The organism is Rhodococcus sp. BP-332 (genome assembly GCF_019836065.1).
Taxonomy (GTDB): Bacteria; Actinomycetota; Actinomycetes; order Mycobacteriales; family Mycobacteriaceae; genus Rhodococcoides.
This window is the reverse complement of record NZ_JABUEC010000001.1, coordinates 804,938-861,854: the sequence shown is the minus strand read 5'-3', so window position 1 is coordinate 861,854 and position 56,917 is coordinate 804,938. Positions and strand designations below refer to the sequence as shown.

Below are 56,917 nucleotides of genomic sequence, written 5' to 3'. Positions count from 1 at the left end.
TGGCGGCTTCGCCCCGCGTCCGGTTCGACCGGCTCGCGAATGGCGGCCGGGGTTGTCGGTGGCGCTGCGACCCGGATCGACCGTGCGAGTGCACACGCCGTACACCGAAGCGGAGCTCGACGAGTTCGTGGACCAGGTGAAGGGTGTGCCGCCGGCTGAGCGGTGAACGGGGCTGACCGCCGGGCGCAGCGCGCGGCGGACCAAGCAACCCGGCGGAACAAGCAACCGGGTGGCGTCAGAACACCTGTCGGTACAGCTCCTCGATCTGCTGCGCCGTGGGGACCACCGGGTTGTTGTTCGGCGAGCCCGAGGCAAGTGCCTGCTCCGCCATCAACGGGACGAGCTTCTCCCACTTGTCCGCATCGAGACCGTGCGCGCTCGGGGATGGCACTTCGACCGTCGCGCAGAGGTTCTCGATGTAGGTGACCAGTGCTGCCGAGGCCACGTCGTCGCCGTCACCCTCATGTGCGGCGCCGAGTTGCCGCGCGCACTCCGCGTACCGCTCCGGGGCGCCGGGGATGGAGAACGCGGTGACCGCGGGCAGCAGCATCGCGTTCGACAAGCCGTGTGCGACATGGAAGTGGCCACCGATGGGTCGGCTCATGCCGTGCACCAGACACACGCTGGCGTTGGAGAACGCCATCCCGGCCTGGGTGGACGCGGCCATCATCGCGGCGCGCGCCTCGGCGTCGTCCCCGTCGGTGTACGCGCGTACGAGGAACCGTCCGATGGTGCGCATGGCGTTGAGGGCCAACGCATCGGAGATCGGGTTCGCCTTCTTGCTGACGTACGCCTCGATGGCGTGGGTCAACGCGTCGACACCGGTGTCCGCGGTGAGGCGTGGCGGCATGGACATCGTGAGTTCGGGGTCGACGACGGAGGCGATGGGGAGGAAGGACAGGCCGGGGCACAGCATCTTCTCGTCCGACTCGCTGTCGGTGATGACGGTGAACTGCGTTGCTTCCGAACCGCTTCCGGCCGTGGTCGGGATGGCGATGATGGGCAGCGCCGGTCCGGTGTACGGGCCGGGTGCCTTGTAGTCGCGCATGACGCCGCCGCCCTTGCTCAGCACCGACAGTGCCTTCGCGGTGTCCATGGGGCTCCCGCCGCCGAAGCCGATGACGGCGTCCGCGTCGTGCGCTGCGACGGCGGCGACCCCGGCGGTGAGGGAGTCGGTGGTGGGGTCGGGAACCGTCTCGGCGAACAGCGCGCCGGTCTTGCCGGCGGCCGCGATGATGCCCATGACGCGGTCCGCTGCACCCGTGCTGACCATGAACTTGTCGGTCACGAGGAGGGGGCGCTCGACTCCGAGGTCGTCGAGTACCTGGCCGAGGTCCTCGACGGCGCCGGGTCCCATACGCAGGAAGCGGGGAAAGGAAATGGATGTCGACATCGTCGTCGTGCTCCTTCTCGTGGTCGGGCGGTGCGTGATGCGGAAATGCCGATGCCGCACCGCCTCCCGAACTGCGGAGAGACGATGCGGCGCGGCGTGGACCTGACTAGTCGTTCTCGGGGAATCCCAGGTTGATGCCGCCGTGGCTGGGGTCGAGCCAGCGGGAGGTGACGGCCTTGGCGCGGGTGAAGAAGTGCACGCCCTCGGTGCCGTGGGCGTGGGTGTCGCCGAAGAGGCTGTTCTTCCAGCCACCGAAGCTGTAGTAGGCCATGGGAACCGGGATCGGCACGTTGATGCCGATCATGCCGACCTCGACCTCGTTCTGGAAGCGTCGAGCGGCGCCACCGTCGTTGGTGAAGATGGCGGTGCCGTTGCCGTAGGGGTTGTCGTTGATCAGCTGCAGCGCCTCGTCGTACGTGTCGACGCGGACGACGGAGAGCACCGGTCCGAAGATCTCGTCGGTGTAGATGCTCATCTCGGGGGTGACGTGGTCGATGAGGGTGGGTCCGAGCCAGAAGCCCTCGTCTCCGCCGTCGGCCTTCACGGTGCGGCCGTCGACGACGATGGTGGCGCCGGACTCCTCGCCCGCGTCGACGTAGGACGCGACCTTGTCGCGGTGCGCCTTGGTCACCAGCGGGCCCATGTCTGCGCCGCGGGTGCCGTCGCCGGTCTTGAGCGGGGTGGTGCGCTCGGCGATCTTGGCGACCAGCTCGTCAGCGATGTCGCCGACCGCGACGAGGGCGGAGATGGCCATGCAGCGCTCACCGGCGGAGCCGAAGCCGGCGTTGACCATGGCGTCGGCAGCGAGGTCGAGGTCGGCATCGGGGAGCACGATGGCGTGGTTCTTGGCGCCGCCGAGGGCCTGGACGCGCTTGCCGTGCGAGGTGCCCGTGGCGTAGACGTACTGCGCGATGGGGGTGGAGCCGACGAAGCTGATGGACTTGATGTTGCGGTTCTCGAGCAGCTCGTCGACGGCCGTCTTGTCACCCTGGAGAACGTTGAAGACGCCGTCGGGCAGGCCCGCTTCCTTCCACAGCTCGGCGATCCAGATGCTCGCCGTCGGGTCCTTCTCGGACGGCTTGAGCACGACGGTGTTGCCGGCGGCGATGGCGATGGGGAAGAACCACATCGGCACCATGGCCGGGAAGTTGAACGGGCTGATGATGCCGACGGGTCCGAGCGGCTGGCGCAGGGAGAAGACGTCGACTCCGGTGGAGGCGTTCTCGGTGAAGCCGCCCTTGAGCAGATGCGGGATACCGCAGGCGAATTCGACGACTTCCTGGCCGCGGCTGATCTCGCCGAGCGCGTCGGAGAGGACCTTGCCGTGCTCGGCGGTGATGATCTCGGCGAGTTCGCCCTTCTTCGCGTTGAGCAGCTCGCGGAAGTTGAAGAGGATCGCGGTGCGCTTGGACAGCGAGGTGTCGCGCCAGGCGGGGAAGGCGGCGGTGGCCGAGTCGATGACGACGCGGGCATCCTCGACGGTGGCGAGAGCGAGCTCGCCGGTGACCTGACCGGTGGCCGGGTTGGTGACGGGGGAGGTCTTGTCGGAGGTGCCGGCGAACGGCTTGCCGTCCACCCAGTGCGTGATCGTGTTCACGGAGATTCCTTCGGTCGAGTGCTGGCCTGTGACCTGAGTCTCCCTAGCAGAATTGCGTCTGTCAAAGGCCAAAGGCGCACTCTCGCGTGCAGATCTGCACGTGGTGGGTACGCTCACGGCATGTTCTCCGCCGATCACCTCCGCTTCTTCCTGGAGGTCTCGCGCCACGGGCGCCTCAACGACGCCTCGCGAGTGCTGGGTGTCGACCACACGACGGTGGGCCGCCGCATCACCAGTCTGGAGAAGGCGGCGGGCCATCGACTCTTCGATCGCACGCCGTCGGGCTGGCGGCTGACGGAGGCGGGGCGGCGCCTCGTGGGCTACGCGGAGACGGTGGAGTCGACGCTGATCGCGGCGTTCGAGGACCAGACGACGTCCGTGGGATCGCTGACCGGCTCCGTGCGGATCGCCGCCCCGGACGGTTTCGGTGCCTTCGTGCTCACGCCGCAGCTGACGCGGCTGCGCCGGGACCACCCTCGACTCGACGTCGAGCTGGTCACCGCCACGGAGCACGACGCGCTGAGCACCCGCGGCTTCGACGTCGCCGTGAGCCTGGAGCGGCCGTCACCGCGATTCATGTCATCGCGGAAGCTGGCGTCGTACGAGCTCAGGCTGTACGCGTCACCGTCCTACCTCCGCGCCGCGCCCGCACTGGAGAGCCTCGACGACCTGCGTCGGCACGTCCTCATCTGGTACGTCGACGCGCTGTTGGACGTGGTGCCGCTGCGCATCCTCGACGCCATGCACCTCGACGGTCGACCGCAGTTCCAGACCAACAACATCACCGGGCACTGGCTCGCGGCCCGCCACGGGCTCGGGATCGCACCGTTGCCCAACTACATCGGCGAACCGGACGACCAGCTGGTCTGTGTGTTGCCCGACGAGTTCGCCGTGCGCCGCGACTACTGGACCGCGATGCCTCGCGACCTCACGCGACTGGCGCGGGTGAAGGCCGTCGACGAACTACTGCGATCGATCGTCGCCGACGACGTGCACCTGCTGGCACCGGATGCGGACGATCAGTGAGCCCGTCGCGGTAGTGCGAAGACCAGGACGAACGCGAGCACGGCGAATCCGGCGCTGACTCCCATGGCGTGCGCCGCGCTGTCGGTGAACGCCGTCGCGACGGCGTCCTCACCGGGGCCCATGACGTTCAGCGAGCCGAAGAGGACGCTACCGATGATGGCGATGCCGATCGCGCTGCCGACCCGCTGCATCGTCGAGATGACACCGCTGGCGGCGCCCGCGTCGGGCCGATCGACCGTCGCGACGATGAACTGCGCATTGGGAGCGATGAAGGCGCCGTTGCCCAGGCCTGCGATGAACAGGGGCAGCAGCAGCTTCCAGTTGGTCAGGGCCGACGCATCGGTGAACAGCAGGACCAACCAGGCCCACACGAGTCCCAGGGTGACGAGGGCCGTGCCGAGCACCAGGACGTTGCGGCCGAGACGTTCGGCCAGCCTGTTGGACTGCGACGACGAGATGATGCTGCCGATCGCGAACGGGATCGACACCACGCCCGAGGCGAGCGCCGAGTTGCCGAGACCGGTCTGCCACAGGATCGAGATGGTGAAGAAGATCGACGTGAAGGCAGCGAAGTAGACGAGGGCGAGAATGACCCCGCCGGTGAACGCGGGCCGGGTGAACAGTCGCGGCGGGACAAGAGGGGTGCGGCCGGCACGCGAGTAGCGCACCTCCCACGCGCCGAACAGCCCGATGAGCACGATGCCGGCGCCGAGTGTCACATACGTCCAGGTCGGCCATCCGGTGTCCTGGCCCTCGATGAGGGGGACCAGGATCGCGACGAGACCTGCCGTGACGAGTGCGAGACCCACCCAGTCGATACCGCGCGCGGGGGCGTCGGGGGAGTCGATCTCGGAGCGGGTCGGCAAGATCTTCGCGGCCAGGATCAAGCCGATGAGTCCGAACGGCAGGTTGACCCAGAAGACCAACCGCCACCCGCTCTCGCTGCCGGCGGCCTCGATGATCAGACCGCCGATGATGGGGCCCAGTGCGGACGAGACGCCGATGACGGCGCCCATGATGGCGAAGGCCTTGCCCCGCATCTGCGGCGGGAACAGCAACTGGATGTAGGCGGTGACGGCGGGGACGAAGATGCCGCCCGCGAGTCCCTGCACGATGCGCGCCGCGACGAGCTGCAGATCGTTCTGCGCGAGTCCACACGCGAGGCTGGCCACCGTGAAGAGGGCGAGTCCGGTGAAGAACACCCACTTGTGGCCGATGCGGTCGCCCACCCGACCCGCCGGGATCAGTGCCAGGCCGAACGCGAGCGCGTATCCGGAGATGATCCAGGACAGGGTGGCCTCGGACGCGTCGAGGCTCGTGCGGATGGTGGGGAGCGCGACGTTGACGATGGTCGTGTCGAGCAGGGCGATGAACATGCCCATGAGCAGGACGATCAACGACTGCCAGGCGCGTCGGGAGACCGCGGGGGCCGCGTTGTCGGCCGAGGTGGAAGTGGTAGACACCCGAGAAACCTTTCGCACAGGACAGTAACTGACGACCGTATTCGGTGAAGACGTGAGTCTCGGACCGGTCGTGGCCGCATTCTCTAGAGTTGCGTGCACCACGGAGCGCGGCGCACGGGGTGCAGCGTTCCCCGCGGGACGCGCACGCAATCACCGCTTCGCCGGTGACGGAAGCGAGGGGGATCTTCGATGACACATGCGTTCACGGACGATGCGTTGGGGCGCGACGACGCGGTGGGGCTCGCGCTGCGAGTGCGCAGGCGCGAGGTCTCCGCCGCGGAACTGGCGTCGGCGGCACTGTCGCGCATCGAGAAGATGGCCGAGTTGGACGCGCTGGTGGGGCCACCACTGACGACTCCCGTCGTCGGCGACCAGGCGGGGCCGTTCGCGGGTGTGCCGACGCTGATCAAGGACAACAGCGACGTCCGAGGGCTGCCGACGGGCCAGGGCTCCGAGATCATCCGTGCTCGTCCCGCGGACCGGCACGGTCCCGTGGCCCGCGAGATGCTCTCGATGGGGTTCGGTGTCATGGCCAAGACGACGCTGCCGGAGTTCGGACTCAGCGCGTCGACCGAGTTCCCGACCCGGCCGCCCACCCGGAACCCCTGGAACACCGAGTACTCGACGGGCGCGTCCTCGGGCGGATCCGCGGCGCTGGTGGCGGCGGGGGCGGTTCCCCTCGCACACGGCAACGACGGCGGCGGCTCGATCCGGATCCCAGCGGCCTGCACGGGGCTCGTGGGCCTCAAGCCGTCGCGCGGCAGGTTCGTGCTGCCGGCGCTGGAGAAGCTGCTGCCCGTCGCGATCGTCTCCGAGGGCGTGCTGACGCGCAGTGTCCGTGACACCGCCGCGTTCTGGGCAGCGGCCGATCACGCGAGTGCACGACGCCTGCGACCGATCGGCACCGTGACGGGCCCGTCGGCGCGGCGACTGCGGGTCGGTGTGATCCGGCAGTCGCCCGCGGGCGGCCCCACCGACGTCGAGACGCTCGCCGCGCTGGACGACGCCGCCGCGCTCCTCGAGCGCCTCGGTCACACGGTGGACGAGATGACCACCGTGCCGATCGACCCACGCTTTCCCGAGGACTTCGTCGAGTACTGGTCGTTCCTCGCCTACGTTCTGCAGAAGACGACGCCGCGTCTCGAGGGCCGCACGGAACGCGACTTCGACACGCTCACCGTGGGACTCGCGGACCGCTTCCGTCGTACGCGGTACCGATTGCCGTCGGTGGTGCGTCGACTACGCAGGGCCGGTGCCGACTACGCGTCGATGTTCGCGAGCGTCGACCTGGTGCTGTCCCCGGTGCTCGGGCACACCACGCCGCGGCTGGGGCATCTGTCGCCGCACGTGCCGTTCGACGAGTACCTCGAGAGGCTCACGTCCTACGCCGCGTTCACTCCGCTGCACAACGTGGCGGGCGCGCCGGCGATGTCGCTGCCGCTGGGGCGCTCGAGCGCCGGACTGCCGGTGGGGGTCATGTTCTCCGGTGTGCAGGGCGACGAGCGAACGCTGCTCGAGGTGGCCTTTGAGATCGAAGGCGCGGCACCGTGGCGTTCCCTCGCCGACTGACACGAGAACGTCGCCCGTTCTCCGTGTTGCGACCCCCGACGGGCCGGCGGGTGCCTAGTGTTCTGGGACAGGGGGCGACCCGAGCCCGCTGACAGGCACGAACGTCGGAGGAACACATGTCCGCAGGGCTCGTCGACATCCTGATCCGCATCAGCTACCTGTTCCGCGGCTGGAGCTTCTAGTCAGGCGTTCGGGTTCGCCACGTTCTGCAGTCGCACCTGACCGCGGGCGATCTCCTTACCTGAGTCGGCGCTGGTGATGATCACCTGCCAGAGCTGCTGTACCCGACCCTGTTGCAGCGGGGTGGCGACCACGTCGACCCGCCCCTCGGTCATCGACCGGAGGAAGTCCGTTCCGTTGTGGACGCCGACCGCGAACTGTCCGCGGTCCGAGACCGCCACGCTCGCAACGATACTCGCGGCCGATTCGACGGCCGAGGCGTAGACGCCGCCGTGCACGACGCCCCACGGGGTGTGATGATCGCTCGTCAGATCGATGTGTCCGCGTACCTCGGTGCCGGTGGCCGTGGTGACCTGCAGCCCGGCTGCGGCGGTGAAGACGGTGTCGGCGAAGTTCTGTAGGTCGGTCATGGGGTCTCCTGTGTAGGCGGACCCACAGTCAACCCCAACGAGCTCAGCGTCGGTCGACGTGTCCACCGAACACGATGGAGGCGTCGGCGAGTGCCACGCTCACGGTCGGCGTGCGTCCGTGCAGGTGACCCAGCGGACCGTCCGATGCGAACGTCCACGTCGTCGACAGCGCGCGGGTGGTCGCGTAGATCGTGTTGCGGGACACGACGGTGCGACCGCCGAGGTGCTGTGCGGTGGTGAGCGGAATGCGCGGCGTGCCCGGTGTGAGTCGGCGCCCGACCCGCGCGTCGAGCGCCGCGACGGGGGCACCGTCGAACGTCATCGACGCGGTGACACGCGGCCCGCTCGTCTCGCGGCGGAATTCGCCCAGATGCTTCGGTATGGACCACAGTTCGCGCCCACCGGTGCGGGACTGCGGACTGTCGACCCAGATGTGCGGGATGGTGGCCATGACGGTGATGCCGCGCCGGACGAGTACCGAGCCGATCAACTCGTCGTAGGACAGGACGCCGCCCGAGGTGTAGCGCACGAAGGCCGCGGAGACGACAGCGTGCCCGCCGACCGTCACCAGCCGGGCATCGGCGTCGGACACGGCGGACACCACGTCCTGCGGGAGCTCGTGGACGGGAACGCGGTAGACCGACACCAGCAGGGTGCCGCCGAGGTACCAGGGCTCCGGCGGATACAGCTCGCCGTCCGCGCCGGTGTGCCAGTCCTGCGTCCGCGCCGACTCCGTCATGCGCACAGGGTATCCGAATACGTGGACGTCCGACTATCTGACCGTGACGCGGCGGATAGGATCGCAGACGATGATCACCGCACCCGCCGTCGGAATCGTGTCCGGATACCTCGCCGACCTGATGCTGGGGGATCCACGACGCCGTCATCCCGTGGCCGCCTTCGGATCTCTCGCCGCCGCCCTCGAGACGCGGACGTACCGGGACGACCGACTCGCCGGAACCGTCCACACCGCACTGCTCGTCGGTGGAGCCATCGGCGCGACGGCCGCGGCGGATCGACTCGTGCGCGATCACCCGGTTCCGCGTGTAGCGCTGACGGCCGCCGCGGTCTGGGCGTGTCTCGGCGGAACGACGCTGGCCCGCACGGGTCTCGCGCTGGCCGACGCCCTGGACGCCAACGATCTTCCGGCCGCGCGGGCGATTCTGCCGTCGCTCTGCGGGCGTGATCCCGCTCTGCTGGACGACGCGGGCGCGGCGCGGGCGGCGCTCGAATCGGTGGCCGAGAACACCTCGGACGCGACGACGGGCGTGCTCTTCTGGGCCGCGGTGGCAGGGGCTCCTGGCGCCGTCGGCTACCGCGCCGTCAACACCCTCGACGCGATGATCGGCTACCACTCGCCGCGCTACGAACGGTTCGGATGGTGTGCCGCCCGGCTCGACGACGTGGTCAACCTGATCCCCGCCCGACTCACCGGACTCCTCACGGCAGCATCGGCGCCGACGGTGGGTGGGACGCCGCGGGACGCCCTGGCCGCGTGGCGCGCGAGCGCGTCCGACCATCCGAGCCCGAATGCCGGAGTGACCGAGTCGACCGCCGCGGGCGCCCTCGGAGTACGGCTCGGCGGCGAGACGGCCTACGCGCACGGTGTCGAACAGCGGCCCGTCCTGGGCCGGGGAAGCGTCCCCACGACGAACGATCTGCGGCGTGCGGTGCGCCTGTCGGCCGCGGTGCAGGCGAGCGCCGCGGCGGTGTCAGCGCTTCTTGCCGTAGCGATCGGTCAGCAGCGTCGTCGACTCGGCCGCGGGCGCCGACTTCCTTCGTAGGCCTCGCCGCGGCTTCAGCAGCGCGTCCAGTCCGTCGTCGTACTCGTCGGGAGCGGCGGTGGGCTCGAGATCGTCGCTCGGTTCGAGATCGTCACTCGACTCGGCGTTGCCACGCCGCCGTTCCTTGATCTCGGCGCGCACGAAGTACGCCAGACCCAGCGGAGCCATGATGCCGAACGCCAGCCACTGCAACCCGTAGGACAGGTAAGGCCCGGCGTCGAGCTGCGGCAGCGCGAGAACACCGAGACCGCCGGGCTGCGCGTCGGCGAGCTGCACGTACCCGTCGACCGGATCGGTGCCGGTCAACTCACCGACCTGGGCGGGCGTGATCGTGTAGACCTGCGGGACCCCGGGGCCGGCGACGGCGGGCTTGTCCGGAACCGACGGTTCCGAGACGCGCAGGCGGCCCTCCAGCGTGACGGTGCCGGCCGGCGGGGGATCGAAGGTCGGGACGTCGATACCCGTGGTGGGCAGCACGTAGCCGCGGTTCACCAGGATCGTGGGCCCGGCGTCGGTGACGAACGGGGTGAGGACCTCGAAGGCCGGGGTGTCGTCGACGCTGCGCAGGCGGACCACCACATCGCTGTCGGCGTCATACGTCCCGGTGACCACGACCCGTCGCCAGTCGTCCTCGGGGGCGACGACCTGCTCGGTCAACAGGTCGGCAGCATCGACCGGTTCCGCGTCGAAGGAGCGGCTGATCTGCTCGTTCCGCGCCGACGTGGTGGTGTTCTTGCCCAGTTGCCAGGGCGCGAGAACGGAGAAGCAGAGGTACGCGAAGAGGATGACGACAGCCGCGAGTGCCAACCACCCGGGACGGAGAAGGAACGACAGTCGGCGCACGACTACACAGCGTAGTCGTCGCGTCGCGACGGGGGTGTCAGTGCTGCGTGAGGGCCTCGAGTAGACCGGGGACGGCCGCCTCGATCTGCTCGCGCACCGTCCGGAAGTCGCCGTCGTCGCCGTAGTACGGATCGGCCACCGAGTCGGAATCGGCGTCCGGGTCGAACGAGCGCAGCAGTGCCAGCCGGTCCGCGGGGACGCCGAGGCGACGGAGGTCGCGCTCGTGAGATCGATCCAGCGCGACGACGAGGTCCGCTCCCAGGATCTCGGCATCGACGGTGCGGGCGCGATGGGCCGACGGGTAGCCGTGCGACTCCAGCTCGGCCGCGGCGCGCGGGTCGGCGGCGTCGCCGACGTGCCAGTCGCCCGTGCCGGCGCTGGTGACGCGCACCCGGTCGTCCATCCCGGCATCCGCGAGGGCCTGCGTCACGATCTTCTCGGCCATCGGCGACCGACAGATGTTGCCCGTGCAGACGAAGGTCACGTGCACCGTCATGCCGCGTCCGTCGTGAGCGAGGAGAGCAGTGTGGTGAGTTCCGCCGCCGATCCAACGGACCACGAGGCCGCGTCGTGCTCGGACTCGAATCCGTATCCCCACCGGACCAGGACGACGGGGATGCCCCAGTGCCCCGCGCCGAACACGTCGTGGTCGCGGTCGCCGACCATCACCACCGACGCGGTACCGCCCTCGGCCGTGGACCGAGCCGGGCGCCCCACCTGCTCGAGTGCGCGCGCGACGACGTCCGCCTTGGATCGGCGGCTGCCGTCGTCGCTGGCGCCCGCGATGAAGCGGAAGTAGTCGGCGAGGCCGAAGTGTTCGAGGATGCGCCGTGCGAATCGTTCGTTCTTCGACGTCGCGACCGCCATCGGGACACCGGCGGCCACGAGCGCGTCCAGCACGTCGACGATGCCCTCGTACACCCGGTTCTCGGACCAGCCGCGGCTGTCGTAGTACTCCGTGTAGGCGGCGCGGGCGCGCTCGACCCTGTCCTCGTCGAGACCGAGGGACCGGAACGTGTCGATCATCGGCGGACCGATGACGTGCGCCCGGACGTCGTCGCCGGGCGGCGGGCTCCCCACCGTCGCGAGCGCGTGATCGAAACCGGCGAGGATGCCGGGTGCGGAATCGGTGAGGGTGCCGTCGAGGTCGAAGAGGACGAGGTCGACGGCTGTGGTGGACATGGGGGTCAGTATATGGAGCGCCTACAGTCACCCGAGTGACAGGCGACGCCCGTACCGATCCGCTGCTTCGCCACCACGGCGACGTGGAGGTCGAGGCGGGCATGCTCGACTTCGCGGTGAACGTCCGTGGGTCCCGGCCCCCCGAGTGGTTGCGGCGCAGACTGATCGAGGCCGTCGACCGACTCGCGGCGTATCCGTCCGAGGCCGAGGACCGGCGGGTTCGTGACCGAGTGGCGTTGCGCCACGGTCGATCTCCGGACGAGGTGTTGTTGCTCGCCGGAGCGGCCGAAGGATTCGCGATGCTGCCCCGGCTGCGCCCGCGCCTCGCCGCGGTCGTCCACCCGTCCTTCACCGAGCCGGAGGTCGCCCTGCGCAGTGCCGACGTCCCGGTGCATCGGGTCGTCCTGCCCCCGCCGTACCGGCTCGTCGACGCCGCCGTTCCGCACGACGCCGACCTGGTGGTGCTGGGCAATCCGACCAACCCGACGTCCGTCGCCCATCCCCGCGCGGACGTGCTCGCACTCCGGGCGGAGGGACGCGTGCTCGTCGTGGACGAGGCATTCGCCGACACCGTGCCCGGCGAGCCCGAGTCCCTGGCGTCGCAGTCTCGTCCCGACGTGGTGGTGCTGCGCAGCCTCACCAAGTCGTTCGCTCTCGCGGGGCTGCGGTGCGGGTACGCGCTCGGAGCGCCGGACGTCCTCGCCACACTGAACCGGGGCCGACCCCACTGGCCGCTGGGCACCCTGCAGCTGGCCGCGATCGAGGCGTGCTGCGAACCCGACGCCGTCGCGTCCGTGGACGCCGACGCGCTCGTGCTCGCCCGCGAGCGGCAGTATCTCGTCGAACGGCTCCGCGTACTCGGGGTGGAGGTGACGGCACCGGCGACGGCGTCGTTCGTGCTCGTCCGCGCGGAGAACGGCGCAGCGATCCGGGCCGCGTTGCGGGACCGCGGCGTCGCGGTCCGCCGAGGCGACACCTTTCCCGGCCTCGGCCCGGATCACCTGCGGATCGCGGTGCGGGGCGCGGACTCCGTCGACCGACTCGCCGACGCGTGGGGTGACGTGGTGCGCGAGATGGGCACACCTAGGGTCGAGTGATGGCATCGACGGGAACCGCAGCGCCCACCCTGGCCGAGATCATCGACGTGCTCGACGCGGCGTACCCGCCCCGGCTCGCCGAGAGCTGGGACTCGGTCGGTCTGGTGTGCGGCGATCCCGCGAACTCCGTGACCACCGTGATGTTCGCCGTCGACGCCACGGCCGCCATCGTCGACGAGGCGATCACCGCCGGTGCCGATCTGCTCGTGGTGCACCACCCACTGCTGCTGCGCGGCGTGGACACGGTCGGTGCCCACACGCCCAAGGGCGCGTTGGTGCATCGCCTGATCACGGCGGGGTGCGCTCTGTTCACCGCCCACACCAACGCGGACTCGGCGCAGCCCGGAGTGTCCGACGCGCTGGCGACACTGCTGGGCCTCACCGATCTGCGCCCCCTCGACGAGAAGTCGGACGGGGGCCTCGACAAGTGGGGTGTGTACGTCCCGGTGGCCGACGCCCCCGCTGTGCGGCAGGCCATGTTCGACGCGGGCGGCGGGTCGATCGGCGACTACCGCGAGTGCAGCTGGAGCGTCGTGGGCGACGGCCAGTTCCGTCCCGTCGACGACGCGCGGCCGGCGATCGGCACCGTCGGCACCGTCGAGTCGGTCGAGGAACGGCGCGTCGAGATGGTCGCTCCGCGCTCTGCGCGCGCGGCCGTTCTCACCGCGCTGCGCTCGGCGCACCCCTACGAGGAAGTGGCGTTCGACGTCGTCGAGACGGCCGGGTTGCCGACCGACTGCGGGCTGGGCCGGATCGGGACGCTGGCCGAGCCGATGTCGTTGCGCGCCTTCGCCGAACGCGTCGGCAGCCGGCTCCCGTCCACTGCCTGGGGAGTGCGCGCCGCCGGCGACCCGGACGCGACGATCCGGCGGGTGGCCGTGTGCGGTGGATCCGGGGACTCGATGCTCGGCGCCGTCACCGCAGCGGGTGTCGATGCCTACGTGACCTCCGACCTGCGACACCACGTGGCGGACGAACACCTGCGGGCCGGCGGACCCGCGCTGATCGACGTCGCGCACTGGGCGGGGGAGTTCCCGTGGTGCGCCCAGGCGCGCGACCTGCTGGACAGCGCGTTCGGTGATCGCGACGGCTGGACCACCCGGACACTGACGATCAGAACGGATCCGTGGAGCATCGGCGTCCGTCCCCCGCAGGACTAGTACCGTGACACGCGTGAACGTCGACCCGAAGATCCAGCTCTCCCTCCTCGACCTGGCCGCCATGGACACCGAACTGGCCCAGCTCGCACACCGTCGACGCACTCTTCCCGAGCAGGTCGAGCTCGATGCACTCGAACGCGAGCGGATCGACCGCAAGGACGCAGCCGTGGGCGTGCAGATCTCGCTCGACGATCTGGACCGGGACATTCGCAAGCTCGAGGGCGAGGTCGACGCCGTGCGCCGCCGCGAGGAGAAGGACCGCGCTGCGCTGGCCTCCGGCGCGGCTCCCGCGAAGCAGCTCAGCGAACTCCAGCACGAGCTGGGCAGCCTCGAGCGCCGCCGCGGCATCCTCGAGGACGAGTTGCTCGAGGTCATGGAGCAGCGCGAGGCGTCGCAGAGCGACTACGAGCACGCCGGTGCCAATCTGACACAGGTCGAGGACACGATCGTCGACGCCACCCGTCGACGCGACGACGCGCTCGCCGACGTCGAGAACGCCGAGCGCACTCGGTCGGCGCAGCGCGAGGAGCTCGCCGCGCAGCTGCCCGCCGAGGTGTCCGCGATGTACGAGAAGCAGCGTGAGAGGTCGGGCATCGGTGCCGCCCTGCTGCGTGGTCGGCGCTGCGGTGCGTGCCGGATCGAGCTGGATCGCGGCGAGATCGCGCGCATCGCCGGCACCGCGCCCGACGTGGTCGTGCGGTGCTCGGAGTGCAACGCGATCTTGGTGCGCACCAACGAGTCCGGTCTGTGAGTCCCCATCCCGACTCCGTCCTGGTGGAGGCCGACGGGGGATCGCGAGGCAACCCCGGGCCCGCCGGATACGGCGCCGTCGTGTGGGACGCGGCGCGAGCCACGGTGTTGGCCGAGCGCCGCGAACACCTGGGAGTGGTGACGAACAACGTCGCCGAGTACCGCGGACTGATCGCCGGTCTCGAGGCGGCCCGCGAACTCGGGGCCTCGCGCGTCTCGGTGCGGATGGACTCCAAGCTGGTGGTCGAGCAGATGTCCGGCCGCTGGAAGGTCAAGCACCCGGACATGATTCCGCTGCGCGCGCGAGCAGCCGCTGTCGCGGACACGTTCGACGACGTGCAGTACGCGTGGATTCCGCGTGCCGAGAACTCGCATGCCGACCGGCTGGCCAACCAGGCGATGGACGGTGAGGACGCGCTGCTCACCGGTGCGGCCGAGGTCGCGAGCGCACCGACGCCGGTGTCGGAACGGCCTGCCTGGCAGTCCGTCTCGGGTGCCGCGACCCGCACGATCCTGCTGCGGCACGGCCAGACCGCCCTGTCGGTGGATCGTCGGTACTCCGGCCGAGGCAACCCGGAGCTCACCGAGCTCGGGCGAGCGCAGGCGGCGGCCGCGGCGCAGCGTGTCGCACTGCTGGGCGGCGTCGACGTCGTCCTGAGCTCACCGCTGGGCCGGGCGTTCGACACCGCGTCGGCCGTCTCCCGCGCGATCGACGTCCCCGTCACCGTCGTCGAGGATCTGACGGAGACGGACTTCGGCGAGTGGGAGGGCCTCACCTTCCTCGAGGCCACCGAGCGCGATCCCGAGCTGCATCGGCGGTGGATGGGCGACACGTCCGTCGCGCCGCCCGGCGGCGAGAGCTTCGACGCCGTTCTCGAACGGGTGCGCCGGGTCCGCGAACACATCGCGACCGAGTACGCGGGGAAGACCGTCGTCGTGGTCTCGCACGTGACGCCCATCAAGACGCTCCTGCAGCTCGGCCTGGACGTCGGCCCGTCGATCCTCTACCGGATGCACCTCGACCTGGCGTCCATCAGCATCGTCGACTGGTTCGACGACGACGCGGCCTCCGTACGCCTGGTGAACGACACGTCGTTCCTCTGGGCCTGATGGAGGAACCGACACGTCGTTCCTCTGGACCTGACCACTACACCTGCAGGGCGAGCCACAGGGCGACGGTCGCCGCGACCACGGTGATCGGTGTGGTCACCAGACCCACCACGGTGAACGTGCGCAGGCTCGGCGGCTCGCCCTCCGCGCGAGCCACGCGGCGCCACAACATGATCGCGAGCGACCCGACGTAGGTGAGGTTGGGCCCGAGGTTGACGCCGATCAGCATGGCGAGCAGCGCGCCCACCGGTGCAGCGCCTGTCGTCGACGTCAGTGCGGCGAGCAGCAGCAGCGTCGCGGGCAGGTTGTTGAGCACGTTGGAGGCGACCGCGGCCACCGCGGCGACGGTCAGGAGCGCGAGCAGCGTGGACGACGTCGGCAGGATCTCGGTGACGGCCTCGCCCACCGGACCCCCGGCGAGTCCCGCGACCACCACTCCGAGCGCGAAGACGAACACGCAGAACCAGAGATCGAGTGCACGCACGATCGCGACGGGAGTCGTCTCGGACCGGCGCAGCGCAGGAACGGCGAGCACGATCGCGGCCGCCGCGGCCACCCACACCGGTTCGAGGCCGAGCGACCCACTGATCGCGAAACCCACCAGAGCGCAGCCGATCACGACGAGGGCGAGCGTCGGCGCCGCCACGGACGGACCGTCGTCGTCCGGCGGGTTCTCCACCTCGCGCAGGTCGCCGCGGAACAACCAACGGAACGCCGCGTACTCGAGCGCGATCGCGACGACCCACGGCGCTGCCATCAGCGCGGTGAAGTGCAGGAACGACAGACCGGTGGCCGAGAACACCAGCAGGTTGGTCAGATTCGAGACCGGCAGCAGCGTGGAGGCCGAGTTCGACAGGTGTGCCACGGCATACGACGCCGGCCGTGGCGACATCCCGGCGCGGCGGGCGGCGGCGATGACGACCGGGGTGAGCAGGACGACCGTCGCGTCGAGACTGAGCACTGCCGTGGTGAGGGACGCGGTGACGAACACGAGCATCAGGAGCCGAGTGGGGGAGGATCGCGACCGGGCGTGCAGGACGGACGCGATCCACGTGAACACACCGTGCGCGTCGGCGAGGTGAGCGAGAGCCAGGATCGCCGCGAGGAACGCCACCGTGGGGGCGAGCTCCGCCGTCTCCTCGAGTGCGTCGCTCGTCGACACGACTCCGAGCAGGATCGCCAGTGCCGCGGCCGGAACGGCGATGGTGGCCTCGGGGAGTCCGCGAGGGCGAGCGATGGCGAAGACCAGGACGGCAGCCACCAGCAGCGCGGCCACGACGGTCCGCGCGGTGGAATCGGTGATCACGCGAGGATCTTGCGCAGCGTGCGGAGGTTTCGCGTGGTCGTCGTCGACTTGTAGGACGCGCGCGCACTGGCCTTGCCGACGACACTGGACAGGGTGTCACCGCGCACGACCTCCCAGAACAGGACGTGATGCGGCCCGAGTGTCGACCTCTCGACGACGGGGTCGGCCGTCTCGCCGATCGCCGCGAGATCGGTGGTGGACACACCGTCCGTCGAGAAGATCACGTACGGGTGGCGTACCGCCTCGTCGGTCTCCCACGGGAATGCGGCGACGATCTCGGCAAGTTGCTCCACGGTCACGACCACCACCCACGCCTCGTAGCCGAAGGCCTGCCGCAGGACGCCCTCCACGTCGGAGCGCACCACGGCCGGGTCCTGCGTCGTCGCGGTGAGCACCACGTTGCCCGACGCGAGAACGGTGCGCACCCCGGTGTATCCGGCGTCCTCCAGCGACGACCGCAGGGCTGCCATGGAGATGCGGATGCCGCCGACGTTGATGCCGCGCAGGAGGACGACGAAGGTCATGCGCGTGACTCTAGATCCCCGGTCCGACCATCCGTCCGCTCGGCACACCCACCCCCCGCGAGTACGTCCGAACTGTCGTGATCGGTGCTCGCCCAGCGACGGTTCGGACGTACTCGCGAGGGTCGGAGCGGGGGTGGGACGGGGGTGGCGGAGCGGCTACCATGACGGGGCGGACGAGTTGGCCGGGCGGCCGCGGCACGGAGAACTGACGACCGGCGTCGTCAAGCTTCGAGCCGAGGAAAGTCCGGACTCCACAGAGCAGGGCGGTTGCCAACAGCAACCCGAGGCGACTCGCGGGACAGTGCCACAGAGAAGAGACCGCCGACCGGTCCTCGGATCGGTCGGTCAGGGTGAAACGGTGCGGTAAGAGCGCACCAGCACCCCGGGTGACCGGGGTGGCTCGGTAAACCCCGCCCGGAGCAAGATCGAAGGTCGCACCGCCGTTCGCGGTGGTGCGTCTGCGCAGGTGTTCGAGGGCTGCTCGCCCGAGCCTGCGGGTTGATCGCTCGAGGTACCCGGCGACGGTGTGCCCAGATGGATGGTCGCCACCCGGGATTCGTCCCGGGGACAGGATCCGGCTTACACGCCGACTCGTCCGCGCACACGACCAGCACGGACCGCTGCGATGGAGGGCGGACTAGAACATACGTTCGATGTCCTCTACAGTGAGTATCGGCGGGCCGGCGGTAGGAAACTACGGGAAGCGTCGGCCCGCCGCCACGTATCGAGTCCTCCTGAACGACGAAAGGCCCCGTCCTCGATGAGGGCGGAGCCGTTCGTGAGCAGAGTGGATCAGATGGGGTCGACCACCAGCAGGGTGGCCCAGTACGTCGCGGCGTCATGGCCCATCAGCGGCAACAGTTGATCGAAGAGAAGGGTCGACATGTCGTACTCCTATCGGGTGCGTGGTCCGGCTCCGGTCCGGCGTGTGTACCCGGACATGCGAGAAGTGTAACGCGGCCGCTGGTCCCGCGGTGTGTGCGGTCGGCGCGTCGCCGACCGTGAATCGCGGGGCCGCAGAACGCGAAGTCTGTTCCGTCGGGGCAGATCTGGGGCACACTGTCGATCATGAGTGACGACGACGATCAGTGGTACTTCCGTATCAGCGACAAGGCTGTCGTGCAGGGCAAGGAGGCCGGTGCGATGGACCGCATGGGCCCCTACCCCGACAGGGCCACCGCCGAGCGCGCCCTCGAGATCGCCGCGGAGCGTAACAAGGCCGCGGACGACGCCGACGACACCTGGTCTTCGTGACCGCATCAGCGCGCTCGTGACCGCGTCGGTATCGAGGCGGGCCGTTGCGCCTCGGGTCGACGGTGTCGACTTCTCGGCTGTGCGCGCCGAGTTCGACCTGCCGACCGGGTACCCGCCCGACGCGGTCCCGGTGGCGGACTCTCGTCCGACGCGGCGCGACGCGACCGACCTGGAGTTCGTGACCATCGACCCGCCCGGGTCGATGGATCTGGACCAGGCTCTCGTCGTCCACCGCACCGACGCGGGTTTCCGCCTGTACTACGCCATCGCCGACGTCGGTGCGGTCGTCGCGCCGGGAAGCGTGCTGGACGAGGAGGTGCGCCGCCGTGGACAGACGCTCTACCTCCCGGACGACAGCGTGCCGCTGCACCCTCGGCAGATGTCCGAGGACGCGTCGTCCCTCCTGCCGGACCGGGTACGGCCGGCCGCGCTGTGGACCATCGACACCGACCCCGCGGGGACGGCGACGTCCTGGCACGTCGAGCCGGCGACGGTGCGCTCACGGCAACGGTTCACCTACGCCGAGGTGCAGTCGGCTGTCGACTCCGGCACCGTGCATCCGTCGCTGACGGCGCTGCAGGATCTCGGTCGGGCGCGGCGGGCCCTCGCGGTCGAGCGCGGAGCCATCGAACTCGCGTTGCCCGAGCAGGAGGTCGTCGCCAACGGTTCCGACCGCGGCGGGTGGCGCCTCGAGATCGCGCCGCGCACCGAGGCCGACGCGTGGAACGCCGAGATGTCCCTGCTCACCGGGATGTGCGCCGCCGCGATCATGCTCGAGGCGAGGGTCGGCATCCTGCGCACTCTCCCGCCGCCGGGCGCGTCGGACGTCGAGGCACTGCGGGCGGTGGTGCGGGCACTGGGCCTGCAGTGGCCGACCGGTGCCTCGCCCGGCCAGGTTCTCGCCGGCCTGGATCCGGCGGCTCCCACGACTCTCGCCGTGATGACCGAGGCGACCACGCTGTTGCGCGGCGCCGCGTACGTCGCCTTCGACGGTGAGACACCCGCGGAGCCGGACCATTCCGGGATCGGTGGCCCGTACGCCCACGTCACCGCGCCGCTACGTCGGCGCGTCGACAGGTACGCCACCGAGGTGTGTCTCGCTCACTGTGCCGGAACCGCTGTCCCCGACTGGGTGCTCGCCGAGTTCGCAGAGCTCCCCGACGCGATGCGGCGCAGCGATTCGCTGGCGTCGAAGGTGGATCGCGCGTGTATCGACCTCGTCGAGGCCAGGGTGCTGGCGGACCGCGTCGGCGACACCGTCTCGGCCGTCGTGCTTCGCGGACGAACCGACAAGCGGCCCGCCGAGGTCTTCGTTCCCGAGTACACCGTCGTCGGCCCGTGTTCGGGAGACCCGGCCGAGGGCACGACCGTCACCGTGCGGGTGGGGCCCGTGGACGTCGCGACCCGGCGAGTGGAGTTCTCGGTCGGGTAGGCCGGAGGCCGGTCGTCGGTCGTCGGGTAGGCCGGAGGCCGGTCGTCGGTGGTCGGGTAGGCCGCTCAGGTTGTCAGTCGAGGGAGGCTGCGCGGCGCCGCAGCTTCGTCCACGCGCGGGGGAGCGGCTCCAGCGCGTCCGCGCTGTCGTGTCCCTCGTTCGCGTACAGGACACCGAACGTGAAGGTGTCCTCGCCTCGCTCGGCCGCGGAGGCGGCCTCGGTCAGGATCGTGGCGCGCGACACCGCACTGTCCTGGACGTCGCCGAGGACGGACTGCACCTTCTTCGCGGCCTTCGCGACGTCGGCGGCCGTCGTGCGTACTGCTCCGTCCGAGAGTGCGCCCGCCGCTGCCTCGGCCGCGTAGCGCAGCTTCTTGGCGTTCTTGCGCACGTCGTGCAGAGCCTCGGCACGCTCGTCGCCGGTGAGCGCGGCCGCGTGAGCCTCGGCTCGGGCGATCGTGCGGTACTGGCCGCGGAGCACCTTCCGGAAGACCTTGTCCGCGCGGCTGTCCGACGGACCGACGGTGGGTGCTGCCAGGAGAGCGTCGAGTGCGTCGAGCAGGGCGAAGTAGCGTTCACCGCTCAACTCCCGCACGATCTCGTCGTGCGCGAGCGTGTACAGCCGTCGCTGGGTGCCGACGAGGGTCTCGACCACGGGACCGCGCACAGCGTCTGACGGCAGCGCCGCGAGCGCCGCGTCGTAACGGGCCGCCAGCACCTCGGCGTCACGAGCGGTGCCGAGAATGTCGGCGAGCCAGGACAGTTCGCCACGGACCGCGTCGACGGACGGTCGGTCGAGCAGGTCGCGGTAGGACCGCAGCACGCTGCGCAGCCGCCGCGTGGCGACGCGCATGGCGTGCACCGCGTCGTCGGCGTTCTCCCGCACGCGCGGATCCGCCGCGAGGAGAGCGGACACGTCGGTGGCCAGGGCGGCGAGCAGCGCGGACCCGGCGGTGCCGTCGGGGGTGGCATCACCGGTGCGCAGATCCGCCAGGCGGGATCCGAGCGCCCGTGCGAGCTTCGAGGGTGAGGAACCGGGGTCGGCGCCGTGGGAGAGCAGGTAGGTGCTCACCTTCTCCAGGGTTCGGCGGTCACCGTCGAGCAGCTCCACCTCCCATTCACGCCAGCGAACAGTGGTGTCGTCCAACAGGTTCCGGGCGGTGACGGTGTCGTCGCACAGCTCCGCGGCGGTCTGGTGCCGCTTCGTGGCCACGACGGTGACGATGCGGCGGGTCTCGATGCTCGCGACGGGCACGAGCGGTTTGCCTCGCACGTGCGCCGTCACACGATCGGCGACCTCGGCCGGCACGCGAGCGGTGTTGCCGCCCGCGGACAGCGGGCTCCGCAGCTCGAGACGCTCGTCGGACGAGACGGGCATCTTGATGTGCCAGCCCGCGTCGGAGCTTCCGGTCCGTCGACGCACCGTGATGCGTCGACGCGCCAGATCGAGATCCGGGGTGTCGAAGTACGTGGAGACCGGGTGTGTCAGCTCCGGCGCGGACGCGGACACGATCGACTTCGCCCCCGTGAGCTCGGGAACCGGCGTGTCCATGCCGACGTCGAACTTGGCCTCGATCTCCGTGTGCGCATCCGCACCACCTGAACTCATGGTGACATCTTTACCACCTGCAGGTGAACGGCCGGTTCGTCAGCGGCGGAAGGAGTCCGTCGCCTCGACGAGGTGATGGATGATTCCCGGTTCCGCGGCGGAGTGCCCGGCGTCGTCGACGATGTGGAGTGTCGACGACGGCCAGGATCGATGCAGATCCCAGGCGCTCGTGGCCGGGCACACCACGTCGTAACGGCCCTGCACGATGACGCCGGGGATGTGGGCGATGGAGTCCATGTTCGCCAGCAACTGATTCTGTTCCAGGAACCCCTGGTGCACGAAGTAGTGATTCTCGATGCGCGAGAACGCGAGTGCGAACCGTGCCTCGGAGTTCTGCTCCACGCGTTCCGGTTTCGGGAGCAGGGTGCTGGTGGCGCCCTCCCACGTGGACCAGGCGACCGCCGCGTTCAGCGCGGTCTCCGGGTCGGACGAGTGAAGGAGTCGGTGGTAGATCTCCACGGGGTCGCCGTCGCGCTCCGCCGCCGGGATCGGGGCGAGGAACTTCTCCCACAGTTCGGGGAAGAGGTGTCCCGCGCCGCCGCGGTAGTACCAGTCGATCTCCGACTCACGCAGCAGGAAGATGCCGCGCAGCACCAGTGACGTGACGCGGTGCGGGTGCGCCTGGGCGTACGCGAGCGACAACGTCGATCCCCACGACCCGCCGAACACCGACCACGTGTCGATGCCGAGATGCTCACGCAGGACCTCCATGTCGGCGATGGAGTGTCCGGTGGTGTTGACGAAGAGATCGGCGCCGTCGGCGACGTGCGGCGTGGACCGACCGCACCCGCGCTGGTCGAACAGCACGATCCGATAGGCCTCGGGATCGAAGTAGCGACGCTGATCGGGACCCGTGCCGCCGCCCGGTCCGCCGTGCACGAACACCACCGGAGTGCCGTCGGGGTTGCCGCTGACCTCGAAGTGGAGGTGCTGCCCGTCGCCGACGTCGAGCATCCCCGAGTCGTGCGGGTCGAGTTCGGGGTAGAGGGACCGGCGCGCCGTCATCGTCACAGCCCCACGAGGCCCGACGCGAGATCGGGAATCTCGAGGATGTCGACGACCTGGCTCCGGACGTCGGAGCACGCGTCGGTCGCGGCCGTGTCGACGATCCCGCGGTTCTGGATCACCGCGGCGTTCAGTCCGTAGCGTGCCGCCCACGTCTGCACCAGGATGTTCAGGCCGCCGCGGCCCACGGTCGGACCCTGCACACGCCAGTTCGACAGCTGTGCCTCGAGGTCGGTGCACAGCGACTGAGCCTGATCCTCGGACACCGCCGGGGTGGCCGCAGCCGCCGACGTGGTCGTCGTGGGAGCGGCCGTCGTCGACGCAGTGGTGGTGTCCGTCCCGCCTGCGCACGACGTCAGGGTCACGGTCGCTGCTGCCAGAACACCCGCCGCGGCGAGTCCATGTCGCATCATCATGGCCCCGAGTGTGCCACCCGGGTGCTTCCCCGACCGGCTCGCCCGCGTCGCTCGCCAGGGGTCGCAGTCCTAGAAGCTGTGCTCCTGCGCGGGGAAGGCCCCCGACCGCACCTCGGCGGCGTAGGTCGACGCCGCGGCGCGCAGCTGGTCGCCGACGTCGCCGAAACGCTTGACGAACTTGGCGGTGCGACCGCTGGTGAAGCCGGCCATGTCCTGCCAGACGAGAACCTGGGCGTCGCACTCCGGACCGGCACCGATGCCGACGGTGGGGATCGTCAGCTTGCGCGTCACCTGGCCGGCGAGATCGGCGGGCACCATCTCCATGACGACGGCGAAGGCGCCGGCCTCCTGGACGGCGATGGCGTCGGCCACGAGCTGCTCGGACGCGTCGCCGCGGCCCTGCACGCGAAAACCACCGAGTCCGTTGACGCTCTGCGGGGTGAAGCCGATGTGCGCCATCACGGGGATACCGGCGGCGGTGATGGCGGCGATCTGCGGGGCGACACGCTCGCCGCCCTCGAGCTTGACCGCGTTGGCCTGGCCCTCGCGCATGAAGCGGACAGCGGTCTCGACGGCCTGCTGCGGAGAGATCTCGTAGGTGCCGAACGGCAGGTCGGCGACCACGAGTGCGTTGGGGGCACCACGGACCACGCCGCGGACCAGGGGGATGAGCTCCGCGATGTCGATGTGCACCGTGGTGTCGTAGCCGTAGACGACGTTGGCGGCCGAGTCGCCCACGAGCAGAACGGGGATGCCGGCCTCCTCGAAGATGCGCGCGCTCGAGTAGTCGTAGGCGGTGAGCATGCTCCAGCGGTCGCCGGAGGCCTTCATCGCCTGCAGGTGGTGGGTGCGGGTCTTGCGGCCCGTGGGTGCGGATCCGTACAACGGGGTCTCAGCAGCAGACATCGAGCGTCCCTTTCGTCCTCGAGGCCCGCTCGGCGGGTCCCCGGGTAGAGGTGATGACGCGTTCAGTCTGCCACCGCCGGGTTCCGCGGCACGAGTGCGCTTGGTCACACACCACGCCGTGCCACCATCGAGAGGTGTCCTCCCGTCGCGCGTCCGTCCGTCTCGCCGTCTCCCTCTCGGTTCTCGCGGTGTTGGCCGCGGCGTGCGGCTCCGATGTCGGCGGCACTCCCACCGACGACGAGGGTGGGTCCGTGCCCGTCACGACGACGGAGACGCGTGCCGATCAGCCGTCGACGCTGGACGCCTTTCGGGCGCAGCGTGTCACGTGGGGATCGTGCGAGGGATTCGTGACCGACGGGTCCGAGTTGGACCCGAGCCTGCAGTGCGGCCGGGTGACCGTGCCGATCGACTACGACGATCCGGCCGGACCCACCGCCTCACTGGCGTTGTCCCGGTCGGCGGCGACGGGGGAGAAGGTGGGCTCGATGCTCGTCAACCCCGGTGGACCCGGCGCGTCGGGCCTCTCGACTGCGACGGTGGCGCGGGGTACCGCCGTCGAATCGTCGTTCGACGTCATCGGATTCGACCCTCGGGGCATCGGTGCGTCGGTGCCGGCGGTGCGCTGCGACACTCCGCGGGAGTTCGACGCCGAGCGTGCGGACAACGACGTGGACACCTCGCCCGCCGGAATCGCCGAGACCGAGAAGGACAATCAGGACTACGCCGCGCGGTGCGCCGAGCGCAACGATCCGGTGTTGCTCGAACACCTCACGTCGGCCGACGTCGCGCGGGACATGGACGTCGTCCGGTCGGTGCTCGGCGACGATCAGCTGACGTATCTCGGATTTTCGTACGGGACGCGGCTGGGCTACACCTACGCCGAACTCTTCCCCGAGAACGTGCGCGCGATGGTGCTCGACGGCGCTCTCGACCCCGCTGCGAACGCGGCCGACGAGGTGGTCGCCCAGGGCGCAGGCTTCCAGTCGGTGTTCGACGCCTTCGCGGCCGACTGCGCGGGACGGTCCGACTGTCCACTCGGTACCGACCCGGCGGGAGCCGTGCGTTCCTTCCGGGCCCTGGTCGATCCGTTGGTGGACCGGCCCGCGAGCACCGAGCTCACCGGGCCGGAGGGTGCCCGCTCGCTGAGCTACGACGACGCCGTGACCGGAGTGCAGCAGGCGCTCTACAGCACCGAACTGTGGGGACCGTTGCGGCGCGGACTGACTCAGCTGGAGAACGGTCAGGGCGACATCCTGCTCTCGCTCGCCGATCTCTACAACGGGCGCCTGAGCGACGGCACGTACAGCAACACCAACGACGCGTTCACCGCCGTGCGGTGCGTCGACGATCCGCGGGTGACCGACCGGGCGGAGGAGGGCGCGCTCGACGCCCGGTTCCGCGCCGCCGCGCCGTTCCTGGACGACGGCCGGGGCAACGGCACCGCGCCGCTCGAGCCGTGTGCCTTCTGGCCGGTCCCCTCGGCGGCCGACCCGGGGCCGGTCTCGATACCGGGACTCGCACCGACCGTGGTGGTCTCGACCACCGACGATCCCGCCACCCCGTACGAGGCCGGGGTCGCTCTGGCCTCGCAGCTGGGCTCGTCGCTGGTCACCTACGAGGGGAATCAGCACACCGCCTCGTTCGCCGGGATCGCCTGCATCGACGACGCCGTGTCCGCCTACCTCGTCGACCTGACGCCTCCACCAGCAGGTCTGCGCTGCTGAGCCGTGACCTCACAGTCGTCGCCACCGCGCTGTGAGGTCCAGAAAGTGCGACCGGTTTCACGATGTAACACGGATTTAATGCAACGTGCCTAGCCTGACGGTCATGGATCGCCAAAAGGAATTCGTGCTTCGCACTCTGGAGGAGCGCGACATCCGGTTCGTCCGTCTGTGGTTCACGGACGTGCTCGGCTACCTCAAGTCCGTGGCCATCGCTCCGGCCGAACTCGAGGGCGCGTTCGAGGAGGGCATCGGCTTCGACGGCTCGGCGATCGAGGGCTTCTCACGAGTCTCCGAGGCCGACACCGTGGCCAAGCCCGACCCCACGACGTTCCAGATCCTGCCCTGGACCACCAGCAAGGGCGAGCAGCACTCCGCCCGCATGTTCTGCGACATCGCGATGCCCGACGGGTCGCCGTCCTGGGCCGACTCCCGGCACGTGCTGCGTCGACAGCTCTCCAAGGCTGCGGACCTCGGATTCAGCTGCTACGTGCATCCCGAGATCGAGTTCTTCCTGTGCAAGGAACTGCCCGACGACGGTCGGCCCCCCGTCCCCGCGGACAACGGCGGCTACTTCGACCAGGCCGTCCACGACGAGGCGCCGAACTTCCGGCGCCACGCCATCGACGCCCTCGAGTCCATGGGCATCTCGGTGGAGTTCAGCCACCACGAGGCCGCGCCCGGTCAGCAGGAGATCGACCTGCGCTACGCCGACGCCCTGTCCATGGCCGACAACGTGATGACCTTCCGCTACCTCGTCAAGGAGGTCGCGATCGACGAGGGCGTGCGTGCGACGTTCATGCCCAAGCCGTTCAGCGATCAGGCCGGCTCGGCCATGCACACGCACATGAGTCTGTTCGAGGGCGAGACCAACGCCTTCCACAACCCGGACGACCCCATGCAGTTGTCCGAGACCGGCAAGGCCTTCATCGCGGGCATCCTCGAGCACGCCAACGAGATCAGCGCGGTCACCAACCAGTGGGTCAACTCCTACAAGCGTCTGATCCACGGCGGCGAGGCCCCCACGGCGGCGTCCTGGGGTCCGTCGAATCGCTCTGCGCTGGTACGCGTTCCGATGTACACGCCGAACAAGGCGTCGTCTCGCCGCGTCGAGATCCGCAGCCCCGACTCGGCGTGCAACCCGTACCTCACCTTCGCCGTGCTGCTCGCGGCCGGACTGCGCGGTGTGGAGAAGGGGTACACGCTGCCGCCCGAGGCCGAGGAGGACGTGTGGTCGTTGACCTCCGCCGAACGCCGCGCCATGGGCTACCGGGAGCTGCCCAGCAGCCTCAACGAGGCGCTCGCCGCCATGGAGGGCTCCGAGCTGGTGGCCGAGGCGCTCGGCGAGCACGTCTTCGACTACTTCCTGCGCAACAAGCGTCGTGAGTGGGAGTCGTACCGTTCGCACGTGACGCCGTTCGAGCTCAAGACCTACCTGGGTCTGTAGCGACTGCGCGATTGTCGAGTGGACGGGGCTGTCGAGTAACGTCGACACGCCATGAACATGTCGGAATGCACCACCGTCCCGAGATTCGTCGACCCGCGGTTCGTCCACCCGACGTTCGCTGACGCCGACCCGGCGGTCGACTCGTACACCGTGGTGGAGGCTCGCCCGTGATTCCGCCCAGTTCCCGTTCCACCGTGCCCAGCCCCGGACGGCTCGGTCTCGTCGAGGCGTCGGCCCCGGCGAACCTGTCGCTGCTGGGCTGGACCGACGAGGACAGCACCGAGCTGCTGTGGTCGCTGTCGCGCTCGCCCGACGCCGATCTCGCGCTGCGCACCCTCGCGCGCCTCGCCGAGGATCTCGGTGACAACTGGTCCGACCTCGACGCCCGCCTGCGCACCGACAAGAGTCTGCGCGGCCGCATGTTCGCTCTCGCCGGATCGTCCAGCGCTCTCGGTGACCACCTGGTGTCCGAGCCGGAGAAGTGGCGCCTGCTCACCACCTGCACGGAGTCGTTGCCCACGGCCGACGAGCTGCGCGACTCGATGCTCGCGAGCGTCGGTGCCGTCGCGGAGACGGGCGACGACGCCCTCGGTCAGGTGTTCCGGGCCGAGCTGACCGGACCCAAGGCCATCATCGCGCTGCGTACGGCGTACCGCGACCACCTCATGATCCTGGCCGCCGCCGATCTCGCGGCGACCGTGGAGAACGAGCCCGTCGTGCCCTACGAGGTGGTCGGTCGTCAGCTGTCCGATCTCGCGGACGCGGCGCTCACCGCGGCACTGTCGGTGGCCGTCACCGTCACGTTCCCCGACGGGCCCTGCTCGGTCCGACTCGCGGTCATCGCGATGGGCAAGTGCGGTGCGCAGGAACTGAACTACGTGAGCGACGTCGATGTCGTCTTCGTCGCCGAACCCTCCAACTCCCTCGCCACCCGCATGGCCGGCGAGATGATGCGCATCGGCTCGTCCGCCTTCTTCGAGGTCGACGCCGCACTGCGTCCCGAGGGCAAGCAGGGCGAACTGGTCCGCACTCTCGACTCGCACCTGGCGTACTACCAGCGGTGGGCGAAGACCTGGGAGTTCCAGGCGTTGCTCAAGGCGCGCGCCATGACCGGTGACGCCGAGCTGGGCCAGGCCTACGTCGACGCGGTGACGCCGATGGTGTGGGTGGCCAGTGAGCGCGAGGACTTCGTCCCCGAGGTGCAGGCGATGCGCCGCCGCGTCGAGGAGATGGTGCCGGCCGAGCTGCGCGAGCGCGAGATCAAGCTGGGGCGCGGCAGCCTGCGTGACGTCGAGTTCGCCGTCCAGCTGCTGCAACTCGTGCACGGACGAGCCGACGACTCCCTCCACGAACGCGGTACCGTCGCCGCGCTGTCCGCTCTCGCCACCGGCGGCTACATCGGGCGTGACGACGCGGCAAACCTCACCGCGTCCTACGAGTTCCTCCGCCTCATCGAGCACCGGCTGCAGCTGCAGAAGCTGCAGCGCACGCACCTCCTGCCGCCGGACGACGACGACGAGGCGATGCGCTGGCTCGCCCGCGCCGCCCACATGCGTCCCGACGGCAACCACGACGCGACCGGCGTTCTGCGCCAGGAGATCCGTCGCAACGCGCAGCGGATCCGGCGGTTGCACGCTCGGCTGTTCTATCGCCCTCTGCTCGAATCGGTGGCCCGGCTGGACAGCGACTCGCTGCGCCTCAGTTCGGATTCCGCGATCCGGCAGCTCTCGGCGCTCGGCTACTCGGCTCCACAGAACGCGCTCGGACACCTGAGCGCACTCGTCGGCATGGGTGCGCGCAAGGGTCGCATCCAGTCCCTGCTGCTGCCGACGCTGCTCGAATGGCTGGGCGACACACCGGATCCCGACGCGGGCCTGCTGGCCTACCGACGGCTGTCCGAGGAGGTCGCCGAGCAGTCCTGGTTCCTGCGGCTGGTCCGCGACGAGGGCCCGGTGGCGCAGCGCCTGATGCAGGTGCTCGGGTCGTCGGAGTACCTGCGCGGTGTGTTGGTCAACGCGCCGGAGGTCATCCGGCTCTTCGCCGACGGATCGACCGGCCCCAAACTGCTCGACGTCGATCCCACCGAGACGTACGGCGCCATCCTGAAGTCCTCTGCGCGCTACGACGATCCGGTACGCGCGGTCGCGGCGGCGCGGTCCCTGCGTCGCTACGAACTGGCGCGGGTCGCCTCGGCGGACATCCTCGGACTGCTCGAGGTCCCCGAGGTGTGCCGGGCGCTGTCCTCGGTGTGGGCAGCGGTCATCAACGCCGCCCTGGACGCGGCGGTCCGTGCGTCCGTCGCCGAGCGCGGCGGCACCGCTCCCGCGTCGATCGCCATCATCGGCATGGGTCGACTCGGTGGTGGTGAACTGGGCTACGGGTCCGACGCCGACGTGTTGTTCGTGTGCGAGCCGGCCGAGGGCGCCGACGACAGCGACGCCGTCAAGTGGGCCAACGCCATCGCCGATCGTGTCCGCAAGCTCCTGGGTTCGCCGAGCCAGGACCCGCCGCTGGAGGTGGACACCGGACTGCGTCCCGAGGGGCGCAACGGGCCTGTCGTGCGCACACTCTCGGCCTACGACGCGTACTACTCGCAGTGGGCGCAGCCGTGGGAGGTGCAGGCCCTGCTCCGCGCCCACCAGGTCGCCGGCGATCAGGACCTGGGAATTCGGTTCCTGCTCATGGCCGACCGCATCCGGTACCCCGAGGGCGGAGTCTCCGAGGACGCCGTCCGCGAGATCCGGCGCATCAAGGCCCGGGTCGACGCGGAGCGATTGCCCAAGGGAGCCGACCCGAAGACGCACACCAAGCTGGGGCGCGGGGGACTGGCCGACGTCGAGTGGACCGTGCAGTTGCTGCAACTGCGTCACGCCCACCGCATTCCGGCGCTGCACAACACGTCGACCCTGGAGTGCCTCGACGCGATCGGCGCCGCGGAGCTCATGAGCCCTGGCGACGTCGACCTCCTGCGCCAGGCGTGGCTCACGGCCACGAAGGCCCGTAACGCGCTGGTCCTGGTGCGCGGCAAGCCGACCGATCAGTTGCCGGCTCCCGGCAAGGTGCTGTCGGCCGTCGCGCAGGTGGCCGGCTGGCCCAGTGGCGACGCGGGGGAGTTCCTCGACAACTACCTGCGCGTCACCCGTCGGGCCAAGGCCGTGGTGGAACGCGCGTTCGGTTCCTGACCCGTACCGGTTCTGCACAGAGAACGACCCCGCTCGGCCGACTGTGCCGGGCGGGGTCGTCTTCTGTGCAGTAGGTGTACCTCGGTGTCAGTCGGCCCCGGCGGTGACGAAACCCTGCTGCACCATCCAGTCACGCGCCACCTCGGCGGGTTCCCGGCCGTCGACGTCGACCTGCTTGTTCAGCTCGGTGATGGCGTCGATGGTGAGCGCCGCGGACACCGGTGCGGTGATCTCCGCGATCTCCGGGTAGCGGTCGGCGATCTCCTGACGCAAGTTCACCGTCGCGTTGTAGCGCGGGAAGAACAGCTTGTCGTCCTCGACGACCACCAGGTCGAGACCCTTGATGCGGCCGTCGGTGGTGAACACCTCGCCGAACTTGCACTGCGAGCCGTCCGCCGTCGCCTGGTAGATGATGCCCGTCTGCAGGATCTGGCGGTTCACCGCGTTCGCGTCGAAGCCGTACGCCGCCGCCATGCCGGGGAAACCGTCCTGGCGGGAGTTGAACTCGGTCTCCACGCACACCGCCGCGGCGGCGGGATCACGCTGCACCAGGGCGGCGTAGTCGGACAGCGTCTTCACGCCGGTCTCCTGCGCCGTCTGCTGGTTCATCGCGAGTGCGTACGTGTTGTCCATCGGCGCCGGGTTGACCCAGACGATGCCGTTCGCCTTGTCCGCGTCGCGCACCGCGTCGTACTGCTCTGTCGCGTCGGGAATGGGAGTCTCGTTGCCGAGGTAGTTGATCCAGCCGGTGCCGGTGTACTCGTAGGTGACGTCGACCTGGCCGCTGATCATGGCCTGCCGCGTGCTGTTGGATCCCGAGATGTTGGTCAGGTCGCGGACGTTCGCCCCCGCCGCCTCGAGCGCGAACTCCAGGATGTAGCCGAGGATGATCTGCTCGGTGAAGTCCTTGGAACCGACGGTGAGCTCGGCACCTTCGAGACCCGGCTGCGCCGTGATGCTTCCGGGTTCGACGGCCAGGGGCACCGCGCTGCCGGACTGCAGCCCGCAGCTGGTGAGGGCGAGGGTGGAGACCGCGCACAGTGCGATCAGGGTACGGCGCATCAGCGCAGTCCTTTCGGTCCGAGGAAGGCCTCGGCGAGAGCGCCCAACCAGTCGACGAGCAACGCCAACGCCACCGCGAGCACGGCGCCCACGACGAGGATGAGCGGCTGATTGAGCTTGTACCCGGTGTCGATGAGCACGCCGAGGCCGCCGGCGCCGACGAGGAAGCTCAGCGTGGCGGTACCGACCGCCAGCACGAGAGAGGTGCGCAGGCCGGCGAGGATGTACGGCACCGCGAGTGGGAACTCGATGCGCCACAGGATGCCGGAGCCCGACATGCCCTGTCCGCGTGCGGCATCGATGTAACTGGCGTCCACCTGCTGGAACCCCAGCATGGTGTTCCGCAGCACCGGCAGCAGCGAGTAGAACGCGATGGGCAGGACACCGACCCAGAACCCGGTGCTGCCGGTCGCGAGGAACAACAGCACGAGCAGGCCGACGGCAGGTGCTGCTTGACCGATGTTCGCGATACCGATGAAGACGGGAGCGAGTCGTCGATAGCCGTTGCGAGTGAGGATGATTCCGAGGGGCACCGCGATCAGCACGACGAGTGCCGTCACGACGAACGTGATCAGGACGTGCTCGAGAACGCGCTGGGAGATCGTGGCGACGTTGATCGTCGCCGCCTGCGTCGCCGTGAGATCACGCGTGAGGGCGTAGACCAGCGTGACCACCACGAGGACGAGAACCAGTGCGGGCTGGACGACCAGACGGATCCGTTCGGCTCGCCGCGCTGCCCTGGCCGCGGACTTCGCATCGCCCTCTGCGTCGGCGGGATCGTCGACGACGGACGCCTCGACCGACGCCGTCACGACGACGCGCCCGAGACGGACGCCGCGCCCGCGTCGACCACGTCGTCGTGGTCGTGCGCGTGCTGCGAACGGATGGTCTTGATGGTGTCGATCAGTGCCTCGATGGTGACGGTGCCGACGTACTCGCCGCGCTTGCCCGTCACGGTCGCCGTCGCGTTGCCCTCGGCGAGCAGGGCCTCGAGCGCGTCCTGCAGCGTGGACTGGATCGACACGAGCTCACCGATCGGCACACCGACGTCGCGGAGGCTGCCCACGCCGGCGAGGTGACGACGGTCGGTCCACCGGATGGGCCGCTTGCGGGAGTCGAGGATGAGACCCCACGCCTCCGGATCGGTGCCGAGCGCCCGGTTCATCGTCTCGACCGGCTCGTCCTCACCGAAGGCGGGAACATCGCTGAGCTCGATGTCGCGCACACGCATGAGGGTGAGCTGCTTGAGAGCCGCACCGGCGCCGACGAAGCCGGCCACCGTCTCGTCGGCGGGATTGGCCAGCACGGCCTCGGGGGTGTCGTACTGCAGGATGCGGGACTGGTTGCCCAGGACGGCGATCCGGTCGCCCAGCTTGACGGCCTCGTCGAAGTCGTGTGTCACGAAGACGATGGTCTTGCCCAGCTCGGCCTGCAGGCGCATCAGCTCGTCCTGCAGGAGGCCGCGGGTGATGGGGTCGACGGCACCGAACGGCTCGTCCATCAACAGAACCGGGGGGTCGGCCGCCAGAGCGCGGGCCACACCCACGCGCTGCTGCTGCCCACCGGAGAGCTGGCGCGGGTAGCGCTCGCGGTACTGGCCCGGATCGAGTCCGACCAGATCGAGCATCTCGTCGGTGCGGTCGGAGATCTTCTTCTTGTTCCAGCCGATGAGCCCGGGGACCATGCCGACGTTCTGCGCGATCGTCATGTGCGGGAACAGGCCGGCCTGCTGGATCGAGTAGCCGATGGTGCGTCGCAGTTCGTTCGGATCGATGGACAGCGCGTCCTTGCCGCCGATCGTGATCCGGCCGGACGTGGGCTCGATGAGGCGGTTGATCATCCGCATCGTCGTCGTCTTGCCGCAGCCCGACGGTCCCACCAACACGACGACCTCACCCGCGGGGATGGTGAGCGACACGTGGTCGACCGCGGCGGCCTTCTGGTTGGGGTAGGACTTCGTCACGTCCTCGAGGACGATCTCTGCTCCGGTGGTGGTGCGAGTCGTGTCAGTCACGGATACCCCTCGAGGTGGTGAGTTTGCCGATCAGGACGTAGATCCCGTCGAGGATCAGCGCCAGGATGACGATCAGGACGGTGCCGGTGAGGGCCTGGGGAACTGCGGTGGGGCTGCCGACGCGGGCGAGGCCGGAGAACAGGAGATTGCCGAGGCCGGGGCCCTTGGCGTACGCGGCGATGGCGAGAATGCCCATCGCCATCTGGGTGCTGACGCGCATCCCGGTGAGAATCGACGGCCACGCGAGAGGAATCTCGATGCGACGCAACACGGTGGCTCGGCTCATGCCGATACCGCGTGCCGCGTCGCTGACCGCCGGATTCACCGCGTCGAGTCCGACCACCGTGTTCCGGATGATCGGCAGCAACGAGTACAGCACCAGCGCGGTGACGGTCGGCTTGACGCCGAGACCGAGAATGGGAATCAGCAGTCCCAGCAGCGCGAACGACGGGATGGTGAGCACCGTGCTCGCGAGAGCGGTGGCGACGGCGGAGCCGGCGGGACTGCGGTAGACGAGAACTCCGATGGCGACACCCAGGATGGTCGCGATGACGACACACTGGACGACGGCGGAGACGTGAAGATAGGAATCGATCGCGAGCTGCCTTCGGCGGCCGACGATGAAGTCCCACAGAGCATCCATCAGGTGCAGATCCTTCGCTCGGCAACAGGAGAGACGCGACTGTGGTGGTGCCACGACGTCCGGCGGCCGGGTGGATCGTCACCCGGAACACAGCGGACACCCGTGTCTACCCCGAAAGTTCGGAGTTCAATCCAGCTTTCGGTCGAGTCGTGTCCGCATCGTTCCCGAATCGTCCCGGAAACGACGCGAGCCCGCGCCGGACAGGGTCCGGAGCGGGCTCGACGTGGTGGAGCGTGACTCAGCAGTCGTAGTACAGCTGGAACTCGTACGGATGCGGACGGAGGTTCACCGGCGCGATCTCGTTCTCACGCTTGAGCGAGATCCAGGTCTCGATCAGGTCGGTGGTGAAGACGCCACCGGCGGTGAGGTACTCGTGGTCGGCCTCGAGGCGGTCGATCACGGCAGGCAGCGAGGTGGGTGCCTGCGGGATGTTCTTCGCTTCCTCGGGCGGGAGCTCGTAGAGGTCCTTGTCGACGGGAGCGAGCGGCTCGATCTTGTTCTTGATGCCGTCCAGGCCGGCCATCATCTGCGCGGCGAACGACAGGTACGGGTTACCGGACGCGTCGGGCGCGCGGAACTCGAGACGCTTGGCCTTCGGGTTGTTGCCCGTGGTGGGGATACGGACGGCGGCCGAGCGGTTACGGCCCGAGTACACCAGGTTGATGGGGGCCTCGTAGCCCGGCACCAGGCGGTGGTACGAGTTGATCGTCGGGTTCGTGAACGCCAGCAGCGACGGAGCGTGGTGCAGGATGCCGCCGATGTAGTGACGAGCGAGATCCGACAGACCCGCGTAGCCCTTCTCGTCGTAGAAGAGCGGCTTGCCGTCCTTCCAGAGCGACTGGTGGACGTGCATGCCCGAGCCGTTGTCACCGAAGAGCGGCTTCGGCATGAAGGTCGCGGACTTGCCGTGCTGCCAGCAGGTGTTCTTGACGATGTACTTGAACAGCTGCAGGTCGTCGGCTGCACGCAGCATGGTGTTGAACTTGTAGTTGATCTCCTGCTGACCGCCGGTGCCGACCTCGTGGTGGCCGCGCTCGAGCTCGAAGCCCGCGTTCTGCAGGTTGGTGGAGATGGCGTCGCGGATGTCGACGTAGTGGTCGTACGGCGCGACGGGGAAGTAGCCGCCCTTCGGGCGGACCTTGTAGCCGAGGTTGGGGGACCCGTCGGCCTCGGTCTCGGCGCCGGTGTTCCAGGCGCCGGAGCTCGAGTCGAGCTCGTAGAACGCGCCGTTCATCTGGGAGTCGTAGCGCACCGAGTCGAAGATGTAGAACTCGGCCTCGGGACCGAAGAACGCGGTGTCGGCGATGCCGGTGCTGGCGAGGTACTCCTCGGCCTTGCGCGCGACGTTGCGGGGGTCGCGGCTGTAGGACTCGCGGGTGTACGGATCGTGGACGAAGAAGTCCATGTTCAGCGTCTTGGCGTGACGGAACGGGTCGATCTGAGCGGTGCCGTAGTCGGGCAGCAGCATCATGTCCGACTCGTGGATCGACTGGAAGCCACGCACGGACGAGCCATCGAACGCGAGACCGTCTTCGAGGGTGTCCTTGGTGAACGCCTTCGCCGCGATCGAGAAGTGCTGCTGGATACCCGGGAGATCGGTGAAACGGATGTCGACGTACTCGACGCTCTCGTCCGCTATGTACTTGATGACCTCTTCGGCCGTGGTGAAATCCACGCTGGAACTCCTTCTTGTCGAGTGCTGGTCCGCGACGTCTGTGTGAGTGCGGCAGCTGCGCCACGCCGACGGTAGGGAAGTGGTGTTGCCTCACCGTCAAGTCCGTGTTTCGTCGGTGTTACGCGTCCCGTCGTCGCAGCTGGTGGCCGGTGGGAAGACCCTCCCGCCGGGGCGACACCTATCCTGGAGCAATGGCCCCGCACTCACACCAGTATGGAGAACACTCATGGCACGGATGACCGGATCGTGGCTCTCTGGCCCCGCCGCCGCGCTGCCCGACGGTGACCACGAGCAGCAGGCCTACCAGGGCGAGTACCTGGGACTTCCCAAGGTGGGGCCGGGTTCGCTCGCGCCGACACCGAGGCGTGTCGCGGCGTTGGCCATCGACTGGCTGATGTCGATGGGTGTGTCCGCGCTGTTCCTCGGCGGCAGCGTCGCCGGTGGCAACCTGTCGACCCTGACCCTGGGTGTGTGGTTCCTGCTCGGATTCGTGTCCGTGAGCTTGTTCTCCTTCACGCCCGGTCAGTTCTGCATGGGCATGCAGGTGGCGCGCATCGACGCTCCGGGCCGCGTGGGAGTCGTGCGCGCGCTGGTGCGTCAGGTCTTCATCGCCTTCGTGGTGCCCGCCGTCATCACCGACATCGACAGCCGCGGCATGCACGATCGTGCGACGGGCACCGCACTCCTCATGTCCCGGTAGTGGGGCTCACCCCTCGTGCGCCCTTTGCGCATCCCTGGGTACGCACAAGGCGCACGGGGCCGGAGGCCACTAGCGACGCTTGATGGTGCGCTGCACACCCTTCATCTTCGCGCCGCCCGGCATCGGTCCCTTGGGGAGTGCCGGGCCACCGCGGGCGCCCAGCGCCGAGAGCCGTGACTCGATGGTCTCCATGCGCTTGCTGTCGATGTTCTTCGGCAGCTTGGTCAGGTACTTCTGCAGCTGCGAGAGCGGCACCTGGCCCTCGTCGTTGCCGACGACGACGTCGTAGATCGGGGTGTCGCCGACGAGGCGTGCGGTCTTCTTCTTCTCCTGCGCCAGCAGTGCCTTCACGCGCTGCGGTGCGCCCTCGGCCACCAGGATGACGCCGGGACGACCGATGACGCGGTGCACGGCGTCCAGCTGCGTGGTGCCGGCGATGGCGGTCTTGACACGCCACCCGCCCTGCAGGTTGTCCAGTGCCCACGCGGCGGCGCCGGCCTGGCCCTCGGCCTTGCCGTACACCGACTTCTGCACGCGGCGACCGAAGATCACGAACGCGATGAGCACACCGATGAGGAGCCCGAACGGCAGCAGGAGCCACTCGATCCCGAAGATCAGCCCGATCAGGAAGAACAGCACCGCCATACCGACGACCGATCCGATCATCAGCGGCAGGAGGAGCTTGTCCTCCTTGCGCTGCATCTGGAAGGCCTGCCACAACTGGGAGCGCCGTTCCTTCGAGGCCTGCTTGCGTGCTGCCTTCGCCGCGGCCTTCGCCTCTTTCGAGGCCTTGCCCTTGCCTGCTGTACCGCCGTTCGCCATGGCTCCCAGGATAGGCGCAGACGCAGCGCGGCCCGCCATCCGGTAGGACGGCGGGCCGCGTGGTGTCGCTGGGGGTGTGGGGTCAGCGGGCTGCCAGGCGCGCCATCAGCGAGCTGGCTTCCTGGGACGCCTCGCCGCCGTGCTCGAGGTGGGACATGTTCTCGGAGATCGCACGGCCGTGGTGAGCCATGGCCTGCGCGTAGAGGCGACCCGCGCGGTACGAGGAGCGGACCAGGGGACCGGCGAGGACGCCGGCGTAGCCCATGGCCTCGGCGGCCTTGGAGTGCTCGACGAACTCCTCCGGCTTGGCCCACCGGTCGACCGGATGATGCCGCGGCGACGGGCGCAGGTACTGGGTGATGGTGAGGATGTCGCAGCCGGCGTCGTGCAGGTCCTGCATCGCCTGCGTGACTTCCTCGTAGGTCTCGCCCATGCCCAGGATCAGGTTCGACTTGGTCACCAGGCCGGCGTCGCGCGCCGCGGTGATGACGTCGAGGCTGCGCTGGTAGCGGAACGCGGGACGGATGCGCTTGAAGATGCGCGGCACCGTCTCCACGTTGTGCGCGAGCACCTCGGGGCGCGAGGAGAAGACCTCGGCCAGTTGGTCGGGGTCGGCGTTGAAGTCGGGGATCAGCAGCTCGACACCGGTGTTGGGGTTGAGGCGCTTGATCTCACGGACGGTCTCGGCGTACAGCCAGGCGCCGCCGTCCTCGAGATCGTCGCGGGCGACACCCGTGATGGTGGAGTAGCGCAGACCCATCGCCTGCACCGACTCGGCCACGCGGCGCGGCTCGTCCCGATCGAGGTCGGCAGGTTTGCCGGTGTCGATCTGGCAGAAGTCGCAGCGACGGGTGCACTGCTCACCGCCGATGAGGAACGTGGCTTCGCGGTCTTCCCAGCATTCGTAGATGTTGGGACACCCGGCCTCTTCGCACACCGTGTGCAGTCCCTCGCGCTTGACGAGTCCCTTGAGTTCGGAGTACTCGGGGCCCATCTTCGCGCGGGTCTTGATCCACGACGGTTTGCGTTCGATCGGGGTCTCCGCGTTTCGGATCTCGAGGCGGAGAAGCTTGCGTCCGTTCGGAGCTTGTGCAGGAGAGTTCTCGGGTGCGACGGTCACCGCATCGATGCTACTCGCGGGGGGTCATCCGCCGAAGTTCACCGTGGTGAAGCGTGGCGTGGGTGCGACGGGCGTTCTGTCCAGATCGTGCACCGCCAACGGCAGGCGACCGTCGAGTGCGTCCAGGATGCGCTGCGTGACCGCCGGAGTGACCTCGTCGACGGTCACGTCGCGGCCGAGTTCGTCCGACAGTGTGGTGACGCCGGCGTCCGCGATACCGCACGGAACGATGGTGCCGAAGCCCTCCAGGGACGCATTGCAGTTCAGGGCGAAGCCGTGCAGAGCCACACCCCGCTGCACGCGGACCCCGATGGCAGCCACCTTGCGTTCGGGCTGCCGTCCCGGACCAGAATCTCGGGCTCCGCGCACCTCGCCGGCCGCGAGCCAGACGCCGGAACGGCCGTCGATACGCCCGACCTCGAGGCCCAGATCGGTGCACACGGCGATGAGTGCTTCCTCGATCAGCCGGACGTACCGAACGACGTCGACGGGCTCCGCGAGCCGCACGATGGGATAGCCGACCAGCTGCCCGGGACCGTGCCAGGTGATCTTGCCGCCACGGTCGACGTCGATGACGGGGGTGCCGTCGCGCGGCCGATCCTCGGGAGCCGTACGCCGACCCGCGGTGAAGACGGCGGGGTGCTCGAGAAGCAGCAATTCGTCGGCGCCGACGTTCTCGGCACGACGGCCGGCGACCTCGCGCTGGATCTCGAGAGCGTCGAGGTAGTCGATCGTGCCGAGCGAACGCACGAGCATCGGCCGGGAGTCGGCGCGGGCGGAGCGGGTGATCATGACATCGAAGAGTACGCCGCCGGGTCAGCCGACGGTGTCCGCGAGCGCCTCTCCGATGGTGTTGTGCTCGAACGTGAATCCGTGCTTCTCGAGCACCGCGGGGATGGCTCGCGGATTGTGCAGGATGGCCTCGTTCGCGAACTCGCCGATGATCGCGGAGATCGCGAACCCGGGCACCATCCACGGTGCCGGGCGATGCACCGCTCGCGACATGGCGCTGTTGAACTGGGCGTTGGTCACCGGTGCGGGCCCCTGGAGGTTGACCGGTCCGGTGATGTCCTGATTCTCGAGGGTGAAGACGATCGCCCGGACCTCGTCCGTCAGTGAGATCCACGGGAAGTACTGGCGGCCGCTGCCGAGCCGACCGCCCAGCGCGAAGAGGTACAGCGGGCGGAGCTTGCCCATCATGCCGCCGTGCCGGGACAGGACGGCAGCGCTGCGCAGGAGCACCACCCGGACGCCGTTCGAGGCCGCGAAGGACGTGGCGTCCTCCCAGTCGCGACACACCTCGGCGAGGAAGCCCGTACCGACCGGCGCCGTCTCGTCGACCACGGTGTCGCCGGTGTCACCGTAGAAGTTGATGCCGCTGGCGTTGACGAGCGTCGGCACCTTCGCCTCGACGACGGCGCGGGAGATCACCTCTGTGGGGACGATGCGACTGTCGCGGACGGCCTGCTTGTACGCGCCGGTCCACCGCTTGTCACCGATCCCGACACCGCACAGGTTCACCACGGCGTCGGCGCCCTTCAGCGCCTCCGGGTCGAGCGATCCGGCGGTGGGATCCCAGCCGATCTCGTCCGGTCCCGCGGGTGCACGGCGGACGAGGCGGAAGACGTCGTGCCCTCCGCTGCGCAACGCCGCCACGAGCGACGTGCCGATGAGTCCGGACGAACCTGCGATGACGATGCGCACGAGTGACTGCCTCCTGGGACGGCGACGGGGGCACCCACTGCACGGTGTGCAGCGAGTGCCCCCTCGTTCGACAGGTCACAGATTCCCGGAGGTCGGGGCTGCGAAGTGTCGGGGACTTCCGAGATTACCGAAGAAGCGTCAGAGGCCGAGGTCGGCTTCGAACGCGCCCTCCTCGAGGCGGTGCTTGATGGTGGTCAGGAAGCGACCCGCATCGGCGCCGTCGACGAGACGGTGGTCGTAGGTGAGCGGCAGGAACGCCATGGAGCGGACACCGATGGACTCGCTGCCCGAGGCGTCGGTCACCACGACCGGGCGCTTGACGATGGCCCCGGTGCCCAACATGGCGGCCTGCGGCGGAACCAGGATCGGCGTGTCGAACAGGGCGCCCTGGCTGCCGATGTTGGTGATGGTGAACGTGCCACCGGACAGCTCGTCCGGCTTGAGGCCGTTCGACCGTGCCCGTGCCGCGATGTCCGCGATGGCGCGTGCGATGCCGGCCAGCGACAGGTCGCCCGCGTTGTGGATGACGGGGGAGAGGAGGCCCTGCTCGGTGTCCACCGCGATGCCCAGGTGCTCGGCGTCGTGGTACGTGATCTCCTTCTTCTCCTCGTCGATGCTCGCGTTCACGTTGGGGTGAACCTTGAGCGCCTCGACGACGGCCTTCGCGAAGAACGGCAGGAACGTCAGGTTGACGCCCTCGCGCTCCTTGAACGTGGCCTTGGCGCGGGTGCGCAGTGCTGCCACCTTGGTCAGGTCGACCTCGAACACCTGCGTGAGCTGCGCCGACGTCTGCAGCGACTCGCGGGTCTTCTTGGCGGTGATCTGCCGGATGCGGTTGATCTTCTGCGTCGAACCGCGCAGGTGCGCGAGTTCGGGCCGCACGCCGGCAGTGGACGGTGCCGAGGGCTTGGCGGACGCGGCGGGAGCTGCGGCAGCCGGAGCGGCCTTCTCCTCGGCCGGTGCCTTCTTCGCCTCTGCGGCGGCGAGGACGTCCTGCTTGCGGATGCGCCCACCCACGCCGGTTCCCGACACGGAGTTCAGGTCGACGTCGTTCTCCTGCGCGAGCTTGCGCACGAGCGGCGTGACGTACGGGCTGGAACCGCTTGCGTTCGAGTCACCTGCAGGCGCCTCGGACTTGGACTTCGAGGAGTTCTCGGACTTGCTCTCGGACTTCGGCTCCGGCGTGTAGACCTCGCCGGCGGGCTCGGGGTCGGCCTGCTTGGCGGGCTTCTCGGCGGGCTTCGCTTCGGCCTCGGGCTCCGGCTTCTTCTCCGGCTCGGGCTTCTTCTCCGGCTCGGGCTCGGGCGCGGGCTCCTTCTTCGCGGGAGCACCGGAACCGATGACGGCGAGCTGGCCGCCGACCTCGACGGTGTCGTCCTCCTCGGCGCTGATCTCGAGCAGAGTGCCGGCGACCGGGGACGGGATCTCGGTGTCGACCTTGTCGGTGGAGACCTCGAGGAGCGGCTCGTCCACGGCGACCTCGTCGCCGACGGCCTTGAGCCACCGGGTGACGGTGCCCTCCGTGACGGACTCGCCCAGTTCGGGCATCGTGACGGGAGTGCCGTCGCCGCCACCGGTGGAACCGCTGCTCGCACCGCCGTCGTCGTCGCTCTCGGGTGCGGGCGCGTCGGCCTCGCTCTCGCCCTCGACGGACGCCTGCTCGGCGGCGTCGGACGGGCCTGCGTCGGCTTCGTCGCTGCTCGAGTCGTCGCTGCTCGAGTCGTCGCCGTCGGACGGCGCCTCGTCCGCGTCACCGATGACACCGAGCTCACCGCCGATCTCGACGGTGTCGTCCTCCTGCGCGACGATCTTGGTCAGGACACCCGCTGCCGGAGAGGGAATCTCCGTGTCCACCTTGTCGGTGGAGACTTCGAGCAAGGGTTCGTCGACTTCGACCGTGTCCCCCTCCTGTTTCAGCCACCGTGTGACAGTCCCCTCGGTGACGCTTTCACCGAGAGCTGGCATCTGGACGGAGAAGGTCATGTCTGTTGACTCCTCGACAAGTTGTAGTACGGGTGTAGCGGCTCGTGGTCGCTAGCGGGTGTGGTGTCTAGCCGGTCGCGGTACGTGGACCATTGTGGCCGCGTCGCACCGTTCTCGCGGCGAGTTGTGCCGGTAACGGGTGACGCGCACCGTGAGATGGTTCACGCGATGCCCGATCATCCTGTCACTTCGTGAGACGGTTCGCGCTCGGTGGGGTCGGCGTGCCGTCCGGATGATGGTGTGGACCGGATTGAGTGCGTTTCGTGCACGCGAGAGTCGCGTGCACTGCTCGGCGGATGGAGGAGACACCGTGGGACTGTTCGACAGATTCAAGCGCCAGAGTCGATCCCGAGGCGGAGCGTCGTCGTCCGACAGAGCGCATCTCGCCGACTGGACGGCCGTCCGCATCGGCGTCGAGGCCTACGTCGAACCGGAGACGACGGTCACTCCGATCACCGTGGTGCTGGTCGCGAACGACGGTGAGTGGACCCGCCGCGCGGTGGGCGGCGAGAAGGGCGCGCGCAAGCTGGGCGAGGACCTGAAGATCCCGGTCTACGACGTGCGCAAGACCGGGTATCCGCAGCGGATGCGGGACCACGACGCCCGACAGAAGATCATCCGGAGGCGCGAGCAGGGAGCCTGAGCTCCCCGCTCGCGCGAGCGGGTCAGCCCTGCTCGGCGATGTCCTCGAGCACCGAGATCATGGTGCGCACCGGTACACCGGTGCCGCCCTTGCTCGTGTAGCCGTGCGGCCCGCCGGTGTTGAAGGCCGGCCCGGCCACGTCGATGTGCGCCCATTGGACGCCCTCGGCGACGAACTCCTTCAGGTAGAGCCCGGCCGCGAGCATGCCGCCCCACCGGTGGTTGGTGACGTTGGCGAGGTCGGCGACGCGGGAGTCGAGATCGGGTCGCAGTTCGGCCGGCAGCGGCATCGCCCAGGCGTTCTCGCCGATGCGCTGCGAGATGGCGGCGACGCGGTCGCGGAACACCTCGGTGCCCATGACACCCGGGGTGCGCGTGCCGAGGGCGACCATCTGCGCTCCGGTGAGGGTCGCGGTGTCGATGAGGTAGTCCGGCTCGTCCTCGCAGGCGCGCACGATGGCGTCGGCGAGAATGAGGCGGCCCTCGGCGTCGGTGTTGATGACCTCGACCGTGGTGCCGCCGTACTGGGTCAGCACGTCGCCGGGACGCTGCGCCGTGGACGACGGCATGTTCTCGGCCATCGGCACCGTCGCGGTGACGTCGATCGGCAGTTTCAACTTGGCCGCCAGCACCACCGTCGCGACGACGGCGGCCGCGCCGGCCATGTCCGAGGTCATGTTCTCCATGCCCGCCGCGGGCTTGATCGAGATGCCGCCGGTGTCGAACGTGATGCCCTTGCCGACGAGAGCGACGGTGGGGGACTTCTTCTTTCCGCCGGACCAGGACAGCCGGACCAGACGCGGCGGGCGGGACGAGCCCTTGCCGACGCCGACGATGCCGCCGTAGCCCCCGCGCTCGAGTGCCTTCTCGTCGAGCACCTGCACGGTGAGGCCGGCCTCGGTCCCGAGGGCACGGGCGCGCTCGGCGAACTCGGCCGGGAAGAGGTGGCTCGGGGGCGTGTTGACGAGGTCACGCGCGGTGGCGACCGCCTCGGCGACGGCCTCGGAGCGCGCGAGTTCGGCGCGAGCCTGCTTGTCGCGCGGCGATCCGACGAGCAGATCCACCCGGGTGATCGGTGTCGCGTCGTCCTTGGGCGCCGACTTCTGCTTGTACTCGCTGAACTGGTATGCGCCGAGGTAGAGGCCCTCCGCGGCGGCGGCGAGGCCGACGGCGGACAGGGTCGTCGCGACGTGGCCGATGCCGGTGAGCGCGCGCGCCGCCGATCCGGCCGCACGACGCAGCACGTCGTCGGTGCGCTCGGCGGCGGTGCCCAGACCGACGGCGAGAACGCTGGCGGCGGGCAGGGACGAGGGTGCGGGAACGCGGGTGACCTGATCGGCACGGCCGGTGGCGCCGAGGGCCGTGACCGCGGCGCGGACGTCGGCGGCGGCGTTCCCGAGGAAGTCCTCGCCGACGATGCGGACACCGTCGTCGGTCTTCTCGAGCCCGACGACGACGACCTCGACGGCCTTGTCGATGGTTCCGGCGAGGACCAGTTCGGGTCCGAGTGTGCGCTGCGACTGACTGCTCACGTGCTGCTGCTCCTGATGGTCGGGGACGGTCGGTGAGGGTGGAGCGACGCAGTCGATCGTATGCCGACCCCGACACCGGGCTCGTCTGAGTTAGCGTTCCCCACCATGAGCGAAGAGTTGTTGCACGGTCCGGTCCACGAGGCGCACGTCGCCCTCGGAGCCACGTTCGCCCCCTTCGGCGGGTGGACGATGCCGGTGTCGTACGCGGGCACCGTCTCCGAGCACACGTCGACGCGCACCACCGCGGGGTTGTTCGACGTGAGTCACCTGGGCAAGGCGGTCGTCTCCGGTCCCGGTGCCGCGGCGTACGTCGACTCGGTGCTGACCAACGCGCTCGACCGCATCGGGCCCGGCCAGGCGCAGTACACGTTGTGCTGCACCGAGAACGGCGGAGTGGTCGACGACCTCATCGCCTACCTCGTGTCCGACGACGAGGTGTTCCTCGTGCCCAACGCGGCCAACACCGCCGCCGTGGTCGAGGTGCTCGCGCAGGGTGCCCCGGCCGGCATCGAGGTCCGTTCGGCCCATCGGGAGTACGGCGTCCTCGCCGTGCAGGGACCGCGGTCGGCCGACGTCCTCGCCGCCGTCGGGCTGCCGTCCTCCCTCGATTACATGGCGTTCGAGGACGTCGCGTTCGGATCCGGCTCGGTACGGGTCTGTCGCACCGGCTACACGGGGGAGCACGGGTACGAGCTGCTGCCGCAGTGGGACACGGCCGCGTCGCTGTTCGAGGCGCTGCTGGGCGCGGTGCGCGAGGTGGGCGGCGAGCCCGCCGGTCTCGGAGCGCGCGACACGCTGCGCACCGAGATGGGCTACCCGCTGCACGGGCACGAGCTGTCCGTCGACATCAGTCCGCTGGAAGCGCGCTGCGGCTGGGCGGTGGGTTGGAAGAAGGACGAGTTCCGCGGACGCGACGCCCTCGTGGCGCAGAAGGAGGCGGGCGCACCCCGCACCCTCGTCGGCCTCCGCGCCGTCGGACGCGGTGTGCTGCGTCCGGATCTGACCGTCCTGCGCCCGGGGAATTCGGTCGGCACCGGAGAACCGGTCGGTGCGACCACGTCCGGCACCTTCTCGCCGACCCTCAAGGTGGGCATCGCGCTCGCGTTGCTCGACACCGCGGCGGGCGTCGCCGTCGGTGACGCGGTCGACGTGGACGTGCGTGGTCGGGCGATCGCGTGCGAGGTGGTCAGGCCGCCGTTCGTCGAGGCGCACGTGCGGTGAGATGCCACACCACGCTGCTTTAGAGTGTTCGGCATGACTGGCCTGGAATTCACGCGTCACGAGCACCCGTCGCCCGCCACCGCGGAAGCGCGGGCAGCGGTGTTGCAGGCGCCCGGGTTCGGCGTGCACTTCACCGATCACATGGTGGCCATCGACTACGACGCCGGCACCGGGTGGCACAACGCGGTGGTGACGCCCTACGCGCCGTTCCCGATGGATCCCGCGGCCATGGTTCTGCACTACGGCCAGGCCATCTTCGAAGGTCTCAAGGTCTACCGCCAGCCCGACGGCAGTCTCGCGTCGTTCCGCCCCGGCGCGAACGCGGAGCGCCTGCAGAGCTCGGCCGCGCGGTTGGCGATGCCGGCCCTGCCGGTGGAGCTGTTCCGCGAGTCCATCGAGCAGCTGCTCGCCGTCGACCACGAGTGGGTGCCCGTCGCCGGCGGCGAGGACGCGCTCTACCTGCGGCCGTTCATGTTCGCCACCGAGGCGGGGCTGGGCGTGCGCCCGTCGTCCTCCTACCGCTACCTCCTCATCGCCTCGCCCGCCGGCGCGTACTTCCCGCGCGGGGTCAAGCCGGTCAGCGTGTGGCTCTCCACCGAGTACGTGCGCGCCGCGCCGGGCGGCACCGGCGCCGCGAAGTTCGCGGGCAACTACGCGGCCTCGTTGCTGGCCCAGGCGCAGGCCGCGGACCAGGGCTGCGACCAGGTCGTGTGGCTCGACGCGCTCGAGCGCCGCTACGTCGAGGAGATGGGCGGGATGAACCTGTTCTTCGTCTTCGGCTCCGGACCCGACGCGCGGTTGGTCACGCCATCCCTGTCCGGCTCGCTGCTGCCCGGCATCACGCGTGACTCGCTGCTGGCGCTCGCCACGGACGCGGGCTTCGCCGTGGAGGAGCGCAAGATCTCCACGGACGAGTGGCAGAAGAAGGCGGAGTCGGGCGAGATCACCGAGGTCTTCGCGTGCGGCACTGCAGCCGTGATCACCCCAGTCGGCAGCGTGAAGTCGGCCGAGGGCGACTTCCGTATCGGTACCGGAGAGCCCGGCGAGGTCACCATGGCGCTGCGCGACACACTCACCGGAATCCAGCGCGGCACCTTCGCCGACACCCACGGCTGGATGAGCACGCTGCGCGACTGATCGCTCAGCCGACGAGGCAGAGCACGAGCACCACGGCGGTGGTCAGCTCGATGCTCGCCCCGAGCACGTCACCGACGAGACCGCCGAATCGCCGAACGCAGTGCCGGGCGAGCAGAGTGACGGCAGCGAGTGCCGCCGCGACGGCAGCCACCCCCTGCAGCGGGACGCCGGGGACGGCGAGCAGCCCGGCGGCGAGTGCCACGAGGACCCACAGGGTGACCACGGCGGGTGACTGCGACGCCGCGACGAGTGAGCCGAAGCCACTGCCGGTGGCGGCGGGCACCGAGCGGCGGCACACGATCACGACGGCGCACCGGGACACGACGGCAGCGACCACGATCGCGAGAGCGTCTCCCCGAGAGACGAGTTCGCCCATGGCCACCGCCTGCACGCCGAGAATCAGAACGAGGGTCGCGGCCCCGAACGGTCCGGTGGACCCGGACTTCATGATCGCCAGCGCACGCTCGGCCGGGCCGTAGGACCCGAGTCCGTCCGCGGTGTCCGCGAGCCCGTCGAGATGCATTCCGCGGGTCAACAGCGCCAGGATGCCGACGCCCAGCAGTCCCGCGAGCAGGGGCGGCAGGTCGGCTGCGGCGCACGACCACACCACCAGTGCGGCCGCGCCGCCCAGCGCCAGGCCCACGAGCGGGACGATCCCGATCGCGCGGCGTGCGTCGTCGCGATCGACGGCGTCCGGACCACGCACCGGCAGCACCGTCAGCCAGGAGAACGCCAGGCGCACCGGGTCCAGGAACATCAGGGCCGCGTGCTCACTCCGGCATCGGAGAACGTCGCCATGTCGGCGAGTGTCGCGACGGCACCGGACAGGATCGGCAGCGCGACCATCGCCCCCGAGCCCTCGCCGAGGCGCATCGACAGGTCGAGCAGGGGATCGAGTCGCAGGTGTGCGAGCGCCAAGGCGTGTGCCGGTTCCGTCGACCGATGGCCGGCCAGCCACCACGACGAGGCGCCGACCGAGAGATCGTTCGCGACCAGTGCCGCCGCCGTGACGACGACGCCGTCGAGCAGCACCGGTGTGCGACGCACCGCGGCCTGCACCAGGAAGCCGGTCATCGCGGCGAGATCGGCGCCGCCGACGGTGCGCAGCAGTGCGATCGGGTCGCGGGTGACGGGACGCGCACGCCGCAGGGCGTCACGGATCGCGGCGGTCTTGCGGATCCACCCCGCGTCGTCGATGCCGGTACCGCGGCCGACCGCCGCCACCGGTTCGGTGTTGGTGACGGCAGCGATCAGCACGGTGGCGGGGGTGGTGTTGCCGATGCCCATGTCGCCGGCGATCAACAGGTCGGCGCCGCCGTCGACCTCCTCGTCGGCGATGTCGCGGCCCGCTGTCAGGGCGGCGATCACCTCGTCCTGCGACAGTGCGTCCTCGCGGTCGATCGACCCACTGGAGCGACGCACCTTGTGCGACGACACGGAGTCGTCGGTGTCCGCGTCGACCGCGATGTCCACCACTCGCACGGTCGCACCGGACACCGTCGCCAACGCGTTGATCGCGGCGCCGCCGGCGGCGATGTTCGCGACCATCTGCGCCGTCACCTCGGGCGGGTACGCGGAGACCCCACCGCGGGCGATGCCGTGATCGCCGGCGAAGACCACGGCGCGAGCCCGAGCGAACCGATGCGGAGGGCTCACGCCCTGGCACGACGCGACCCACACGGCGAGGTCCTCGAGACGGCCGAGCGAGTCCGCGGGCTTGGTCAACGACGACTGCCTGGCTCTCGCCTCACGGGCGATCTCGGCGTCGGGTGGATCCACCGGACGGAACAGTGCGGAACTCTCGGTCACCACGTGCCTCTCGATTGGTCGGTGGGTCGGTCACTCGGTCGGGTGAGGGGGACGGACAACCCGGCCACCACCAACGTCACCGCGTCACACACCTGCGCGAGACGGGCGTTCGCGGCACCGATCTCGTCGCGGAAGAGTCTGCCCGCCCGCGACTCCGGGATCACGCCCAGACCCACCTCGGGGGAGACGAGCACCAGCGGACTCTCGAACCGGTCGACGGCCGTCACCAGGTCGTCGACCGCGGCCACCACCGTGCCGCGCGGCGAGTCCCACGCGCGCAGATCGTCCAGCGCGCCGGTGAGCCAGGTCCCCAGGTCGTCGACCAGTGTGGGCACGTTTTCCCGCAGGGCCTCGGACAGTGCCGCGTACGAGGTGATCTCGACCGTGGACCAGTGCTCCGGCCGCGTCCGTCGATGCGTGTCGATGCGGGCGTCCCAATCGGCGTCCGCACTGTTCCGCCGCCCGGTGGCCACGTACCGGACCTCGGCGTGACCGGCCAGCAACGACTCCGCATGGCCGGACTTGCCGGACCGGGCACCTCCGAGGACGAGCGTGCGCGTCACCGCGGGTGCGCTCAGACCGCGTCGCCGGGGCCGACGCGAGGCTTGGGGGCACGCATCTTGCGGACCTGCGACGCGCGGACGAACGAGTACCAGCCGAGCTTGAAGCCGCCGTCCGGAGTCTCGGGGAAACGGTCCCGCACCTTGTTGTTGACGCGGCGGCCGAGCAGATAGCCGTCGATACCCATGAAGATCATCATGATGAACAGCGCGAGCGTGACGATCGACTGCACCTCGGGGCTCAGGAACAGTGCCACGAGCAGGATCAGGGCCATCGGCATGAAGAGCCCGACGAAGTTGCGACGCGAGTCGACCAGGTCACGCGCGTAGGCGCGGACGGGGCCCTTGTCGCGGGGGAGGAGGAACTTGTCCTCGCCGGCCATCATGCGGGCACGCTGGTCCGCGGCCTTCGCGCGACGCTCGGCCGAGGCGGCCTTGCGCTCGTCCTTGCTGCCCCGCGTCGCCTTGCGTCGCGCCCGGGCCTCCTTGGCCGTCAGCGGTGCCGGTGCGACCGGGCCACGGCGGCGGCCCTCGGCCTCACGCCGGGAGGGCGTGGGACGGCCCTTGCCGAGGCTGACGTTGCCGCGGGTCTTCGCCGTGCTCTCGTCCAGGCTCGTCGACTCGTGGTCGACGGGGGTCTGGGTGTCGGACTTCTCACTCGACTTACCGAAGGGCAGCTTCACCCCCACAGGTTATTCGACGTTCACCACCACGCGAACACCGCAGTCGTGGGCTCTCACGACCGGCGCTCCTCGTTAGAGTGTTCCGATGCGCGTTCTCATCGCCCCCGATTCCTTCGGAGACACCCTGACCGCGGCCGAAGCAGCCGATGCCATCGCGGCGGGGTGGTCGAGCGCGCGCGACGACGAGCTGATCCTCGCGCCCCAGTCCGACGGCGGACCCGGGTTCGTCGACGCACTCGCGGCCGACGGCGGCGAGGTGATCGAGTCGACCGTGTCCGGACCCCTCGGCGTCGCCGTGACCGCGCGCTGGTTGCTCGACGGCGCGACCGCCTACGTGGAGGTCGCGCAGACCGTCGGTCTCGGACTGCTCGGTCGTTCGCCGGATCCGGAGTCGGCCGTCGCGGCGTCCAGCAGGGGAGTGGGGCAGATCGTCGCGGAGGCGCTGACCCGTGGTGCGACCACCGTGGTGGTCGGTCTCGGTGGCAGCAGCTCGACCGACGGCGGCGCGGGCATGATCGAGGCCCTCGGGGGACCCGACGCGGCGGTCGCGGCTCTCGCTGACGTCGACCTCGTCGCGGCCACGGACGTCGACAATCCGCTGCTGGGTCCGGCCGGTGCGGCCGCGGTGTTCGGACCGCAGAAGGGTGCGGACGCGGACACCGTGCGTGTCCTGGAGGAGCGGAACGCCGACTGGTGCGTCGAGCTCGATCGCGTCGCCGAGCGCGCGGTGGCGGACCTGCCGGGGGCGGGTGCGGCCGGTGGCCTGGGCGCCGCGTTGCTCGCGCTGGGAGCGACCCGCACGTCAGGGGCCGATCTGGTGGCCGAGCGCACCCGTCGCCACGAGGTGATGCCGACGGTCGACGTGGTGCTGACGGGCGAGGGGAAGTTCGACTCGCAGTCGTTGCGCGGAAAGGTGGTGACCGCTCTCGCGGGGTCGGCTCGCGAGCACGGTGTGCGCACGGTGGTCCTCGCCGGTCAGGTGCGTCTGGGCGAGGACGACATGCGCGCGGCGGGCATCGAGTCGGCGCACTCGGTGACCGATTTCGCCGGATCGGTCGACCTCGCCATGTCGGACGCGCGTGCCCAGCTGACCGGCCTCGCCGCGGACGTCGCCCGCACCGGCTCGTGGGCGTGACCGCCCCGGCGATCGTGTGGAATAGCGGGGTCGGGAGTACCGTTGACTGTGTTCGCCGGCGTTGTCGCCGAGAGGGCACGAACGATAGGGAGAACCCATGACTGTGCAGAACGACGTCGCCACCAGTGACGTGACCACCACCGACACCGAGACGCACGCCGTCCTGATGACCGAAGCGGCCTCGTCCAAGGCCAAGGCACTGCTGGATCAGGAAGGCCGCGACGACCTGGCGCTGCGCATCGCGGTTCAGCCCGGCGGGTGCGCAGGGCTGCGCTACCAGCTGTTCTTCGACGACCGCTCGCTCGACGGCGACCTGGTCAAGGACTTCGGCGGCGTCACGCTCGCCGTGGACCGGATGAGCGCGCCGTACGTCGAGGGCGCATCGATCGACTTCGTCGACACCATCGAGAAGCAGGGCTTCACGATCGACAATCCCAACGCCACGGGTTCGTGCGCGTGCGGTGACTCCTTCAACTGAGTCCCGAGTAGTCTCCCGCCGTCCCCGGCACCCTGCGTGGGTGCCGGGGACGACGTGTGTCCGGGGTGCGTCGTCCCGGGGCGTCCGTCTGATGGGGTTCACCCACTCGTCACCCGGGTAAGGTTCACAGCAGTTCTCCTCCACCTGCTGCGAAAGGCCTTCGGACGTGACCATTGCGGTGTCCGGCTCCATTGCTACCGACCATCTGATGCGGTTTCCCGGTCGGTTCGCCGACCAGTTCCTCGCCGATCAGCTGGCACACGTCTCGCTGAGCTTCCTCGTCGACGACCTCGTCATCCGCAAGGGCGGGGTGGGCGGCAACATCGCCTACGCCATGGGTGTTCTGGGCGGCGCACCGCTGCTCGTCGGCTCGGTCGGTCCCGACTTCGCCGAGTATCAGACGTGGCTCGAGGACAACGGCGTCGACTGCTCCGCCGTCACCCTCTCCGAGACGGCTCACACCGCGCGTTTCGTCTGCACCACCGACGAGGACATGGCACAGATCGCCTCGTTCTACCCCGGCGCGATGACCGAGGCCGGCGACATCTCCGTCCGCACCGTGGCCGAGGGTCGCGACCTGGAACTCGTCCTGGTCGGCGCCAACGACCCGGCCGCGATGATGCGCCACACGGCGGAGTGCCGCGAACTGGGCATCCCCTTCGCCGCGGATCCGTCGCAGCAGCTCGCACGCCTCGACGGAACGCAGGCCACCGAGCTCATCCAGGGTGCCGAGTACCTGTTCACCAACGAGTACGAGTGGGGCCTCCTCCGTCAGAAGACCGGGCTGACCGAACGCCAGATCCGCGACACCGTCGGCCTGCGCGTGACCACGCTCGGCAAGAACGGCGTCGAGATCGTCGGCGCCGACGGCACGGACATTCGCGTCTCCGTGGTCCCGGAGACCAGCAAGGTCGACCCCACCGGTGTCGGTGACGCGTTCCGCGCCGGCTTCCTCGTCGGCCGCGCCAACGGGCTGGGCCTCGAGCGCGCCGCCCAGCTCGGATCGTTCATCGCGGTGCTCGTGCTCGAGACCACCGGCACCCAGGAATGGACGCTCGTCCGTGACGACGCGATCAAGCGCCTCACCGACGCGTACGGCGACGAGGCCGCGGCCGAGATCGCCGCGATCCTCCCGCAGTAGTTCGCGTCTGCCGGCTAGAGCCGAACCGGGTACGTGGGTTCGGCGATGGCCGGCACGATGCGCTTCTCGACGAAGATGCCGTGCCACACCATGAAGATGAGCACGGTCCACAACCGGCGGCTGTGATCGCTGCGTCCCTCGCGGTGGTCGTTCAGCATGCGGGTGATCGCGGCCTTGTCGAGCAGGTGATCGGTCTGGGAATCGGCGATCTGCTGGTGCGCCCAGTCGAAGAGCTCGGTGCCCCGCAGCCAATGCCGAAGCGGCACAGGGAAACCCAGCTTCGCGCGGTTGAGCACATGATCGGGCACGATGCCGTCGAGTGCCTTGCGTAGCGCGTACTTCGTCGTCGACTTCGTGATCTTCTGCTCCAGCGGCAACTGCTCCGCCACCCGAAACACTTCGTTGTCGAGGAACGGCACGCGCAACTCCAACGAGTTGGCCATCGTGATCTTGTCGGCCTTCACCAGGATGTCGCCGCGCAGCCACGTGAACAGGTCCAGATGCTGCATCCGCGCCACCGGGTCCCAGCCGGCGGACTGCGCGTAGATCGGCGCCGTCACGTCCTGATGGGTCCACTCGGGCCGGAACTCCCGCAACACCGACCGCAACTGCGCATCGTTGAAGCTGCGCGCATTGCCGTAGTAGCGCTCCTCCAGGCTCATCGACCCGCGGTGCAGGAGACTCTTGCCGCGGGTACCCTCCGGGATGCGCTCACTCAGTCGACCGGCGGCGCGTCGCAGGAAGGGTGGCAGCTCTTCGAACGGTGCGAGCGACAACGGCTCCCGGTAGATGGTGTAGCCGCCGAACAACTCGTCCGCACCCTCGCCCGACAGCACCACCTTGACGTGCTTCCGTGCTTCCTTGGCGACGAAGTAGAGCGGCACCAGCGCCGGGTCCGCCACCGGATCGTCGAGATACCAGACGATCTCGGGGATCGCCGCGGCGAACTCCTCGGGCCCGACGACCTTGATGACGTGCTTGGCGCCGATCGCAGCGGCCGACTCGGCCGCGACGTCCACCTCGGAGTAGCCCTCACGCTCGAAACCGGTGGTGAAGGTGACCAGATCCGGGTTGTGTCGCATGGCGAGCGCGGCGATCGCCGTGGAGTCGATGCCGCCGGACAGGAACGAGCCGACGGTGACGTCGGCACGCATGTGCTTGGCGACGGAGTCCTCGAGCGCCTCGGCGATCTCGCGGTAGCGCGCCGCCTCGGTGCCCGACGGGACGGGACGCACCGGGAACGTCGGCCGGAAGTAGCGAGTGACGGTCGGCTCGGAGCCGGGAGTCAGGCGAGCGGTGCAGCCGGACTCCAGGCGACGAATGCCCGCGTGGAGCGTCTCGGGTTCCGGCACGTACTGCAGCACCGTGTAGTGCTCCAGGGCGCGGGGGTCGAGCTCGTCGGACACGCCCAACGACTCGAGGAGTTCGAGAATGCTCTTCTTCTCGCTCGCGAACGCGGTGCCCGCGGCGCCCGTCGAGTAGAACAGCGGCTTGATGCCGAACGGGTCACGCGCGAGGAACAGTTCCCGCTTCTCGGTGTCCCACAGCGCGAAGGCGAACATGCCCCGCAGGCGTCGAACGGCGTCGTCGCCCCAGAAGTGGAACGCGGCGAGAATGGCCTCGCCGTCACCCTCGGTGGCGAACGTCGCGCCGTGCTCGCGTGCCAACGTCTCGCGCAGTTCGAGGTAGTTGTAGATCTCGCCGTTGAACACCAGCGCGTAGCGCTCCGGACTCTCCGCGGGACCCCAGCGGAGCGGCTGGTGCGAGTGCTCGATGTCGATGATCGAGAGCCGGTTGAAGCCCAGCGCCAGATCGTCGTCGTGCCACGTCCCCGGCTCGTCCGGCCCGCGGTGTCGCATGCAGTGCGACGCGTGGCCGACGGCATCGACGACGTCTTCCGCGGATGCGTTCGACGTCAGCAGTCCCAGCAGTCCACACACGGTCGGTACGCCTCGTTTCGTTCGGGTGTCGGCCCGGTAGCGGGCCTGGTCACAGGCGTCGCCGGGACCTCGACGGCCCGACGCGCATCGGTCCGAGTATGCCGCAGTGCGGCGGGAACGCCGAAGTGACCGGCCGGGCCCGGTGTCGCCGCCCAACTCGCACCCGACCCGACACGAGAACCGAGCCCGCTTTGGTCTACGCTGCGTAGTACACGAGTACCTCGTGCGTGTGAGCGACTTCGGTGGCTCGTCCGGACGGTTCTCGTACTCTCCATCTGGCAATCAGGAAGGCGTGATCGTGGCGCAGCGTGGTGGTGGATCCGGTCGTCGGACGACACGACGAGTCGGATTGGTGGCCTCTCTTGCAGTGGCCGCCGTGGTGCTGTCGGGCTGCGGCATCGACAATTCCGTACTTCGATTCGGATGGCCGTCGGGCGTCACGCCGCAGGCCGAGCGGATGCGCGAGCTGTGGACGTGGTCCGTCATCGCGGCGCTCATCATGGGCGTCATCGTGTGGGGCCTGACCTTCTGGACGGTGGCATTCCACCGCAAGAAGAAGGACTCGCCGGAGTTCCCGCGCCAGACCGCGTACAACGTCCCGCTCGAGCTGTTCTACACGGCCGTGCCGTTCGTCATCATCGCCGTCCTCTTCTACTTCACGGTCGTCGTGCAGAACTACGTCCAGGAGAAGCAGGACAACCCCGACGTGGTCGTCGACGTCACCGCGTTCCAGTGGAACTGGAAGTTCGGCTACCGCACCGTCGACCTCAAGGACGGGCAGCCGCTGTACGACGGCACCGACCAGGAGCGCGAGCAGGCAGCAGAGGAGGCCGGCACCCCCGAGGGTGAGGAGCCGGGCCCGCTGTTCGGCCGCGAGAAGTCCGACCAGTCGTACCTGCACTACAACGAGGTCGAGACCGTCGGCTCCAGCTCCGAGGTCCCGATCCTCGTGCTCCCCACCGGCAAGCGCATCGAGTTCGAGATCGCGTCCTCCGACGTCATCCACTCGTTCTGGGTTCCCGAGTTCCTGTTCAAGCGCGACGTCATGCCGAACCCGGACGAGAACAACTCCGACAACGTGTTCCAGATCAGCGAGATCGAGCGTGAGGGTGCCTTCGTCGGGCGCTGCGCCGAGATGTGCGGCACGTACCACGCGATGATGAACTTCGAGGTTCGCGCGGTCAGCCCCGAGGCCTTCGAGAACTACATGGCGGCGCGTCGCGACGGCCAGACCAACGCTCAGGCGCTGGAGTCCATCGGCGAAGAGCCTCGCGCGACCTCCACCTCGCCGTTCAACACCGACCGCACCGTCAAGGCTGCGACCGTGGCAGAAGGAAACTGACATCCCATGAAGATCGAAGCGAAACTCTTCGAGATCCTGACCGGGTTCTTCATCCTCGTCGGAATCCTCTACGGCGTGTTCACCGGCTTCTCGCGGACCGGCATCGAGTGGGCCGGCCTCACCGCCATCGCCCTCTCGGCGGGCCTGACGCTGATCGTCGGAACGTACTTCCGGTTCGTCGCTCGTCGACTGGACACCCGTCCCGAGGACTACGACGACGCGGAGATCGCCGACGGTTCCGGCGACCTGGGCTTCTTCAGCCCCGGTAGCTTCTGGCCCATCATCCTCGCCGGATGCGCCGCCTTCATGGCCCTGGCATTCGCGTTCTACGAGCCCTGGATGCTCGCGGTCGGCGCCCTCGCCATCATCGCCGCCGCAGCCGGACTGGTCTTCGAGTACCACGTGGGACCCGAGAAGCACTGACACAGCTCCACCTTGAACGCCCCCGGCCTGTGGTCGGGGGCGTTCGGCGTCGGTGGGGGGCGTTCCCGCCCTCGTGGTGGGTTGGCGCTCTGCTGGTCTCCCGCAGCTACCGTGACTCGGCGCACGCCCGTTGTCTTCCCGCATGCTGTGTTCCTGCACCGATGCTGGGGCGTCGCACCGATGCTGGGGCGTCGCACCGATGCTGTGTTCGCGCACCGATGCTGGGGCGTCGCACCGATGCTGTGTTCCCGCACCCATGCTGGGGCGTCGCACGTCGCCTTGCCGAGCAACACGCGTGCGGGGCGCAAGAAGGGGTGCGAGAACTGGTGCCCCGCCGGTTGCTCGCACGGTGATGACGAAGTGTCGAAGAACGTCGACGAATCGATGATCGAGGTCGAGGACGCGTCGATCCTCACCCGGCACTGTGGCGCGGGCGCAGGGCTCACCGTCGTCTGCCCGGACTTGCGTGGGTACAGCCGCTCGCACGGCCCGCCGCCGACACCTGACCACTCTGAACACCCGAAGTGGGCGGTGGCCTCGGACATGGTGCTGGTGACGGCCCCACTCGGGCACTGACGCTTCGCGGTCCGGATTCGCTGCGGCGGTGCGTTCGTGTGCAGTGATCCGCGGTGGGCGCGGATCACTGCACACGAGAGTGGTCGGTGGCGCGGGCCCACAACATGCGGGAACGGGTCTGGTGGTGGGATCCGGTGCAGTAGCCCGCGCTCTAGACGGTCCAGTGCACCGGATCTGCTGGGGCGGTGTGTTCGTGTGCAGTGATCCGC

The 56,917-nt window shown here is 69.4% G+C and carries 52 protein-coding genes and 1 other RNA gene (1 of these 53 only partly in view); 23 read left to right on the top strand and 30 right to left on the bottom strand.

Annotated features, from left to right (window positions below):
• A protein-coding gene (locus HQ314_RS04000) for a DUF1272 domain-containing protein (protein ID WP_308119221.1) crosses the window boundary here: on the top strand, nucleotides 1-166 show its 3' portion. 137 nt of this gene lie to the left of the window's left edge; 166 of the gene's 303 nt are visible here — the last part of the coding sequence; the start codon falls outside the window, past its left edge; its stop codon occupies nucleotides 164-166.
• A gap of 69 nt (nucleotides 167-235) precedes the next feature.
• On the opposite strand, the gene HQ314_RS03995 is transcribed toward HQ314_RS04000, so the two are convergent.
• On the bottom strand, nucleotides 236-1,393 hold the full coding sequence (locus HQ314_RS03995; RefSeq protein WP_222630469.1) for an iron-containing alcohol dehydrogenase: 1,158 nt from the start codon (nucleotides 1,391-1,393) through the stop codon (nucleotides 236-238).
• A gap of 106 nt (nucleotides 1,394-1,499) precedes the next feature.
• Nucleotides 1,500-2,990: a CoA-acylating methylmalonate-semialdehyde dehydrogenase gene (locus HQ314_RS03990; RefSeq protein WP_042575241.1), complete on the bottom strand. Its 1,491-nt coding sequence runs from the start codon at nucleotides 2,988-2,990 to the stop codon at nucleotides 1,500-1,502.
• Nucleotides 2,991-3,110: 120 nt separating this feature from the next.
• Between HQ314_RS03990 and HQ314_RS03985 the strand changes: the two genes are divergently transcribed.
• Nucleotides 3,111-4,016 (top strand): LysR family transcriptional regulator, encoded by a 906-nt coding sequence (locus tag HQ314_RS03985; RefSeq protein ID WP_222630477.1) that lies wholly within the window; start codon nucleotides 3,111-3,113, stop codon nucleotides 4,014-4,016.
• Here HQ314_RS03985 and HQ314_RS03980 read toward each other — a convergent pair.
• Nucleotides 4,010-5,479 (bottom strand): MFS transporter, encoded by a 1,470-nt coding sequence (locus HQ314_RS03980; protein WP_027505769.1) that lies wholly within the window; start codon nucleotides 5,477-5,479, stop codon nucleotides 4,010-4,012. The genes HQ314_RS03985 and HQ314_RS03980 overlap by 7 nt on opposite strands.
• A 189-nt stretch (nucleotides 5,480-5,668) precedes the next feature.
• Here HQ314_RS03980 and HQ314_RS03975 point away from each other — a divergent pair, with 189 nt between their 5' ends.
• A complete protein-coding gene (locus HQ314_RS03975) occupies nucleotides 5,669-7,048 on the top strand; it encodes an amidase (RefSeq protein WP_027505770.1) in 1,380 nt (459 codons plus the stop codon).
• Between the two features lie 182 nt (nucleotides 7,049-7,230).
• On the opposite strand, the gene HQ314_RS03970 is transcribed toward HQ314_RS03975, so the two are convergent.
• Both HQ314_RS03970 and HQ314_RS03965 read right to left on the bottom strand, forming a co-directional pair.
• Nucleotides 7,231-7,638, bottom strand: coding sequence for a PaaI family thioesterase (locus HQ314_RS03970; RefSeq protein WP_222649304.1), 408 nt, complete (start codon nucleotides 7,636-7,638; stop codon nucleotides 7,231-7,233).
• A gap of 43 nt (nucleotides 7,639-7,681) precedes the next feature.
• The gene (locus tag HQ314_RS03965; protein ID WP_222649303.1) at nucleotides 7,682-8,377 is read right to left on the bottom strand and encodes an acetoacetate decarboxylase family protein; all 696 of its coding nucleotides are present in this window, start codon (nucleotides 8,375-8,377) and stop codon (nucleotides 7,682-7,684) included.
• Between the two features lie 70 nt (nucleotides 8,378-8,447).
• Between HQ314_RS03965 and HQ314_RS03960 the strand changes: the two genes are divergently transcribed.
• Complete coding sequence (locus tag HQ314_RS03960; RefSeq protein WP_222649302.1) at nucleotides 8,448-9,422, top strand: cobalamin biosynthesis protein; 975 nt, start codon at nucleotides 8,448-8,450, stop codon at nucleotides 9,420-9,422.
• Here HQ314_RS03960 and HQ314_RS03955 read toward each other — a convergent pair.
• The 3 genes from HQ314_RS03955 to HQ314_RS03945 are packed head-to-tail and all read right to left on the bottom strand — an operon-like array spanning nucleotide 9,351 to nucleotide 11,447.
• The gene (locus HQ314_RS03955; protein ID WP_027505774.1) at nucleotides 9,351-10,265 is read right to left on the bottom strand and encodes an SURF1 family protein; all 915 of its coding nucleotides are present in this window, start codon (nucleotides 10,263-10,265) and stop codon (nucleotides 9,351-9,353) included. The two genes, HQ314_RS03960 and HQ314_RS03955, sit on opposite strands and share 72 nt — an antisense overlap.
• A gap of 37 nt (nucleotides 10,266-10,302) precedes the next feature.
• Entirely contained in the window at nucleotides 10,303-10,761 is a 459-nt protein-coding gene (locus HQ314_RS03950; protein ID WP_222649301.1) for a low molecular weight protein-tyrosine-phosphatase, read from the bottom strand.
• A complete protein-coding gene (locus HQ314_RS03945) occupies nucleotides 10,758-11,447 on the bottom strand; it encodes an HAD-IA family hydrolase (protein WP_027505776.1) in 690 nt (229 codons plus the stop codon). The genes HQ314_RS03950 and HQ314_RS03945 overlap by 4 nt, the downstream gene beginning before the upstream one ends.
• Nucleotides 11,448-11,482: 35 nt before the next feature.
• Here HQ314_RS03945 and cobC point away from each other — a divergent pair, with 35 nt between their 5' ends.
• From cobC to HQ314_RS03925, 4 genes are read left to right on the top strand one after another with little or no spacing between them, the layout of a single operon-like run.
• Nucleotides 11,483-12,544, top strand: coding sequence for an Rv2231c family pyridoxal phosphate-dependent protein CobC (gene cobC, locus HQ314_RS03940; RefSeq protein WP_222649300.1), 1,062 nt, complete (start codon nucleotides 11,483-11,485; stop codon nucleotides 12,542-12,544).
• Nucleotides 12,544-13,704, top strand: a complete 1,161-nt coding sequence (locus HQ314_RS03935; protein ID WP_222649299.1) for a Nif3-like dinuclear metal center hexameric protein — start codon at nucleotides 12,544-12,546, stop codon at nucleotides 13,702-13,704. Before cobC ends, HQ314_RS03935 begins: the two co-directional genes overlap by 1 nt.
• Nucleotides 13,705-13,717: 13 nt before the next feature.
• Nucleotides 13,718-14,455: a zinc ribbon domain-containing protein gene (locus HQ314_RS03930; RefSeq protein WP_027505779.1), complete on the top strand. Its 738-nt coding sequence runs from the start codon at nucleotides 13,718-13,720 to the stop codon at nucleotides 14,453-14,455.
• Complete coding sequence (locus tag HQ314_RS03925; protein WP_056445698.1) at nucleotides 14,452-15,564, top strand: bifunctional RNase H/acid phosphatase; 1,113 nt, start codon at nucleotides 14,452-14,454, stop codon at nucleotides 15,562-15,564. The genes HQ314_RS03930 and HQ314_RS03925 overlap by 4 nt, the downstream gene beginning before the upstream one ends.
• A 37-nt stretch (nucleotides 15,565-15,601) precedes the next feature.
• Here HQ314_RS03925 and HQ314_RS03920 read toward each other — a convergent pair whose 3' ends face one another.
• Together HQ314_RS03920 and HQ314_RS03915 are read right to left on the bottom strand one after the other, a co-directional pair.
• Nucleotides 15,602-16,867, bottom strand: a complete 1,266-nt coding sequence (locus tag HQ314_RS03920) for an SLC13 family permease (protein WP_373425278.1) — start codon at nucleotides 16,865-16,867, stop codon at nucleotides 15,602-15,604.
• Nucleotides 16,867-17,394: a DUF1697 domain-containing protein gene (locus HQ314_RS03915; protein ID WP_222649298.1), complete on the bottom strand. Its 528-nt coding sequence runs from the start codon at nucleotides 17,392-17,394 to the stop codon at nucleotides 16,867-16,869. Before HQ314_RS03915 ends, HQ314_RS03920 begins: the two co-directional genes overlap by 1 nt.
• Nucleotides 17,395-17,568: 174 nt before the next feature.
• On the opposite strand from HQ314_RS03915, the gene rnpB reads away from it, so the two are divergent.
• The 3 genes from rnpB to HQ314_RS03900 all read left to right on the top strand — a co-directional run bounded on the left by rnpB (nucleotide 17,569) and on the right by HQ314_RS03900 (nucleotide 20,080).
• Nucleotides 17,569-17,992, top strand: an RNA gene (gene rnpB, locus HQ314_RS03910) — RNase P RNA component class A.
• A gap of 470 nt (nucleotides 17,993-18,462) precedes the next feature.
• Complete coding sequence (locus HQ314_RS03905; protein ID WP_037185713.1) at nucleotides 18,463-18,648, top strand: hypothetical protein; 186 nt, start codon at nucleotides 18,463-18,465, stop codon at nucleotides 18,646-18,648.
• Between the two features lie 16 nt (nucleotides 18,649-18,664).
• Entirely contained in the window at nucleotides 18,665-20,080 is a 1,416-nt protein-coding gene (locus HQ314_RS03900) for an RNB domain-containing ribonuclease (protein ID WP_222649297.1), read from the top strand.
• A 73-nt stretch (nucleotides 20,081-20,153) separates the two neighbouring features.
• Here HQ314_RS03900 and HQ314_RS03895 read toward each other — a convergent pair whose 3' ends face one another.
• The 4 genes from HQ314_RS03895 to panB all read right to left on the bottom strand — a co-directional run bounded on the left by HQ314_RS03895 (nucleotide 20,154) and on the right by panB (nucleotide 24,016).
• Complete coding sequence (locus HQ314_RS03895) at nucleotides 20,154-21,689, bottom strand: CYTH and CHAD domain-containing protein (protein WP_222649296.1); 1,536 nt, start codon at nucleotides 21,687-21,689, stop codon at nucleotides 20,154-20,156.
• A 39-nt stretch (nucleotides 21,690-21,728) separates the two neighbouring features.
• A complete protein-coding gene (gene pip, locus HQ314_RS03890) occupies nucleotides 21,729-22,694 on the bottom strand; it encodes a prolyl aminopeptidase (protein ID WP_222649295.1) in 966 nt (321 codons plus the stop codon).
• Nucleotides 22,695-22,696: 2 nt separating this feature from the next.
• Nucleotides 22,697-23,110 carry a hypothetical protein gene (locus tag HQ314_RS03885; RefSeq protein WP_308119220.1) on the bottom strand — a complete coding sequence of 138 codons (414 nt, stop codon included), beginning with the start codon at nucleotides 23,108-23,110 and terminating at the stop codon, nucleotides 22,697-22,699.
• A 69-nt stretch (nucleotides 23,111-23,179) separates the two neighbouring features.
• Entirely contained in the window at nucleotides 23,180-24,016 is an 837-nt protein-coding gene (panB, locus tag HQ314_RS03880; protein ID WP_027505787.1) for a 3-methyl-2-oxobutanoate hydroxymethyltransferase, read from the bottom strand.
• Nucleotides 24,017-24,150: 134 nt separating this feature from the next.
• Between panB and HQ314_RS03875 the strand changes: the two genes are divergently transcribed.
• From HQ314_RS03875 to HQ314_RS03865, 3 genes are all read left to right on the top strand, one after another.
• Nucleotides 24,151-25,740, top strand: coding sequence for an alpha/beta hydrolase (locus HQ314_RS03875; RefSeq protein ID WP_308119219.1), 1,590 nt, complete (start codon nucleotides 24,151-24,153; stop codon nucleotides 25,738-25,740).
• 103 nt (nucleotides 25,741-25,843) lie between these two features.
• A complete protein-coding gene (glnA, locus tag HQ314_RS03870) occupies nucleotides 25,844-27,184 on the top strand; it encodes a type I glutamate--ammonia ligase (protein ID WP_027505789.1) in 1,341 nt (446 codons plus the stop codon).
• A gap of 167 nt (nucleotides 27,185-27,351) precedes the next feature.
• Nucleotides 27,352-30,366, top strand: coding sequence for a bifunctional [glutamine synthetase] adenylyltransferase/[glutamine synthetase]-adenylyl-L-tyrosine phosphorylase (locus HQ314_RS03865; protein WP_056445676.1), 3,015 nt, complete (start codon nucleotides 27,352-27,354; stop codon nucleotides 30,364-30,366).
• An 87-nt stretch (nucleotides 30,367-30,453) separates the two neighbouring features.
• Here HQ314_RS03865 and HQ314_RS03860 read toward each other — a convergent pair whose 3' ends face one another.
• From HQ314_RS03860 to glnA (HQ314_RS03840), 5 genes are all read right to left on the bottom strand, one after another.
• A complete protein-coding gene (locus tag HQ314_RS03860) occupies nucleotides 30,454-31,428 on the bottom strand; it encodes a glycine betaine ABC transporter substrate-binding protein (RefSeq protein ID WP_027505791.1) in 975 nt (324 codons plus the stop codon).
• Nucleotides 31,428-32,240: an ABC transporter permease gene (locus tag HQ314_RS03855; protein WP_027505792.1), complete on the bottom strand. Its 813-nt coding sequence runs from the start codon at nucleotides 32,238-32,240 to the stop codon at nucleotides 31,428-31,430. Before HQ314_RS03855 ends, HQ314_RS03860 begins: the two co-directional genes overlap by 1 nt.
• Nucleotides 32,237-33,442, bottom strand: a complete 1,206-nt coding sequence (locus tag HQ314_RS03850; RefSeq protein WP_056445669.1) for an ABC transporter ATP-binding protein — start codon at nucleotides 33,440-33,442, stop codon at nucleotides 32,237-32,239. Before HQ314_RS03850 ends, HQ314_RS03855 begins: the two co-directional genes overlap by 4 nt.
• Nucleotides 33,435-34,085: an ABC transporter permease gene (locus tag HQ314_RS03845; RefSeq protein WP_027505793.1), complete on the bottom strand. Its 651-nt coding sequence runs from the start codon at nucleotides 34,083-34,085 to the stop codon at nucleotides 33,435-33,437. The genes HQ314_RS03850 and HQ314_RS03845 overlap by 8 nt, the downstream gene beginning before the upstream one ends.
• A gap of 238 nt (nucleotides 34,086-34,323) precedes the next feature.
• Nucleotides 34,324-35,760 carry a type I glutamate--ammonia ligase gene (gene glnA, locus HQ314_RS03840; RefSeq protein WP_027505794.1) on the bottom strand — a complete coding sequence of 479 codons (1,437 nt, stop codon included), beginning with the start codon at nucleotides 35,758-35,760 and terminating at the stop codon, nucleotides 34,324-34,326.
• A gap of 226 nt (nucleotides 35,761-35,986) precedes the next feature.
• On the opposite strand from glnA (HQ314_RS03840), the gene HQ314_RS03835 reads away from it, so the two are divergent.
• Nucleotides 35,987-36,460 carry an RDD family protein gene (locus tag HQ314_RS03835; RefSeq protein ID WP_027505795.1) on the top strand — a complete coding sequence of 158 codons (474 nt, stop codon included), beginning with the start codon at nucleotides 35,987-35,989 and terminating at the stop codon, nucleotides 36,458-36,460.
• 69 nt (nucleotides 36,461-36,529) lie between these two features.
• Here HQ314_RS03835 and HQ314_RS03830 read toward each other — a convergent pair whose 3' ends face one another.
• From HQ314_RS03830 to sucB, 5 genes are all read right to left on the bottom strand, one after another.
• Entirely contained in the window at nucleotides 36,530-37,282 is a 753-nt protein-coding gene (locus HQ314_RS03830; RefSeq protein ID WP_056445665.1) for a DUF4191 domain-containing protein, read from the bottom strand.
• Nucleotides 37,283-37,364: 82 nt separating this feature from the next.
• Nucleotides 37,365-38,402, bottom strand: a complete 1,038-nt coding sequence (lipA, locus tag HQ314_RS03825; RefSeq protein ID WP_027505797.1) for a lipoyl synthase — start codon at nucleotides 38,400-38,402, stop codon at nucleotides 37,365-37,367.
• 24 nt (nucleotides 38,403-38,426) lie between these two features.
• Nucleotides 38,427-39,194: a lipoyl(octanoyl) transferase LipB gene (gene lipB / locus HQ314_RS03820; protein ID WP_222649293.1), complete on the bottom strand. Its 768-nt coding sequence runs from the start codon at nucleotides 39,192-39,194 to the stop codon at nucleotides 38,427-38,429.
• A 24-nt stretch (nucleotides 39,195-39,218) separates the two neighbouring features.
• Nucleotides 39,219-40,106 carry a TIGR01777 family oxidoreductase gene (locus tag HQ314_RS03815; RefSeq protein ID WP_222649292.1) on the bottom strand — a complete coding sequence of 296 codons (888 nt, stop codon included), beginning with the start codon at nucleotides 40,104-40,106 and terminating at the stop codon, nucleotides 39,219-39,221.
• A 138-nt stretch (nucleotides 40,107-40,244) separates the two neighbouring features.
• Nucleotides 40,245-42,089 carry a 2-oxoglutarate dehydrogenase, E2 component, dihydrolipoamide succinyltransferase gene (sucB, locus tag HQ314_RS03810; protein ID WP_222649291.1) on the bottom strand — a complete coding sequence of 615 codons (1,845 nt, stop codon included), beginning with the start codon at nucleotides 42,087-42,089 and terminating at the stop codon, nucleotides 40,245-40,247.
• A 310-nt stretch (nucleotides 42,090-42,399) separates the two neighbouring features.
• Here sucB and HQ314_RS03805 point away from each other — a divergent pair, with 310 nt between their 5' ends.
• Nucleotides 42,400-42,732 carry an oxidoreductase gene (locus HQ314_RS03805; protein WP_222649290.1) on the top strand — a complete coding sequence of 111 codons (333 nt, stop codon included), beginning with the start codon at nucleotides 42,400-42,402 and terminating at the stop codon, nucleotides 42,730-42,732.
• A 22-nt stretch (nucleotides 42,733-42,754) separates the two neighbouring features.
• On the opposite strand, the gene HQ314_RS03800 is transcribed toward HQ314_RS03805, so the two are convergent.
• Complete coding sequence (locus HQ314_RS03800) at nucleotides 42,755-44,263, bottom strand: leucyl aminopeptidase (RefSeq protein ID WP_222649289.1); 1,509 nt, start codon at nucleotides 44,261-44,263, stop codon at nucleotides 42,755-42,757.
• A 105-nt stretch (nucleotides 44,264-44,368) separates the two neighbouring features.
• On the opposite strand from HQ314_RS03800, the gene gcvT reads away from it, so the two are divergent.
• The gene (gene gcvT / locus HQ314_RS03795; RefSeq protein ID WP_027505803.1) at nucleotides 44,369-45,484 is read left to right on the top strand and encodes a glycine cleavage system aminomethyltransferase GcvT; all 1,116 of its coding nucleotides are present in this window, start codon (nucleotides 44,369-44,371) and stop codon (nucleotides 45,482-45,484) included.
• A gap of 33 nt (nucleotides 45,485-45,517) precedes the next feature.
• Nucleotides 45,518-46,621 (top strand): branched-chain amino acid aminotransferase, encoded by a 1,104-nt coding sequence (locus HQ314_RS03790; protein ID WP_222649288.1) that lies wholly within the window; start codon nucleotides 45,518-45,520, stop codon nucleotides 46,619-46,621.
• Nucleotides 46,622-46,625: 4 nt separating this feature from the next.
• Here the strand turns inward: HQ314_RS03790 and cobS are convergent, their stop codons facing one another.
• The 4 genes from cobS to HQ314_RS03770 are packed head-to-tail and all read right to left on the bottom strand — an operon-like array spanning nucleotide 46,626 to nucleotide 49,601.
• Entirely contained in the window at nucleotides 46,626-47,372 is a 747-nt protein-coding gene (gene cobS / locus HQ314_RS03785) for an adenosylcobinamide-GDP ribazoletransferase (protein ID WP_222649528.1), read from the bottom strand.
• A 5-nt stretch (nucleotides 47,373-47,377) separates the two neighbouring features.
• Nucleotides 47,378-48,433, bottom strand: a complete 1,056-nt coding sequence (gene cobT / locus HQ314_RS03780; protein WP_037185716.1) for a nicotinate-nucleotide--dimethylbenzimidazole phosphoribosyltransferase — start codon at nucleotides 48,431-48,433, stop codon at nucleotides 47,378-47,380.
• A complete protein-coding gene (locus HQ314_RS03775) occupies nucleotides 48,427-48,993 on the bottom strand; it encodes a bifunctional adenosylcobinamide kinase/adenosylcobinamide-phosphate guanylyltransferase (protein ID WP_308119217.1) in 567 nt (188 codons plus the stop codon). Before HQ314_RS03775 ends, cobT begins: the two co-directional genes overlap by 7 nt.
• Before the next feature lie 11 nt (nucleotides 48,994-49,004).
• On the bottom strand, nucleotides 49,005-49,601 hold the full coding sequence (locus tag HQ314_RS03770) for a DUF3043 domain-containing protein (protein ID WP_261781443.1): 597 nt from the start codon (nucleotides 49,599-49,601) through the stop codon (nucleotides 49,005-49,007).
• Nucleotides 49,602-49,758: 157 nt separating this feature from the next.
• Between HQ314_RS03770 and HQ314_RS03765 the strand changes: the two genes are divergently transcribed.
• The 3 genes from HQ314_RS03765 to HQ314_RS03755 all read left to right on the top strand — a co-directional run bounded on the left by HQ314_RS03765 (nucleotide 49,759) and on the right by HQ314_RS03755 (nucleotide 52,427).
• Nucleotides 49,759-50,808, top strand: coding sequence for a glycerate kinase (locus HQ314_RS03765; RefSeq protein WP_222649286.1), 1,050 nt, complete (start codon nucleotides 49,759-49,761; stop codon nucleotides 50,806-50,808).
• A 97-nt stretch (nucleotides 50,809-50,905) separates the two neighbouring features.
• Complete coding sequence (locus HQ314_RS03760; RefSeq protein WP_027505809.1) at nucleotides 50,906-51,286, top strand: iron-sulfur cluster assembly accessory protein; 381 nt, start codon at nucleotides 50,906-50,908, stop codon at nucleotides 51,284-51,286.
• A gap of 166 nt (nucleotides 51,287-51,452) precedes the next feature.
• Nucleotides 51,453-52,427, top strand: a complete 975-nt coding sequence (locus HQ314_RS03755; protein WP_222649285.1) for a carbohydrate kinase family protein — start codon at nucleotides 51,453-51,455, stop codon at nucleotides 52,425-52,427.
• 14 nt (nucleotides 52,428-52,441) lie between these two features.
• On the opposite strand, the gene asnB is transcribed toward HQ314_RS03755, so the two are convergent.
• Nucleotides 52,442-54,367, bottom strand: a complete 1,926-nt coding sequence (gene asnB, locus HQ314_RS03750; protein WP_222649284.1) for an asparagine synthase (glutamine-hydrolyzing) — start codon at nucleotides 54,365-54,367, stop codon at nucleotides 52,442-52,444.
• 295 nt (nucleotides 54,368-54,662) lie between these two features.
• Between asnB and HQ314_RS03745 the strand changes: the two genes are divergently transcribed.
• Nucleotides 54,663-55,709: a cytochrome c oxidase subunit II gene (locus tag HQ314_RS03745; RefSeq protein ID WP_371831725.1), complete on the top strand. Its 1,047-nt coding sequence runs from the start codon at nucleotides 54,663-54,665 to the stop codon at nucleotides 55,707-55,709.
• A gap of 6 nt (nucleotides 55,710-55,715) precedes the next feature.
• Nucleotides 55,716-56,132, top strand: a complete 417-nt coding sequence (locus tag HQ314_RS03740) for a cytochrome c oxidase subunit 4 (protein ID WP_027505813.1) — start codon at nucleotides 55,716-55,718, stop codon at nucleotides 56,130-56,132.
• Nucleotides 56,133-56,917 lie beyond the last annotated feature (785 nt).

What these genes read in the sequence shown, in the direction of transcription:
- HQ314_RS03995 (WP_222630469.1), bottom strand. Translation starts at nt 1,393, where the DNA reads ATGTCGACATCCATTTCCTTTCCCCGCTTCCTGCGTATGGGACCCGGC.
- HQ314_RS03985 (WP_222630477.1), top strand. Translation starts at nt 3,111, where the DNA reads ATGTTCTCCGCCGATCACCTCCGCTTCTTCCTGGAGGTCTCGCGCCAC.
- HQ314_RS03975 (WP_027505770.1), top strand. Translation starts at nt 5,669, where the DNA reads ATGACACATGCGTTCACGGACGATGCGTTGGGGCGCGACGACGCGGTG.
- HQ314_RS03970 (WP_222649304.1), bottom strand. Translation starts at nt 7,638, where the DNA reads ATGACCGACCTACAGAACTTCGCCGACACCGTCTTCACCGCCGCAGCC.
- HQ314_RS03965 (WP_222649303.1), bottom strand. Translation starts at nt 8,377, where the DNA reads ATGACGGAGTCGGCGCGGACGCAGGACTGGCACACCGGCGCGGACGGC.
- HQ314_RS03960 (WP_222649302.1), top strand. Translation starts at nt 8,448, where the DNA reads ATGATCACCGCACCCGCCGTCGGAATCGTGTCCGGATACCTCGCCGAC.
- HQ314_RS03950 (WP_222649301.1), bottom strand. Translation starts at nt 10,761, where the DNA reads ATGACGGTGCACGTGACCTTCGTCTGCACGGGCAACATCTGTCGGTCG.
- HQ314_RS03945 (WP_027505776.1), bottom strand. Translation starts at nt 11,447, where the DNA reads ATGTCCACCACAGCCGTCGACCTCGTCCTCTTCGACCTCGACGGCACC.
- HQ314_RS03935 (WP_222649299.1), top strand. Translation starts at nt 12,544, where the DNA reads ATGGCATCGACGGGAACCGCAGCGCCCACCCTGGCCGAGATCATCGAC.
- HQ314_RS03915 (WP_222649298.1), bottom strand. Translation starts at nt 17,394, where the DNA reads ATGACCTTCGTCGTCCTCCTGCGCGGCATCAACGTCGGCGGCATCCGC.
- HQ314_RS03905 (WP_037185713.1), top strand. Translation starts at nt 18,463, where the DNA reads ATGAGTGACGACGACGATCAGTGGTACTTCCGTATCAGCGACAAGGCT.
- HQ314_RS03895 (WP_222649296.1), bottom strand. Translation starts at nt 21,689, where the DNA reads ATGAGTTCAGGTGGTGCGGATGCGCACACGGAGATCGAGGCCAAGTTC.
- pip (WP_222649295.1), bottom strand. Translation starts at nt 22,694, where the DNA reads ATGACGGCGCGCCGGTCCCTCTACCCCGAACTCGACCCGCACGACTCG.
- HQ314_RS03885 (WP_308119220.1), bottom strand. Translation starts at nt 23,110, where the DNA reads ATGATGATGCGACATGGACTCGCCGCGGCGGGTGTTCTGGCAGCAGCG.
- panB (WP_027505787.1), bottom strand. Translation starts at nt 24,016, where the DNA reads ATGTCTGCTGCTGAGACCCCGTTGTACGGATCCGCACCCACGGGCCGC.
- glnA (WP_027505789.1), top strand. Translation starts at nt 25,844, where the DNA reads ATGGATCGCCAAAAGGAATTCGTGCTTCGCACTCTGGAGGAGCGCGAC.
- HQ314_RS03860 (WP_027505791.1), bottom strand. Translation starts at nt 31,428, where the DNA reads ATGCGCCGTACCCTGATCGCACTGTGCGCGGTCTCCACCCTCGCCCTC.
- HQ314_RS03845 (WP_027505793.1), bottom strand. Translation starts at nt 34,085, where the DNA reads ATGGATGCTCTGTGGGACTTCATCGTCGGCCGCCGAAGGCAGCTCGCG.
- HQ314_RS03835 (WP_027505795.1), top strand. Translation starts at nt 35,987, where the DNA reads ATGGCACGGATGACCGGATCGTGGCTCTCTGGCCCCGCCGCCGCGCTG.
- HQ314_RS03830 (WP_056445665.1), bottom strand. Translation starts at nt 37,282, where the DNA reads ATGGCGAACGGCGGTACAGCAGGCAAGGGCAAGGCCTCGAAAGAGGCG.
- lipB (WP_222649293.1), bottom strand. Translation starts at nt 39,194, where the DNA reads ATGATCACCCGCTCCGCCCGCGCCGACTCCCGGCCGATGCTCGTGCGT.
- sucB (WP_222649291.1), bottom strand. Translation starts at nt 42,089, where the DNA reads ATGACCTTCTCCGTCCAGATGCCAGCTCTCGGTGAAAGCGTCACCGAG.
- gcvT (WP_027505803.1), top strand. Translation starts at nt 44,369, where the DNA reads ATGAGCGAAGAGTTGTTGCACGGTCCGGTCCACGAGGCGCACGTCGCC.
- HQ314_RS03790 (WP_222649288.1), top strand. Translation starts at nt 45,518, where the DNA reads ATGACTGGCCTGGAATTCACGCGTCACGAGCACCCGTCGCCCGCCACC.
- HQ314_RS03765 (WP_222649286.1), top strand. Translation starts at nt 49,759, where the DNA reads ATGCGCGTTCTCATCGCCCCCGATTCCTTCGGAGACACCCTGACCGCG.
- HQ314_RS03760 (WP_027505809.1), top strand. Translation starts at nt 50,906, where the DNA reads ATGACTGTGCAGAACGACGTCGCCACCAGTGACGTGACCACCACCGAC.
- HQ314_RS03740 (WP_027505813.1), top strand. Translation starts at nt 55,716, where the DNA reads ATGAAGATCGAAGCGAAACTCTTCGAGATCCTGACCGGGTTCTTCATC.